Here is a 44,908-nt window from a genome sequence, read left to right on the forward strand (position 1 = left end):
ACAGCGCGGGGCTCAGCTACCCGAAATTACTGGGTTCGGTCTTCACGTAGTTTATCGAAGAGCCGGTTCTGCGCTTGCGCTCAATACTCGGCCTGCTGACGTTTTCGCTGTTTGCCTTGTTCTGGACGCCCCTAGCGTTCCTGCTAGCCGTGCCGCCTTACAACTACTCCGATGGTGTGATCGGCCTGTTTGGCCTTGCCGGTGCGGTAGGTGCCGTCGCGGCCAACTGGGCCGGGCGCATGGCTGACCGCGGCCGTGGGCAAACAGCAACCACTGTCGGCCTGCTGGTGCTGCTGGCCTGCTGGCTGCCGATGGCTTACGCCGGGCAATCGCTGATCGCACTACTGATCGGCGTACTGGCGTTGGATTTTGCCGTGCAACTGGTCCACGTGAGCAATCAGAACGCGGTGTTCCAAGTCCGGCCCGCAGCCCGTAATCGACTGAACGCGGGCTACATCACCTGCTACTTCATCGGCGGCGCACTGGGTTCGTTAGTCGGAGCACAAACCTTTCCGGTGTACGGTTGGAGCGGCATTGTGATCGTTGGCGCCGTGATATCGACTCTGTCGCTGGCCATCTGGGGCTTGATGCTACAACGCGAGAGTAAGCTGCAACCCGCTGGCTAATGGCGCTTTTCATCAAGGGATGAAGCCGCTAGCATGCGAAAACGCCATGATGCGCACAACGCCCTGACGACGGTCTGCAGCCTGCAGACCGCCCTAACGATCCGAGACGCCATATGATCCCGAAAGAATCTCGTAATGAACTGGCCCTGGATACCTTCATCAAGGCGAACCCAGACCTGCTAGAAGAAATGAAAGAGTTGAGCTTTGAGGACCGCCAACAACAAATTTTGTGGGCCTTTGAAGACGAAGCCGAAAATCGCGGCCTTGAGGCTTGGGAATTGGCTCTGGAGCTGATCGCTCGCAGCCCTGAAGAACTCAAAGCCATGCGCCTTGAAGTGCATCAGGAAGTGGCCGAAGCCTTAGACATGAGCTGGGAAGAATACTGCGGCTTTAATGACATCGCCGTCTGATCGGCCTGCAGTGCGAGTGACGTAACGGTGCCAACACAGCCGTTACGTCACGCCACGATCACTCTGGCAACACCGCGCCTTCGCCTTTGTGGTGTGCTGAAACCAACCTTTTGGCCATGTCCAAGTGCATTTGCAATTTGGGCAAATACTTCTCGGCAAAGGCTTTTAGCTCAGGCGAAGAAGGGTCATCCAATTGCTGCTGATAGCGCTCAATCGCCTCCTCGCTGGTCTTCACCTGATTGGCGGCATAAGCGGCGTCAAATGAATCCCCTTCCTGCACTTGAAGCATCAGCTTCTTGGCTTTACTCAAAACCTCTTCTTGATCGGCGATTTTCAGATCCTGCTTTTGCGCAATGTCTTTCAAATCACGATTGGCATCGGTGTAGTCCTTAATCACCTCGACCGCGTAGCTTCCAACGTCGGTTGAAGCGCTTTTGCTAATCGCCATCCGGCTGATTTCAATCGCTGCAATACCGGCCGCGGATGACTCGTCGACAAAATCCGTTGGGCTTGCCACCGCACTGCCGACCAGAAATATCGAATAAGCCAAAGCACAACCCGCGAGAAAACGTTTAGGGGCAATCAGGGTGTTCATTTCGTCCTCCAGTTAAAGGCAGGTTTATGCCCTGCACAGAATCTGAAGAGCCGTGACGCTAAAGGTTTAATTTAAAATGCCTTTTCTGACGAGCGGAGCACCTTATCCCTACACGTCACAACGGCTACAATCCCTTCGCACAACTAAAAAATCTAGCCTTATAACAACAAACCCGCCCTACCCTCGTGGCGTAGAAGGCCGGTGCGGAGCCTGCGTTATGCGTCAACTTCCGTCGCTCAACACGCTGCGAGTCTTTGAAGAGGTCGCGCGGCATCGCAGTTTCAGCCAAGCAGCGTTAAGCCTTAACGTCACCCAAGGCGCGGTCAGCCGACAAATCAAACAGCTCGAAGACTACCTGGGCGTAGCGTTGTTCGTACGCACACCCCAAGGGCTGTCATTGACCGAAACCGGCATCAGACTGTCGCCGCAACTGGCTCAAGCCTTCGACCACATCGAGAACGCTTTACAGGCTGTGCGCGTGCCCAACCTACGCCAACGCCTGCGCGTCGTGGTGCCGCCGACATGGGGCACGCGCTGGTTATCGACGCATTTACGTACGTTTTGCGAACGTTACCCGGACATTAGCCTCAGCGTGACTAACACCAGCGCCCACGACAGCCTTGCTGAAGTGGATTGCATCATCCGCTGGGGCCTTGAGGCAGACAGCCATTGCAGCAGCCAATTGCTGGTGATGGAGCGTCACATTGCCGTTGCCAGCCCGGAGCTGTTTATCGACGGTCAACCGCCCGATGTGCGTACGCTGCCCTTGCTGCACATCCTGCACGATGGCAAACGTTTAAAAGTGTGGGAGAACTGGCTGACGGCTATGGGCCGTGACGATGTGGATGCAGCGCGCGGGCTGGAATTCAGCACGTTGGACCAAGTTATCCATACGGCGGTGGCGGGCGGCGGACTAGCCGTGATTGACCGGCAGATGATCGAGAAAGAGTTAGCCAATGCCAGTTTGTTACCGATCACCCCGGTGGAGGTGATCGGTCCGTATGGCTATTGGCTGAACGTGGCGCATGACAAACAAGGCTTGTCGAAAGTACGACTGTTCACCGAATGGCTGGGGTTGGTAAGTAACCCGTAGGAGCTGCCGCAGGCTGCGATCTTTTGATCGTTTTAAAGATCGCAGCCTGCGGCAGCTCCTACAAGCGGGGGGGTGCATTAAACAGGTGCCACAGCCTTGACTGGCGCTGGCCCACTCCCAACATCTGGGCTCTGAGCCTTACACGCTTGGCTCAAGGTCAGGGACTTAGTTTCGGGCGCCCACGCCCATGAAATCAACGCGCCGAATGCCAGAATCGCCGCCAAAATGCCAATGGTCGGGCTCATGCCCAAACTCACCACACTCACCGGTAACAAAAAGGTACTGACCGCAGACCCTAAGCGACTCACTGCCGTGGCTAGGCCAATGCCGCTGGCGCGGACCTCTGTCGGGAAGCTCTCGGCCGGAAACACGCCCACCAGATTACTCACCGCCGACAGCACCAAGGTGAAGATGCCAAACGCTAAGACCATCAAGAACGCCGCGCTGCTGGGCAAGATCGCCAGGATCAACAACGCCACCGCCAAGATGATGAACGCGTTGATCAAAAAGCCCCGACGCGAGAATTTCACCGTGCACCAGATCCCGATCAGCGCGCCCACAATCAACAACAGGTTGAGCATCAGTTCTGTACCAAACCCTTCAGCCAAGCCCATGGTTTTTAAGATGGAAGGCAAGAAGGTGTATATCGCAAAATACGGCATCACGATGCACACAAAAAACAAACAGTTGAATGCCGTACGTTTGCGGTATTCGCGACTGAACAATACGGCGAAGCCAGAACGGGTTTCAGTGGGTTGGGCTTCATCCAGTTCAACATTGTCGCCCAAGTGCTTTTTGACGATCGCCCGCGCTTCGTCGATACGGCCTTGATTAACCAACCACCGCGGCGACTCGGGTGTGCCAATACGCGCGATCAGAATCAACCCTGCTGGAATGGCCGACGAAGCCAGCATCCAGCGCCATGCGTCATCACCCAACCCGAGCATGGCGGTGCCCACGAAAGTGGCGGCGACATAGCCAAACGTCCAGATCACGCTGAATGAACCGAGCATCACGCCCCGATGCTTTTTAGGCGCGAACTCAGCCAGCATGGCGTGGCCGACACTGAAGTCGCCTCCCAGCCCAATGCCGATCAAGACTCGACACAAAAACAGCCCCATCGCTGTCTCGACGTAGAACTGCATGACTGACGCCACGGTGATCAGCACAAAGCTGACCAAGAAAATTTTCTGCCGACCGACCTTGTCGGAGATCCAGCCAAAAAACAGGCTACCGAGGAACAGTCCGATTAACGCCGACGCGCCGATCAGCCCCTGCCAGAACGCATCAAGGTGCATCTGCGGGCTGATCAGGGTAAACGCAATACCGATTAATCCCAGAATGTAACCATCAGTGAAATGCGCACCAAAGGTAAGGCCGGCAATTTTGATGTGAAAGCGCCCAATGGGTAAGTCGTCAATTTTTACAGGCTGAGCGGACATGTTCGTCTCCAATTGTTGTTATTGACGGAGAAATGGAACTGATAGTGCTTACGGGAACGGGCAAGCCCGCTCCCGCGGGGTGTTAGGCTTTAAAGGCCGCCCATTAACAGGTATTTGATTTCTAGGTAGTCGTCCAGACCGTACTTTGAGCCTTCACGGCCTAAACCCGACTCTTTGATACCGCCAAAGGGGGCAACTTCGGTAGAGATTATCCCTTCGTTAATCCCGACCATGCCCGCTTCTAGACCTTCAGCCATGCGCCAGACCCGACCAATGTCGCGGCTGTAGAAGTAAGCAGAAAGCCCGAAGGGTGTGTCATTGGCGCGCGCCAGCACTTGGGCTTCATCCTGGAAGCGGAAGCACGCGGCAACCGGGCCAAAGGTTTCTTCTTGAGCGATCAGCATGTCGTGGCTGGCTTCGGTCAGTACGGTCGGCTCAAAAAATGTCCCGCCCAATGCGTGAGGGCGACCACCGCACAGCAACTTGGCGCCCTTCTCTACGGCGTCGGCAACATGCGTTGTGACCTTGGCTAAGGCCGCAGCATTAATCAACGGCCCTTGCTCGGTGTCACCCTGCAAGGCATCGCCAACGCGCATCGTCGCAACCGCTTCGGCCAACTTGGTCGTGAACGCGTCGTACACGCCGTCCTGAATAAAGAAGCGGTTAACGCAAACACAGGTTTGCCCGGTGTTGCGAAACTTGGAGGCCATCGCGCCTTTAACCGCTGCATCTAAGTCGGCGTCATCAAACACAATAAACGGCGCGTTGCCGCCCAGTTCCAGCGAGACTTTTTTCAGTGTGTCCGCCGCTTGGCGCATCAACAATTTGCCAATGCGGGTGGAGCCGGTGAATGACAGTTTACGCACCACACTGGAGGCTTGCAGCGCGCCGCCTATGGCCACCGCATCACCTGAAACAATATTGAACACCCCCACTGGGATGCCGGCCTGCTCGGCCAACACCGCCAGAGCAAAGGCCGACAGCGGGGTTTCTTCTGACGGTTTAAGAATCATCGTGCAACCCGCTGCTAACGCCGGGCCGACCTTGCGCGTGACCATCGCCAGCGGGAAGTTCCACGGCGTAATGGCCGCGACTACCCCGATGGCTTCTTTGACCACAACAATCCGCGCATCGGCCTTGTGGCTAGGGATCACGTCGCCATAAGCACGTTTGGCTTCTTCGGCAAACCACTCCAGAAAACTGGCGGCATACACCACCTCGCCCATGGCTTCGGCCAGCGGCTTGCCCTGTTCACGACTGAGCAAGGTGGCCAATTCTTTCTGCTGACTCAGCATCAACTCGCCCCAGCGCTTGAGCCGCTGGCTGCGCTCCTTGGCGGTGAGCTTGCGCCAAGCCGGTAAGGCGCGATGGGCAGCATCAATGGCCAGTTGAGTTTCTTCAGCACCGGCCTGTTGCACCTCAGCTAACCGCTCGCCAGTGGCCGGGTTGAAGACCGAGTACGTTGGGCCGCCGCTGGACCATTGGCCGTCGATAAAATTGCCGTTTCGGATCAGCGCGCTCATGCCAACGCCTCAGTTAAAGTGAAGCGTTCTTGTGCTGCACGGGCAGAACGCAGAATACGTTTACCGGCGGTGTAATCGTTAATGACGTCGCACGGGGTGTAATTGCGCTCCAACTCATACAGCTCATCAGCCTCCAATTGGGTCCCCAAGGCGGCCAAAGCGCTGTCGAATTGCGCCGTGGTGTCAGCACCGACCAACATACAGTCGACACCCGAGTGGTTAGCCACCCAAGCCTGAGCGATTTGTGCGTTCGAGACACCTCGTGCATGCGCCACGCGCTGCACCGAAAGCGCGATTTGATACGACGCTTCGTCGCTGTACATCTGTTGAGTAAAGAAATCGGTCTGATTGCGAGTCGACTGCACATCGCCAGTCAACAGGCCACGGGCCAGCGGGCTGAACACTGAAACGCCAAGCCCTTGGTCGCGGCAGAACGGAATCATTTCGCGCTCTTCTTCACGGTAGGCGCAGTTCAATTGCAGCTGCATGTTGATCGGTTTGACCCAGCCATTGCGCTCGCAAACCATGAGAATTTTCGCCAACTGCCCGGTGAGCATGGTCGACACGCCGATATAGCGGGCCTTGCCGGAGCGCACAATGTCGTTCATCGCGCTCATGGTTTCTTCAACGGGCGTGTTCACGTCAAAGTAATGCAGCATGAACACATCGACATAGTCCATGTTCAAGCGCTTAAGCGAAGCATCAATACTGTCCATGATGTGCTTACGCGAATGGCCGCTGGCATTGATCCCGGTGCGGGTGCCGTAGCCCACTTTGGTGGTGATCACTAAGTCTTCGCGTCGAGCCAAGCGTTTGACGATACGCCCTACCACTTCTTCACCGACGCCCGCGGAATAAAAGTCCGCCAGGTCAATAAAGTTCACCCCGTTGTCCAGCGCGTGGGCAATGATCGGCTCACTTTGTTTTTCATCGAAAATCCACGGCTTCCAATCCGGCGTACCCATGTTCATGGTGCCTAGGCACAGGCGGGAAACTTCAAGACCGGAATGACCCAAACGAATGTATTGCATGGCGCAGACCTCAGGCTTTTGGGGTGTAGAACGGGTTTGAAATATGCTCGACCACATCCGCCAGTTGAGCCGTGTGCGGCAGGCCGGTGAGGGCTGCGCGAATCGCCGTGCGGCAGGCGTTGTAGTTGTTTAGGTACACCGCATCCAAATCATCACAGGCAGGGTTGACCCAGTTAGCGGTGACGATGGCCCACTCGTCTTCAGCTTCAGGCGGCAAGGTGCCCTCAAGCAACGCTTCCAGTACCGCCTTGGCGATCCCGGCTTGCGAGGCGCCCCAGGTCGCGTTGCCGTGCAAATCACTGCTGATCTCGGCTTTATTGACGTACAAGGTCATCGGCTTGACGGGAATATTGGGTTGCGCAATCACCATGAACGGGCAATGCCCTTGGCTTGGCGATGCCAGGCTGTTGGCGAACGCCTGACCCGCTGGACCATTGCGCGGCCCGATCAAAATATTGATATGCGCGGCATTCACGCCAGGGCCTTCGAAACCTTCACCGATGTACAGGTCGAGTGCTTTCATGAGTCATTACTCTTTGGACAGAGGGATTATTGTTGGAGGGTCAGTCGCACAGGCCAGTCCTATGACAGACAGGGCGAACAGGGGCAGTCAAAGAGCGCAGCGCAGGGCTGGCGAGAGGGAAATCAGTCATGGTTGCAGCGCTCTTTTTTGTTGTGGTTGAGCTGTTGCTGCAATTTTTAGCACTGCGCGATGCGCAGGCTGTAACCATTAAAAGTCATGGGGGTATGCGTACAGGTCATAGCGCCCGGGCATTGTCAGAAGGCTCAAGATGATACTAATATAGAATCATTCCCATTTAAGTTTGCCGCCCATGAAGCCTTCGTCAAGCACCGACACGGACAGTCTCGATACCTTGTACAAGGGCTATCACGGGTGGCTACTAGTCTGGCTGCGCCGACGCCTGGGCTGCCCGCACAACGCTGCCGACATGGCGCAAGAAACCTTCATCCGCTTGCTGACCGCGGGTGCCTACGTCACCCCGCGTGAGCCACGGGCTTTCCTCGCCACCGTGGCGCGGCGCTTGATGGTGGACCGCGGACGTCGGCAAAAACTTGAGCAGGCCTATCGCGAAGCCTTAGCGCAGCATGTTGAGTATCTTGAGCAGGCGCCCTCCCCCGAGCAAATACTGGCGGCAGTGCAAGCGTTAGAGCACATTGCCCGCGCGCTTGAGAGCATGGTGCCGCGCGCCCGCCAAGCCTTTGTGTTGCGCCACCTTGAGGGCCAGAGCCACGCGCAGATCGCCGAGCAACTAAACGTGTCGACCAAAACCGTGCAGAACTATCTGGTGCAAGCTTTATTGCATTGCCATGCCGCAACTGAAGAACCGCTGTGAGCCGGCCGTCCCAGAAAATCATGCGTCAGGCCGCGGTATGGCTGGTACGACTGGACGATGAACCCAGTCAAGCCGACCAGCATGCTTTCGAGCAATGGCTGGCCGTCGCGCCAGAACATCTCGACGCGATTGAACGCCTGCAAGGTAGCTTGGCACCGTTGCGCGACCTGCCGCTCGCCCCCACGCGGGCCGCGCTGGCCACCCTGCCCCACCACTCGCCGGGCAGGCGTGCACTCAAGGCCTTGGCGTTGGCCGCGCTGGTACTGGTCCCCGGCGCACTGGCGTTGCAACAGTTTCCACCGGCTTATCTGATGGCAGACATTCGCACTGGCACTGGGCAATGGCATGAACAACAACTGCCGGACGGCACCTGGCTGCGTCTTGATGCGCGCTCTGCGGTTGATATGGATTTCGACACACACAACCGGACGCTGCGCTTGATCAGCGGTGAAATCCTGTTGAACGTAGCCAAAGACACTCATCGCCCGTTCCGGGTTATCACCGACCACGGCAGTGTGCGCGCACTGGGCACCCGCTTTGTGGTGGAACGCCTAGACGGTGCTACGCGTCTGGCCATGATCGAGTCAAGCACCGAGGTTAAAACTGCCGAGCATCAGCGCACGGTGCATGCAGGCCAACAAGTGCGTTTCGATCAGTTGGGCATTTACCCGCAGGGCGCCGTCGATGGCGCAGAGCTTGAACAGGCGTGGGCCCGCCGCCAACTCATCATCAAGGATCAGCCACTGTCGCAAGTCCTTGATCAACTCGACCGCTACCATAGCGGTTACCTGATGTTTGACCGCTCCGAACTGGCCAACCTTAAGGTCACCGCCGTGCTACCTGCCGACGACAGCCCACGCGCTTTACGTCTGCTAGCCCGCAGCTTGCCGATCAAAATCACGTCTTACACACCTTGGATGACTCGCGTTTCCTTAGAGCCTCAAACGGCCCCTAAATAAAAATTATTATCTGCTGCTTCCAGTTCTCATTTCCCGACCGTCCTTGTTGTAGCCAATCCACTAGAGAGTCGGGAAAATGCCTTCAACCTCGTCCATTCGTCCCCCGTTCAACCCTTCCAGCGCCTTGACCAAGGCACTAAAGCTCAGTGTTGGTAGCTTAGCGCTGACAGCGTTTGCCCCGGCAATGGCAGAACAATTAAATCACTACAACATCCAGGCCGGGCCATTGGCCGAGGTTTTGAGCCGCTATGCACGCCAGTCCGGAGTGGCCATTTCATTCGAGACGCGTCAGTTAGCCAGCCAAAGCAGCAGGGGCTTGTCAGGTGATTACGGGGTAGATGAAGGGTTTGCTGCGCTGCTACGTGAGCACGGTCTGCAGGCCGTACCGAGCAGCGATGGCTATGTGCTGATGGCCGTGGGGCAAGCTCAAGGCGCGATCGAACTGAACGCTACACAAATCAACGCCAACAATGCGGGCATGAGTTCCGAACAAACCCGTGCTTACACCGTAGGCGCTACCAGCACCGCAACACGACTGCCAATGAGTCTGCGCGAAACGCCGCAATCAGTGAGTGTGGTCACCCGTCAGCAGATGGACGATCAAGGCATGAAAAACCTAGATGACGTGCTGCAAGAAGCGCCGGGGATCACCATCGTCAAAAACGGCGGCGAACGCTCGCTGTACATGGCGCGCGGCCAGTTGGTCAACACCTTGCAAATTGATGGCGTGCCCACCAACATCAGCAACGCCTATTCGATGGACGCAATTTCCAAGCCCACCACCGACATCTATGACCGGGTCGAAATCGTGCGTGGCGCGACCGGTTTGCTGGAGGGTGCCGGTAACCCGTCCGCTACCATCAATCTGGTGCGTAAGCGTCCTACGGCCGAGCCGCAGGCGCTGATCGAGACCTCGGTCGGCTCGTGGGACGACTACAAAACCATGGTTGATTTGTCTTCGCCCTTGAACGATCAAGGGACGTTGCGTGGGCGCACGGTCATTACCTACAACAACGCCAACAGCTACATGGACACCGCTAAAAAAGAAAATCAGGTGTTCTATACCCTGCTGGAAGCCGACATCAGCAAAGACACGCTCGCTACACTCGGTTTCAGCTATCAGAAAGAGCGTAACTCGGGGTACGACTGGTCCGGCTTACCGACTCAGGAGAGTGGCAAGTTCTACCCGCTGTCGCGCTCAACGTCGCTGACCGGCAAGTGGGATCACCTGGATAAACGCAACACCACGGTGTTTGGGGACATCCAGCACTACTTCGCCAATGATTGGAAACTGGTGGTCGCTGCCAACCAGACCTGGGCCAAGTCGGACTTTCTCGCCAACTACACCCAGCGTGTGAACGGCACCGAGAACATGTTTACCCTGAACCCAAGGCACTTCCGTTACGACGACACGCAAACCAGCGTTGATACCTACCTGTCCGGGCCTTTCAGTTTTATGGGCAAGCAGCACGATCTGGTCGTGGGGAGTAACGTGCGGGTCGATGATTTCGACTACCACGGTGGCCGCGATGCGTCTTACAACTACGTGTTCGACATCACGGATCCGGGCAACTTTAACCCACCGACGCCCACCGGATTGAACGTCAACCAGTGGAAGTACAACATCACGCAGAAACAGGCCGGGATCTTCGCCGCAGGTCGCTTTAGCCTGACAGACAGCACCAAGCTGATCCTGGGTAGCCGTATCAGTTGGTTCAAGAATGAGAGCCTGTCGTTCGTCAGCAAGAAGATTAAAAACGAGTACGAAAAAAACGCCGAAATTACCCCGTACGCGGGTCTGGTCCAGGAGCTGAATGACAACGTCTCGGCCTACGCCAGCTACACTGAAATCTTCAAGCCGCAGAACAACCTCGACAGCAACGGCTCGGTCCTCAAGCCGATGACCGGCTCAAATTACGAGTTGGGGCTTAAAGGGGAGTTCCTCGACAAGCGCCTGAACACCTCGGCGGCGGTGTTCCAGACTGACCAGATAGGGCGTGCAGAAGCTTATAGCAACGCTCAAGCCGAAACGCTGTGCCCGGAGTTGCCGAACGGCTGCTACCGCGCATCGGAGAAAGTGCGTAACCGCGGGATTGATCTCGAACTTAACGGTGCATTGACTGCAGACTGGAACCTCTCGGCGGGCTACACCTATACCCAATCCAAGTACGTGGCCGGAAGCCAAAAAGGCGAAGACTATTCAGCCCTGACACCCCGCCATCTGTTCAAAGTGACCACCGACTACCGCTTGCCGGGCGTCATGAATCAGACACGCGTAGGCGGCAGTTTCTTTGCGCAAAGCAAAATGACCAACACCTACCCGGGCGACGATTACAAAATCCAGCAACAGGGCTATGCCCTGACCAACCTGCACGCCATCTACGAGATCAATAAGCACCTCGAAGTCCAATACAATCTGGACAATGTGTTTGACAAGAAGTACTACCAGAGCACGGGCAACACCGATTACTGGAACTTCTACGGCGCGCCGCGCAACTTCAACCTAGCGTTAAGGGCGAAGTTCTAAAGCGGCTAAAAATCTGTAGGCGCTTGACTTGCGATCTTTTGGGCGTTTGAAAGATCGCGAGCAAGCTCCTACAGTTGATCGGGGGTTACAACGAAATGCCTGCTGCTTTGGCTCGAGCCGCGTGCAGTTTTTTGTAGCTGTCGATTAAGCGCAGGTGCCGGTCCAGACCTTCCAGCTTCATGCTGGTCGGGGTCAAACCATAGAAGCGCACACTGCCGTCAGCCGAGCCGATGGCTGCATGCATGCGCTCATTGCCAAACATGCGACGGAAGTTGATTTCGTAGTCTTCAAGCTCCAGGTCTTCATCCAAGTACATCTCCAGCACCGCATTCACAGCTTGGTAGAACAAGCCACGCTCAACGGTGTTGTCGTTGTACTGAAGGAACATTTCGACTGCTTCTTTTGCCTCTTCGTATTGCTGCAAGGCCAGGTAGATCAGCAGTTTCAACTCCAGAATGGTCAACTGCCCCCACGCGGTATTGTCGTCAAACTCGATCCCGATCAAGGTCGTGATGTCGGTGTAATCGTCCAGCTCACTTTCGACCAGGCGCTCAACCAGATCTTTCAGACCGGCCTCGTCCAAGCTGTGCAGGTTCAGAATGTCTTCGCGGAAAAACAGCGCTTTATTGGTGTTGTCCCAGATCAGGTCGTCTACCGGATAGATCTCAGAGTAATCGGGCACCAAAATGCGGCACGCATTGGCGCCAAGATGATCGTAAACCGCCATGTACACTTCTTTGCCCATGCCCTCGAGGATCCCAAACAGCGTCGCGGCCTCTTCAGCATTGGAGTCTTCACCCTGACTGGTGAAATCCCACTCAACAAACTCGTATTCCGGTTTGGCACTGAAAAAGCGCCACGACACCACTCCACTGGAATCAATAAAGTGCTCGACGAAATTGTTCGGTTCAGTCACCGCGTGACCTGCAAAGGTCGGCTGAGGTAAGTCGTTAAGCCCCTCAAAACTGCGGCCTTGCAGCAGCTCGGTGAGGCTGCGCTCGAGGGCCACTTCAAGGCTTGGGTGCGCACCAAACGAAGCGAACACACCGCCGGTGCGCGGGTTCATCAAGGTCACGCACATCACTGGGAATTCACCGCCCAGCGACGCGTCCTTTACCAGCACCGGAAAACCCTGCTCCTCTAGCGCCTGAATGCCTGCCAGAATGCCGGGGTATTTCGCCAGCACCTCAACCGGCACGTCTGGCAGCGCGAACTCACCCTCGATGATTTCGCGCTTGACCGCCCGCTCGAAAATCTCGGACAAGCACTGCACTTGCGCTTCAGCCAAGGTATTACCCGCACTCATACCGTTACTGAGGTACAGGTTTTCGATCAAGTTGGAGGGGAAGTAAACCACCTCGCCGTCTGACTGACGCACGAATGGCAGCGAGCAAATACCGCGCGCTTCATTACCCGAGTTAGTGTCAATAAGATGCGAACCGCGCAGTTCGCCGTCCCGGTTGTAAATCTTGCGGCAATACGCATCGAGGATCTCGGTCGGCAACTCGTCTTTGCGTCCGGGCTTGAACCAACGCTCTTCTGGGTAATGCACGAACGGCGCATTAGCGATGTCTTCGCCCCAGAATTGATCGTTATAGAAGAAGTTGCAGTTAAGGCGCTCGATAAACTCGCCCAGCGCCGAGGCCAGCGCACCTTCTTTGGTGGCACCTTTGCCGTTGGTGAAACACATCGGCGATTGCGCATCACGGATATGCAACGACCAAACATTGGGCACGATGTTGCGCCACGAAGCGATTTCAATCTTCATGCCCAAGTCGGCCAAAATGCCCGACATGTTGGCGATGGTTTGTTCCAGCGGCAGGTCTTTGCCCGCGATAAAAGTCCCTTCAGACGCGCCAGCAGTGGACGCAGGCATCAGCAGGGCTTGCGCGTCGGCATCGAGGTTTTCAACCTCTTCAATGACGAACTCAGGCCCCGCCTGCACCACCTTCTTTACCGTACAGCGGTCGATAGAACGCAAAATGCCTTGCCGATCTTTCTCAGAAATATCGGCAGGTAACTCGACCTGAATCTTGAATATCTGGTTATAGCGGTTTTCGGGATCAACAATATTGTTCTGCGACAGACGAATATTCTCGGTGGGAATATTGCGCGTCTGGCAGTACAACTTCACAAAATAAGCCGCGCACAATGCCGACGACGCTAAAAAATAATCAAACGGGCCGGGCGCCGAACCATCGCCCTTGTAGCGAATAGGTTGATCGGCCACCACCGTGAAATCATCGAACTTGGCTTCAAGTCGAAGGTTGTCGAGAAAGTTGACCTTAATTTCCATGGGGGGATTACCAGAATAACGAGCTGAAAAATAGGGGCGCCATTATCCGATTTTTCAGCCGGATGTCCCGCCCTTTTGCCTAACAACGCTGGAAGAAAGACGAAGTGACACGCCTCTAAACCTGTCTTGCGATGGGAGGGACAGCCGCGAATCTGGGGCAACATGGGCGTCAATCGGGCTCAGTCATGATGTATTGAACACTAAAGTCGAAAGGCGCCGAGTCGTCATATTCAACAACATCGGCATAACACGTGACACGTTTAACGCCGGTAGATTTGGCATCCAAAGCCCGTGTTGCACGAACCGTCGGGCTGATAACTCCAAACGACTGATAGACCTTGAGAGCTAACGTGAAGGTGCATTCGCGCTCCATCTGGATGCATTGATGCTGGCGCGTATCAGACTTGTCCGGCCCTATTTCCACACGCCAAAAACCACAAACCCCCGACTTTCTCTAGGAAAATCAGGGGTTTATGTTTACTTAATATGGCGGTGAAGGAGAGATTCGAACTCTCGATACAATTTCTTGTATACACACTTTCCAGGCGTGCTCCTTAAGCCACTCGGACACTTCACCGTATCTCTTCAAACATGTTCTGTCTGTCGAGGCGCGCTAATGTAGTCGAAAATTTTCGATATGACAAATCTTTTTTTCAGAATTTTCATGCGCTTACGCCGTTTGGCCGTTTTCTGTTTTCACCCAACCCGCTGATTCTGCCATTTTCAAGCTTTGTCGCCGAGCCTTGGGTCTAGCGAAGCCCAAGTAGGCGGGCATTTATAGAGAAAGATCGCAGCGTTTACCTGACTAACCAGTCAGTCACAGCGCTTTACCTGCGCGATGGGGCTGGGTAACGTCTGACTCACTTAACTACAAGGAATTGCGCCATGAGTGACTTGATTGCTTATCACCAGGAAGACGGTATCGCTACGCTGACCTTGAGCAACGGCAAGGTGAATGCTATTTCCCCGGACGTGATCGCTGCTTTTAATGCTGCGCTGGATCAAGCTGAGCAGGATCGAGCGGTGGTGATTATCACCGGGCAGCCGGGCATTCTCTCGGGCGGCTATGACTTAAAGGTGATGACTGCTGGCCCAGAGCAGGCAATTGAGTTGGTAAAGCAGGGTTCGACGTTGGCTCAACGCCTGTTGGCGCATCCGTTTCCTGTTGTCATCGCCTGTTCAGGCCATGCGGTGGCCAAGGGCGCATTTTTGTTGCTGTCGGTGGATTACCGCATCGGTGTTGAAGGCCCGTTCAGTATTGGTCTGAACGAGGTGCAAATTGGCATGACCATGCACCACGCGGGTATTGAGTTGGCGCGTGACCGCTTGCGCAAGTCGGCTTTCCACCGCTCAGTGATTAACGGTGAGATGTTTAACCCGAACACAGCGGTGGATGCAGGCTTTCTTGATGTCGTCGTCAAGCCTGAAGCGCTGCAAGCCACCGCACTTGAGGCGGCCCGCCAGTTGAAGAAGATCAACATGAAGGCGCACAAGAACACCAAACTTAAAGTCCGCAAAGAGCTGCTCGAGACGCTCGACAAGGCCATCGAGTTGGATCAACACCACGCGCTCTGAACTCAACGTTAAAGCCTATATCCCGATTGCTCTAAGTGGTCGGGATGCCTCCCTCCTCTCCTCTACTACGCTGCGTTTACACCTTTAGCTGGCCCCTCTCAGCCTTGATTGAAACATGTGCTTAAACAACACAGTCTCCTGCAGGTATCGGAGTAATTGCCGTTTTCAGTGTACGACCGTACACTTCGCCACCTTTTGTTTTGGCGAGCCTGTAAATGCTACTTTCGTTCCGTATGCTGTTGCTGGGCCTGCACTTTGTCGCTGCTGGCGTACTCGGTGTTCTGCTGGGCATTTGCCGCCCCTTCAACCCTGATAACAGCCGACTGTGCGCTAGGTTTTATGCTTGGCCTTCGAAATGGATCTTGGGTTATAAGCTCAAGACAGAAGTCGGGCCCTTGATGGATAAGCCGCAAAGCTGCGTGATAATCGCCAATCATCAGTCCAATTACGATTTGTTTGTGTTCGGCAATGTGGTTCCGCGCCGCACGGTGTGCATTGGTAAAAAAAGCCTGAAATGGGTGCCACTGTTCGGTCAATTGTTCTGGCTGGCAGGTAATGTGCTAATCGACCGAGGTAATGCTCGCAAAGCGCGTCAATCTATGTTGACGACAACGCGCACCTTGCAGGAAAAAGACACCTCTATATGGGTGTTCCCAGAAGGCACACGCAACTTTGGTAAAGCGTTGCTGCCGTTCAAAAAGGGCGCGTTCCACATGGCTATCACCGCCGGAGTGCCGATTGTGCCGGTGTGTGTGAGTACTTACAGCCAGCATTTCAAGCTTAACCGCTGGCACAGTGCCGATATTTTGATCCGCTCCTTGCCAGCCATTCCCACGGCAGGCCTGACCCAAGACGACATGCCCCAACTGATCGAGCAGTGCCGCGAGCAAATGCGCGAGTGTATCGAAGCCATGGACCGCGAGCTGTTGGCCCAGCATAAAAAGCTTCTGCCCCCGCGCGCTAACAGTAAAACCACAACCTCTAACCCGAACGTCTAAACGTTTGTCACGTCAAAGTGTTTGATTGCGCGCTAAGCTGCATCTTTTGCGCCCTAACCCTTTGATGAAGAAGCGATTAGAACTATGGGGAGAGTCATTGCTGCTGCGGTTTATAGCGAAGGCAAAAAAGTCAGTGATATTACGCTGGATGAAGGCAGCGCCTGGGCAGCCAAGCCTGGGCACTTTGTCTGGATTGGCTTGGAACAACCCGACCCCCAAGAGCTGAGCAACTTGCAACGCCAGTTCAATCTGCATGAACTGGCCATTGAAGACGCCTTGGAGCAACACAGCCGACCGAAGCTCGAAACCTTTGGCGACGCGCTGTTTATCGTCACCTACTCGCCTGTTCGCCATGAAGGCAAATTAGAGTTCGTTGAAACACATATCTTTGCTGGCAATGGTTACATCATCACCAGCCGCAATGGTCACTCCGCCTCCTACCGCTCTGTGCGCCAACGTTGCGAAGCGCGCCCGCTTTTGCTGGAGCATGGCGAGGATTTTGTGCTGTATGCCTTGCTCGATTTTGTCACCGAAAGCTATCAGCCGGTCAGTGAGGCTATCCACGCCGAAATCGAGTTGCTTGAACACACGATCATGGGCAATACGCTCAATGAAGCTGACATCTTAAAACTTCACAGTTTACGCCGCGATGTGCTGCGACTGCGTCGGTACGTGGCGCCCATGGTCGAGGTCAGTGAGGAACTGCAGCGCCTCAGCTTCCCTTTTATTGACAAAAATATGCGCCCGTATTTTCGCGATGTGCAAATTCATGTCACCCGGCAAATGGAAGACCTCACCACGTTGCGCGACGTTGCCAGCCAAACCATTGAAATGGTGGTGTTGCTGGAGTCATCACGGCAAAGCATTACGCAACGCAAATTCGCTGCGTGGGCGGCTATCTTGGCGTTTCCAACGGCTGTCGCAGGCATCTACGGCATGAACTTTCAGTACATGCCAGAGCTGACTTGGCACTATGGCTATTTCGGCATATTGGGCTTTATTGCAGTGGGCGTGACAGGCTTGTGGACGAGTTTCAAACGTTCGGGTTGGCTGTAAAGACGCCGCACACTGTGAGAGCGAGGGCGTCTCGCGATCTTCATAAGCAAACGATCGCGAGGCAAGCTCGCTCATACACTTTGGGGTATTAGGCCGATTTAGCCGCCGGCTTGTTCGCCACAAAGCGCATCATCCACTCGGCAACGGTCCGACCATGATGGTCGTTTTCCAAGCTGGCGATGCCTTTGCTGTAAATCTGCTCGCCCAAATGCTCTTGGCGCAGATCAAGCAAGGCACGCGAGTAATCGTGGATAAACTCGGGGTGACCCTGGAAGCACAACACTTGGTCATTGATGTGGTAAGCCGCAAACGGGCAGAAATCGCTGGAGGCAACCACTGTGGCGTTTTCCGGCAAGGCCGTGACTTGGTCCTGATGGCTGATCAACAGTGTTAGGTCTTCAACCATCGGGCTCATCCACGGCGCTTTGGCGGCCAATTTGTATTGGTGGGTGCCCACGCCCCAGCCTTGGGTTGCCCGCTCGCTCTTACCTCCCAGCAGTAACGCCAACAACTGGTGGCCAAAACAAACCCCCAACAATTTGTCACCGCGCTCATAGCGTGTCAGCAAGTATTCTTTGAGGGTTTGAATCCAGGGGTCGGTGCCAAAAGAATCAGCCTTGCTACCGGTCACTAGGTAAGCGTCATACACCTCATCATCCGATGGGTATTGCCCACTCACTACGTTGAAGATTGTGAATTGCGCAGCAATGGGTTGCTCAGAGAACAAGCGCTTGAACATCTGCCCGTAGCCTTGGTACTGGTCAATAAATTCGGGGCGCAGAACGTCCGTTTCCAAAATGCAGATGCGTAGTGACATAAAAAATACCTGGCACGAAAAGGCGAAATGAATGACTGCAACTCGCTAGAGCCTGCCCTGAAACACTAATTGATGGCAAGTACTGCGCGTACTGAAAAGGCCCGGGCGCAAACACACCGAGTCAGTGGCGCCAGAAACAAACTCCCGGACGAACGGTAGGTGACTAATGATTTTCAAGGTTAAGGCTTGCATGGTGTCTAGCAACGGCCTTACAGAGCACACACAAAACGCTTAATAGCGTTTTAAAAACTAAATGCACTTGAATGATTTGAAAAGGTTCTAAGCCCCGTGTTACGCCGCCTCTACTGTTAAGCCTGTCAATGGGCAAGACGCTTTTTTAAGAGATTTACGCCCTTATCGCAGAACAATGGGGTTCAGGAAAAACAACAATAGGCAGGTCGCCATGTTCAAACACACGAAATTACGTCAAGCCGGGCTTATCCTCTTCGCAACTACCTTGCTGTTGATTGTGCCGAACCTGACCAAGGTTATCGGCTAAGGTGCCGCTTTTGTATGCAGGCTCTAGGTACTTAAACGGCTTTCAATCCACTACGACACACTCAGTTGCAGCAGATGACAGAACGCAAAATCAACACCTCATTCACTCAACAGCGTCACGTAAAAAATAAAACGGCTAGCCCAAGGCTAGCCGTTTACACAACCTCCAATAACGTTAGTTCAGAAGGCCACGCACCTCCTGCTTAACACCCCAGCCTTCAACAATTCCACCTAGCGGGGCAACAACCGCTTCGAAATTCTGCTCAAAGTCTCCGATACCCCCATAGGTCGCGTGCATCACCTTGCTTAACTCAAGGTGCCAAGTACCGTCCTCACTCACATTGATCTGAGCATTCAGGGACTCACCACAAAATTTGCCTGCTGCTCTGCGCGCCCGCTCCTCATCCGGGAAGATCGCGTAAAACTCAATAGGATGGATACGTGCAAAATCAAAACCGCCTTCTTTCATGCGGCGCAGCACAAAGCTGCTGAGGTCTTCTTGATGGGCTGTGCTCATGAAACGTCCTCCTCGCAATGGATAGACATTCAGCGCTCTCGTGACGCCAGCCGATGTGCCGGGCAGAGAGTATAAGCATGTAGCGAACAAGATCAGAGCCAGTCGAATACTTCGCTGGTCTGGGTGCAGAGTAGACCTGTCAGATAATCTCTGCCAAGAGGGAAAATAAAATTTAGTGCATTTAAACGAATACAGATCACACTCAAAAGCACAGGGCTCGGCACCTGGACAGATGCGCTGTCCAGGACCAGCCCAACGGCCTTGCTGGCCGTGAGTTACTTCTCTGCGCGCTCTTTAAGCGCTTTGAGGGTCTTGAACGGGGCATCTACCACAAACTTGTTGGCAACCATTGCAGGTACGCTGCCGCCTGGCTCGGTGTGAACCTGATACGTGACCTCAGTCAGGTTGTCGCCTTTAGGCACCAGCTTCCAGAAACCGTCAACCTGAGCGACGCGCACAAAGCCTTTTTCTTCAGGCATGTAAGTGGGGACGCCTTTTAAGTTGCGGGTCAGCGTACCGTCTGGCGCAACGGTCGTCGTCACTTCAAGAATGGAGTCGCGAGGGGTCACAGGCCAAGGCGTATTGAACTGAGTGTAGGTCCAACTCTTGTCTCCCTCATGCTTGAGCAGCTTTTGGGTTTTACACTCATGGATCCAAGAACATGCGCCTGCAACGTCTTCTTGCAAACCCTTGATTTTGGCCAGCGGCGCATTGATGAGAGTCACGCCTTGGTAGGCCTTGTAATCGGAGCCTGGGACTTCACTCAAAGAGACTTTAATGCCGTCTTCGTTCTTGGCCACTTTCCAATCTTCAGCATGGACCACGCCCACTAGCAGAACACTCAAACCACACGCCATTGCTACTCGATGTAACGAACCCATTGTCTTATTCCTTATTTTTGAAGGTTTGTACACTGAACACGAATGCACTAAGCCGCCGTCATCTGCTCCCACCAACCGATCAGGTTGACAGCCTCTTCTCTATTGCTGCCGCACACCTCTATGTCTGCCTTAAACGATGCGCACACAGCGGGACGTTCTGGCTGGCCGAACAAACCACATAAATAATCGACAGATAGATGTAAGCAGCGTTCCCCTGCGGGTTTGCCATTAGGCATGCCGGGGATCGGTGTACTGATGGAGGGTGCTATACAACAAGCGCCACAGCCTTCACGGCAATTCATGACGTGAGCTCCTCGGTAGGGGCAAAGTGCATTGATGACAAGGGATAGTACTCGCTAGAACGAGCGTTTGAAATTGGCCGTTCAGCAGAATCTAAGTGACTGAACAGTCAGTTTAGAAGCCGGTTTTCAGTCATTAGGCACTTATTGTTTGAATTCAAAGTCGAGCGCTGCGCCTTCGATTTCATTTTGTCGCGCTTCGTTACGCATTTGCAGGCCCATCTCATTGCTTAGCAAACGCCCGTTCAATTGAAAAGGGCTCTCATCGGGCTGCTTTTCGGCAAACATATTGGGCAGCAACGGTTTGTGCACAGGCATAGGGACGGCCCCTAAGGGGCGCAGTTGGCGGACCATTTCAGGTGGCAAGCTCAAGTCAATCGCAGTTTCCGGCACACGCTTCTTTTTCGTTTTGGACGCCGACTGAGATTTTTTTAACTTGGAGGCAGGCTTTTTAGCCGGTGCTTTTTGCGTAGGTGCCGCAGACTTGACAGGCGTACTACCGGCTGTCGATTGAGCAGTGGTCGTTTCGGATGCCGACGGACTCGCCAACGCACCCTGCGCGCTAAACGCAGCCAGCACACCTGCCAAGATAAGCCCTACACAATAAGTCGCTCTCATAACTCCCACGGTCTTGATCGTTTAGGCTCCCATGCTGGCGCGTATGACACGTCAAGACAAGTCTAATGTAACCAAATGGCCATACCACACAGCCCTTACCCTCTTAATACAGGCTTGCTGTTTCTTGGCACAGTTGACTGGCAAGCATGCCCAGCGTCATCAGCGCCCGCTCAGCCTCTTTGTTCCAAGGCGTGCCACAGTTGAGTCGAATGCAGTGATTAAACTGCTCGGTATTACTGAAAATAAGCCCGGGGGCGATACTGATACCTTGCTGCAAAGCCCGCACGTGCAGCTCTTGGGTATTAACCCTACCCGGCAAACTGACCCACAAAATGAACCCGCCGCTCGGGCGCGATATTTGTGTGCCTTCGGGAAAAAATTGCTGAACCGCCAGTTGGAATGCGCTCAAATTTTTACGGTATTCCTGTCGGATATGCCGTAAATGACGGTCGTATCCACCGTTTTCAAGGTAAGCCGCCACCCCCATTTGCGTCACGCTGCACGCCGAATGAGTCGTGAAAGTTTGCAGTCGCTGGATTTCTTGCTGATATTTACCCGCGATCATCCAGCCGATTCGTACGCCAGGTGACAAGGTTTTAGAAAAACTCGAGCAGTACACTACGCGATCAAGACGATCATAGGCTTTTAGGGCTTTGGTGCGCCCCACCTCAAACATGAGTTCGCCATAGATGTCGTCTTCAACGATTTGAATGTCAAAGTCTGAAGCCAGACGCAGCAAATGCTTTTGCCGCTCTTCAGGCATTGTGCCCCCCAGTGGATTACTCAAGCGCGTGGTCAAGACCAATGCCTTGATCGGCCACTGATTAGCCGCCAGTTGTAAGGCTTCAAGGCTCATGCCGGTGGCTGGATCGCTAGGGATCTCGATGACTTTCAGGCCCAGCAGATCAGCCAATTGCAGTAAGCCGTAATACGTGGGCGACTCGGCTGCAATCAAGTCGCCAGGGCGGGTCAGTACCCGCAGCGACATTTGCAGAGCGTCCACACAGCCGTGGGTAATGATGACTTCCGAAGGATCGACCACCACACCCGCGTCACGCATACGGATCGCAACCTGACGACGCAACGGCTCAAAACCAGGGCTGAACATGTAGCTGAAAGCACGTGGGCTGTGAAAGCGCGTGACTTTGGCCAATTGCTGATGCAGGGCGCGTACCGGTAAATAGTCGACACTCGGCACCGCAGCGCCCAGCGGGAAAACCCCTTCGCGACGCGACTCAACCAACACTTGCTGAATAATACTACTGCGGGTTACCAGCCCTGGGCGCTCAACACGGGCGATGTCAGGGGTCGAGGCTGTCAGGGCCGGGGTCTGATGGACGTAATAGCCCGACTGAGGCCGGGCCCGGATTAAGCCTTGATCTTCAAGATTGGCGTAGGCCTGCAACACCGTCGCGTGGCTGACATTGAGTTGTGAACTCATCTTGCGCACCGAGGGCACACGCTCGCCCGGTTGATAGACGCCACGCCGAATATCCTCAGCCAGTTGCTGAGCAATACGTTGATAAAGCAAAAGATTGGTCATGGCGCGAGACTCGATGTTCAGTCGTTTTTTTTATTGGAAGCATAGGTGTCACGAACAATACCGGAACAGTTTAGAAGTGTACGGGCACAGTTGCCACTCTTCTGGGCCGTACAGGGCGCAGGGGAGCTCAACTGTATGGTTATGGTCGTCACAAACGCGCAAGGAGCTGCCGCAGGCTGCGATCTTTTTCCGTTTAAAGATCAAAAGATCGCAGCCTGCGGCAGCTCCTACTGTGTCGTCGTTAATGCGCTTAACGAGCGGCGCCCAACTGGCCTTTCTCGTCGGAAAAGACGATTTCGACCCTGCGATTCTGCGCTCGCCCACGCTCGGTGGCGTTCACATCCACAGGGTATTGCTCGCCATAACCGGCGACTTGGACGCGCTTCTCGTCGATACCTAAATCAATCAAAACATCCGCAACGGACTGAGCCCGCGCCAACGACAGGGTGAGATTATCGTCAGAGACGCCGGTGTTGTCGGTGTAGCCCTCAATACGCACGATTCGCTTGGGGTTGAGTTGCAGAAACTGCACCAGCTTGAGGGCCGTGCGGTTAGCCGAATTTTTCAAATCAGCCGCGCCGGTATCGAACAACACATCACCTAAGGTGATGACCAACCCGCGGTCAGTTTGGGTAGTAGCCAGACTGATGATTTGCTCTTCCAGCCATTTACCCTGCTGCTGAACACTGAGCAACTTGGTTTCGCGCAATGCCAGTTGCAAGCGTTGACGCTCGAGTTCGAGTTTGGCTGCACGCTCTTCGTTAAGCACTTTTTGCGTGTGCTCACGGGCAATTTCGCTATAGCGCTGGCTGAGGTAAGCGTAGTGCGCGACATCATCACCACTGCCCCAATAGCTGGACAACCGATCGGCTCGCGCCAGCGATTCACCGGCACGAATCACGTCTTTAGGCGCAATACGCAGCACATTGTTGTCTTCTTTGACCGCTTGGAAATCGCTATTGGCCTCTTGCAACGCCCGATCATTGGCGTGGTGCCCGGCACAACCGGTCAAGCTGATACCACTTAACACCACTGCACTGCTGAAAACCACGGACTTAACGCTCATTGGGCCTGCGCCAGTTGTTTGTGCAAGCGGGTAATCCGGGTGTTGAGCACGTTCAATTGTTCCTGGCTTTTTTGCGTTAGAACCCGCGCCTCAGCCAAGCGAGCGTCAAGCTCAGCCTGCTCTGCTTGAATGCGTGCGTCTTTGTAGGACTGTTCAGCCATATCGGCACGGGCGTGGGTCAGTTTGTCTTCGGCCTGTTGGAGTTCAGGTACATCATCGGCCGTCGCGCCGACAGCTTTGGCTTGCTCCACGGCTTGCTCGGTCAAGCGTATTTGTTGATTCGGTGCTGGGTCGTTCGCACAACCCGCCAAAGCCAGAACAGCCAAGGCTGCGATAAAAGGTCGAATCGTCACTAAAAATTCCTACTGTTTTGGGGCGCTTAGCGGTTGCTGCAATTGCGATTTCCACCGCTCCAGATTACGTTGCAAGGCGGCTTCGGCCTGGCCGGAGGCGGGCAATTCTGTCATCTTTTTGGCGAGCTGTCCGCGCAACCACGGCTCATTGCAGGCCGAGTCATGGGAGATCGCTAAAAACAGCCCCGGCTGGTCAATCGGCTGCGAATGGGCCAGCAAGTCTTCAGCAATGCCCAAGGTTTGAGCCGTCGCCATACCGGCGTACCGCCCGGCAACTACGTAATCCACTTGGCCCAACAGTAACTTTTGGAACGCCTGCGTCAGACTGGGTTGAGGCATGAGGGTTAGCTGACGCTTAGCAAAATCCTCAAAGGGTTCCGTCAACCGCGCCTTCTGCGAGAGCGCTCCCTTATACCCATGTAAATCGGCTGGGGTTTCGTAGATCAAGGACGAGTCTTTGCGCGTCCACACCAAATAGTCATTACGCACCAGTGGTGGGTGAATGTAGTCCAGGGCGTTTAACCCCGCCAACGTCAGCGGTGCGTCCAACAACATATCCATGCGCCCGGTACGCACTTCATCCTGAGCCTGGGAGCGCTTCCCGGCGTATAGCACTTGCACCTTGATCCCAAGCTCTTGGGCGGCCTGTTGCAATAGATCGGCGCTGGCACCGATCAGGTGCGTTGGATCGGCGGGATCACGCCACAAATAAGGCGGCGCGTCGGGGCTACCGGTTACGATCAGGCGCTCGCACTTGCCCGCTGCTTGGGACAGCAAAGGGGCCAATGCCAAGCCCAATAACAACCTGCCTGCCTGTCGCACATCCATATTTCTACGCTCCGATCACATTATTCAAACGCATAAAAAACCCGGTCGTTCAGGCTGTTAAGAGACAGCTGAGCATTGAGTGCTCAGCTTTTCTAGACAGCCCGGACAACCGGGCTCTTTATAAGTGAAGCGACTGGATTAAACCAGTTTCTCCAGCTCAGGTACTGCTTCGAACAAGTCCGCAACCAGACCGTAATCGGCTACCTGGAAGATCGGCGCTTCTTCGTCCTTGTTGATCGCAACGATCACTTTAGAGTCTTTCATCCCGGCCAAGTGCTGGATCGCGCCGGAAATGCCGACGGCGATGTACAGCTGTGGCGCAACGATTTTACCGGTCTGACCGACCTGCATATCGTTCGGTACGAAACCAGCGTCAACGGCAGCGCGCGAAGCACCCACAGCGGCGCCCAGTTTGTCAGCCAGTGCGTACAGGTGTTTGAAGTTGTCACCGTTCTGCATGCCACGACCGCCAGAAACGACGACTTTAGCAGCGGTCAGTTCAGGGCGATCCGACTTGGCCAGCTCTTCGCCAACGAACGACGAAGTGCCTGCATCGTGAACAGCTGCTACTGCTTCAACGGCAGCCGAGCCACCTTCAGCAGCCACCGGGTCGAAACCGGTAGCACGCACAGTGATGACTTTGACCGGCGCAGTCGACTGCACGGTAGCGATGGCGTTACCGGCGTAGATTGGGCGAGTGAACGTGGCAGCGCTGACCACCGAGATGATCTCGGAGATCTGGTCAACGTCCAACTGGGCGGCAACGCGCGGCAGGATGTTTTTACCGTTGGAGGTCGCGGCAGCCAAGATGTGGCTGTAGTCTTGCCCAAGAGCTGCGACCAGCGGCGCAACATTTTCTGGCAACTGATGCGCGTAAGCGGCGTTGTCAGCCACCAGCACTTTAGCCACGCCAGCGATTTTTGCAGCCGCTTCAGCCACTGCGCCGATGCTTTGGCCAGCGACGAGGACGTTGATATCGCCACCGATTTTCGCGGCAGCGGCGACGGTGTTCAGAGTGGCCGGAGCCAGTACTTTGCCGTCGTGTTCTGCGATTACCAAGATAGTCATGATTAGATTACCTTCGCTTCGTTTTTCAGTTTCTCGACCAGTTCAGCCACCGACTTAACCTTGATGCCCGCGCTGCGTGCAGCCGGTGCTTCAACTTTTACGGTTTTGTTGGTCGACGCTGTCGAAACGCCCAACGCGTCTGGCGTCAGCACTTCAAGCGGCTTCTTTTTGGCTTTCATGATGTTTGGCAGAGACGCGTAGCGCGGCTCATTCAAACGCAGGTCGGTGGTGACGATAGCTGGCAGGCTTAGCGAAACAGTTTGCGCGCCGCCGTCAATTTCACGGGTCACAGCAACCTTGTCGCCCGACACTTCAACTTTAGAAGCGAAGGTACCCTGACCGTAACCGGTCAGTGCAGCCAGCATTTGGCCAGTTTGGTTGTTGTCGCTGTCGATAGCCTGTTTACCCAGGATCACCAACTGAGGCTGTTCCTTGTCAACCACAGCCTTAAGCAGCTTGGCCACAGCCAGCGAGGTCAGATCTTCGGCGGATTCGACGAGGATGGCGCGATCAGCACCCAGAGCCAGCGCAGTGCGCAGTTGCTCTTGAGCGGTAGTCGGGCCGATTGAGACGACGACGACTTCAGTCGCAACGCCTTTCTCTTTCAGGCGCACGGCTTCTTCCACAGCGATTTCGCAGAAGGGGTTCATCGACATCTTGACGTTGGCGAGGTCAACGCCGGAGTTGTCCGCTTTGACGCGTACTTTAACGTTGTAATCGACCACTCGTTTGACAGCTACAAGAACCTTCATGGATTCCTCGTTACTCTCCGGTGAAAAGAAAGTCGCCTAGGCGAACCTGGCGGTTGTTGTTCATCAGCACAAGGGCACCTCCAAAGATCTTTGCTGTGCCCATCTTTATAGAAAGAATGACGAGTGCCAAAACCTTCTCTTGCGACCATCTATCGGATGTGACTACCAAGTCATACATCGAAAGGACGTGTAAACTTCGCCCAAAAAATGGCAGCCTCCTACAGGCTTGTGCCTACGCCATGTCTTTAGAGGTGCTCTTGAAACCAACAATCAGCCTACGGCGAGCGCAAAACCGCCCGTATCTTGACCGGAACACCTATTGCGGTCAATACAGCAAATCGGCCACTTTAAAGCCGTGTGCTGTTGATTTGTCTGGCTTACAGCGATTTCAAACAAACGTTTGTATTGGACGCTGCTAGTGGTGTAGATATAATGCCCGCCCATAGAGAGAGCGGCGCCTCATCCATTGCATCTTTGGTTTTAAGCCGAGGGGATAATGGATGAAACGCCAAACCTCCAATTAGAAAAATACCGTTGAGCCTTGAGTAGGAGATAGCCTGTGGAACGCGAATACATGGAATTCGACGTGGTCATCGTCGGCGCCGGCCCTGCCGGTTTGTCCGCCGCCTGCCGTTTGAAGCAGAAGGCCGCCGAAGCCGGTAAAGAAATTAGCGTCTGCGTGGTTGAAAAAGGCTCCGAAGTCGGCGCTCACATTCTGTCTGGTGCGGTATTTGAACCCCGCGCCCTAAATGAGTTATTCCCAGATTGGAAAGAGCTCGGCGCACCGCTGAACACACCGGTCACCCGCGATGACATTTATGTACTGCGTAGTGACAGCGATGCGACAAAAGTACCTGACTTTTTTGTGCCCAAAACCATGCACAACGAAGGCAATTACATTATTTCCTTGGGCAACCTATGCCGCTGGCTGGCACAGCAGGCAGAAAACTTGGGCGTAGAAATCTATCCAGGTTTTGCTGCTCAAGAAGTACTGTTCGACGAAAACAACGTGGTTCGCGGAATTATCACCGGTGATCTGGGCGTTGACCGCGAAGGCAACCCGAAAGAAGGTCTGTACACCCCTGGCATGGAATTGCGCGGCAAGTACACCTTGTTTGCAGAAGGCTGTCGCGGCCATTTGGGCAAACAACTGATCGAGCGCTTTAAGCTAGACAGCGAAGCTGACAGCCAGCACTACGGCATCGGTCTGAAAGAAATTTGGGAAATTGACCCGGCTAAGCACCAGCCTGGCTTGGTGGTTCATACCGCGGGCTGGCCGCTGGATATCATGAGCCGCGAAAACACCGGCGGCTCATTCCTCTACCACCTGGAAAATAACCAAGTAGTGGTCGGGTTGATCGTTGACCTGTCGTACAGCAACACCTTCCTGTCGCCGTTCGATGAGTTCCAGCGCCTCAAGCATCACCCGGTCCTCAAGCAATATCTAGAAGGCGGCAAGCGCATCAGTTACGGCGCACGAGCATTGGCCAAAGGCGGCCTGAACTCGCTACCGAAAATGGTTTTCAACGGTGGCGCATTGATCGGTTGCGATCTAGGCACCATGAACGTGGCCAAAATCAAAGGCAGCCACACGGCCATGAAGTCCGGCATGCTCGCTGCCGAGGCGGTAGCAGACTCACTGCTCGCAGACTCCGAAGGCGGTGATGCGCTCAACACTTACGTTGAAGCCTTTAAAGCCAGTTGGTTGTTCGATGAGTTGTTCGCCAGCCGTAACTTCGGCCCGGCGATGCACAAGTTCGGGCCGATCATGGGTGCAGGCTTTAACTGGGTCGATCAGAACCTCTTCGGCGGTAAACTGCCGTTCACTCTACACGACACCAAGCCCGACTACGCGTGCCTCAAGCAGGCCAAAGACTGCAAGAAAATCGACTACCCGAAACCAGACGGCAAACTCAGCTTCGACAAACTCAGCTCGGTCTTCTTGTCTAGCACCAACCATGAAGAAGAGCAGCCGTGCCACCTCAAGCTGCGCGACCCAAGTATTCCGATCAACGTTAACCTGCCGCTCTACGACGAGCCTGCCCAGCGTTACTGCCCGGCTGGCGTGTATGAAGTGATTACGCAGGAAAGCGGCGAGAAGCGTTTCCAGATCAACGCGCAGAACTGCGTTCACTGCAAAACGTGCGACATTAAAGATCCGTCGCAGAACATCACGTGGGTAACTCCAGAAGGTGCTGGCGGCCCGACTTACCCGAATATGTAAGTCCGGAGCTGCCGCAGGCTGCGATCTTTCGCTTTTTAAGATCAAAAGATCGCAGCCTGCGGCAGCCCTTATACAGACACCGAGCTTTCATGCCCTGGGCTGCGCTCAAAATAGCGTTTGTACTCGCGGCTGAATTGCGAAGTACTTTGGTAACCGACCCGCTCCGCTACTTTCGCCACGCCCAATCCCTCATCACTTAAGAGCAGTTGTTGTGCACGCAACAGGCGCAGGCGCTTGAGGTATTGCACAGGCGACAGCAAGGTGCTGCGCTTGAAATGCTCATGAAACGTAGACGCGCTCATGTTCGCGCAACGCGCCAACGTCTCGACATTCAGCGGCTCGGCAAAATGTTCGTGCAAATGCGTCAGCGAAGCGGCCACTCGAGCAAACTGCCCTTGCTGCTCAACTAATGCGCGCAACACATTGGCTTGCGGGCCACGCAGCGCGGCGAATAACACTTCGCGCAAGCGTGCTCGCCCCATGATCCGACACTCCAGCGGGTCATGCAGGCAGCGCAACAAGCGCTCGACCGCTTGGCGCATTTCGTCATTGAGCACCGCCGAGGTCATAGACTCCGGGGTCTGGGCAGCGCTGCGTTCAGGGGCCAAGCCCATGGCCAGCACTAACTCACCGAGTATCGCCCGATCAATGCTGATCGCAACGCCTAACAGCGGGATGTCTTGCGAGGCAAAGGTTTCGCACTCAAAAGGCACCGACAATGCTTGCACCAAGTAATGCCCAGCGCCGTATTCCATGCTGCGCGGCCCAAGGTAAGCCACTTTGCTGCCTTGAGCGATCACCATCAGGCTGGGTTCATAGATCTGCGGCATCCGCGGCACGATGTTGCAGGCGGACACAACGCGCACTTCAGGCATCAAGGTGGGAACAAAGCCCAGGCGGGTGGCCAGCGGCTTGATAAGTGACACCAACGTGGCGTTCTCATCGAGGTGACGGGTCAAAAGCATGACGATTTTTTCATAGCCGTTATAGAACGCCGCATCTTCGCAGAACTGACCTATAAAGCGACAGATACTCCATGAGTTCGGACGAATAGGCATAACTGACGGAGGAATCGTCATAGTCCTGCAAGGTCAGTGGGCGCACAATTGCACCCTGTTCACTGTTAACGCGACTTGAGGTTCCTGATGTCTAACGTCACCTACAACGCCATCGGCTATGCCGCTCAAACATCTTCAGCGCCACTGGCTCCGATGCAGTTCAATCGCCGCGCGCCGCGCCCGGACGACGTAGCCATCGAAGTTTTGTACTGCGGCGTTTGCCACTCCGACATCCATCAGGCACGTAACGAGTGGGGCTTTGCCGTTTATCCAGTCATGCCTGGCCACGAAATCGTCGGCAAAGTAACCGCCGTCGGCGAGAACGTTACCAAGCACAAAGTCGGCGATCTGGTCGGTGTCGGCTGCATGGTCGATTCGTGCCGCGAGTGCTCGGCCTGTAAAGAGGACCTTGAGCAATACTGCCTGGAAGGCGCGACCATGACCTATTGCACGCCTGACCGCGTTGATGGCAGCAACACCATGGGCGGCTACTCGGACAGCATCGTGGTCAGCGAGCATTTTGTGGTGCGCATCCCTGAAAATCTTGACCCAGCCAGCGCAGCCCCTCTGCTGTGCGCCGGTATCACCACCTACTCTCCGCTGCAGCATTACGGTGTCGAAGCGGGCGATAAGGTCGGCATTTTAGGCATGGGCGGTTTGGGCCACATGGGCATCAAGTTCGCTAAAGCCATGGGCGCAGAAGTCACCTTGTTCACCCGTTCGGCGGCCAAAGCAGAAGAGGCGTACAAGCAAGGGGCTGATCATGTGATCGTCTCTACCGACCCTGAGCAGATGAAGGCCGCAGCTGAGAGCTTCGACTTTCTGCTCGACACGATTCCGGTGCCACACGACCTGAACCCCTACCTGCAGACCCTGCGTTTTGACGGTGTACACATTTTGGTTGGTCTGATCGAACCGGTCGACCCAGCTCTGGATGCCTTCAACTTAGTGTTCAAGCGCCGCGTACTGGCTGGCTCGCTGATTGGCGGCATTGCAGAAACCCAAGAAATGCTTGATTTCAGCGCTGCCAACGGCATCACCTGTGACATCGAAATGCTCGACATCAAAAACATCAACGAAGCGTTTGAACGTGTGGTTAAAGGCGACGTGAAATATCGCTTCGTGATCGACATGAAGACGTTGAAGGCTTGAAAGCAGCTGTAAGCCTCAAGCTTGTCGGCTAAAGCTGCGCATTAGCGGTAGCCCAACTCTGCCGATATGTGTTGCGCGGCGTGGATAATGACCGGGATTAACCCGGTCATTTTTTCCAGTGACATGTAAGGCACGGTACTGGCAATACTGATAGCGGCGACGATTTTGCCACTGGCGTCACGTACTGGGGCGGCCACACAACGGATCGACGGTTCGTTGTCCTCCAGGTCAAACGCATAACCACCCGCCACGTAGCGGCGCATGCGCTCTTCAAACTCTGCCCACGTCACTTCTTGATGATCCGGCCATAACGGGTTTTTACCACCCGCAGGATGGCTTTTTTCATACAATCGCTGCCACTCCCCCGGCGGCGCATCCAGCAACATGGCTTTACCGATCCCGGTGCGCGCCAAGGGCATGCGATGACCTACCCGCGAGCGCATTTCCGGGCCGTTACGCCCCGGATTCTTATGCAGATACAGTACTTCGTCACCTTCGCGAATGGCCAAGTGAATGGTATCGCCAGTCAAACCCGACAATTGGTCCAGATACGGCCCGGCCAGCGTCACCAGCGGCAGTTCTTCGCGCGCCTGAAAACCTAACTCGATCAGTTTTGGCCCTAACAAGTAACCCACCTGCGGTAACACCCGCAGATAACGCTCATCCACCAAGCAACTGGCCAGCCGGTGGGTAGTACTGCGTGTGGTGCCGATGGCACGCGCGATGTCTTTAAGGTCACGTGCGCCGTTAGCCACAGCCTGAACCACAGCCAGCCCGCGCAGTAGGGTTTGGGTGCCAGTTGGGGTAGTTTTTGGAGCGTCGTCCTGCATAGCCAGCCTTTGCGTAGAAGGGAGAGAACCGGGCGGCATTATGGTCGCCCGGTTAACCGGAGGCTACAGTTCGATTCGCTCAACCTTGCCCACCAGCAAGATGTAAGACAACGCTCCCAGCAACGCCAGTACCGAAATGTAGGTGATTGCCGGGGCAAACGAGTCACCGCTGGCCAAAAAGCCAATCACGATGGGCGTCGCAATGGCAGACAGGTTACCGATGAAGTTGAATACACCGCCTGTTAGGCCCAATAGCCGCGCCGGGGCCAACGTCGAAACCAGCGACCAGGTAATCGAAGCCAAGCCGTTGCCAAAGAACGCCAACGCCAAGAACGCAATCACCAGCGGCGTCGACTCAACAAAGTTGGCACCAATGATTGAGGTCGAAATCAGCAGCCCGCTAATGATCGGCAGTTTGCGGGCAAAGCCCACCGAGTAGCCGCGACGAATCAGCCAGTCTGAAAAGAACCCCGAACACAGTACGCCCACAAACGCCGCCAAAAAGGGCAACGACGCCAACAGACCGGACTTAATAAAGTCCATGCCGCGGTATTTAACCAAGTAGGTCGGGAACCACGTGAGGAAGAACCACAGCGTTGAGTTCAAGCAAAACTGCCCGAGGTAGATCCCCCACAGCTTGCGCTTGCTGAGTACGATACCCAAGTCCAGCCAACTGAACGGCGCCTTGCGCTTGGCCGTCTGGCTCTGAATATCCACCAACCCGCCACCTTCAACGATCAGGTCGATTTCGGCCTGGTTAGCGCCTTTGAAGTCACGCGGCTCGCGATACACCGCGTACCAGATCCCGGCCCAAATAATACCCACCGCGCCGGTGCAGACAAACACCATGTGCCAGCCCCAATGGTGCTGCAACCACGCCAGCACCGGGGTCAAAAACGCCAGCCCGACAAATTGCCCAGAGGTGTAAAAACCAATGGCCGTCGCACGCTCACGCTCAGGAAACCAGGTGGTGACTACGCGGCTGTTAATCGGATACGCAGGCGCTTCCAACGCACCGACCGCCATGCGCAACACAAACAGTGCAATGAAGCTGGCGGCAAAACCTAGCATCACCGTGGCCACAGACCACAGCAACAACGCCACGCTGTACAGAATACGCGGAGGCACGCGATCGACTAACCAACCACCAGGGATTTGCATGGCCGCGTAGGTCCAGCCGAAGGCCGAAAAAATCAGCCCGACGTGAACGGGATCAATCCCTAAATCACTGGTCAGGGCGGGGGCGGCAATCGACAGGTTACTGCGGTCTAGGTAGTTGATCACTACGGTGATAAACAACAGAACCATGATGAAAAAACGCTTGCGGCTGGGCGCCCCCAAGGGCGCAGACGCGACAGTGCTAGTCATAGGACATGCCTCTTTTTTATGGTTATTGAGGACGCTTTTAGGGAGCCAATATCGACACTGATCTCGGAGCTGCCGGAGGCTGCGATCTTTTGGTCGTCAAAAGATCGCGAACACGCTCGTTCCTACAGAAAAATTGCCGCGTTGATTACCATTCGGCAAAGCTGCCGTCGGCGTGGCGCCAGATCGGGTTGCGCCAGCGATGGCCAACGATTGCGCGCTCACGCACGTACTCTTCGTTGATCTCAATGCCCAGCCCCGGGCCGTTAGGGATTTTGACAAAACCCTTGTCGTAATCGAACACCGCCGGATCCTTGATGTAATCCAGCAGGTCGTTGCTTTCGTTGTAGTGAATACCCAAGCTTTGCTCTTGGATGAAGGCGTTGTAGCAAACCGCGTCCAGTTGCAAGCACGCAGCCAGTGCAATCGGCCCTAGTGGACAGTGCAAGGCCAGCGCCACGTCATAGGCTTCGGCCATGCTGGCGATTTTGCGGGTTTCGGTGATGCCGCCCGCGTGAGACGCATCCGGCTGGATGATGTCAACGTAGCCTTCGCTGAGAACCCGTTTGAAGTCCCAGCGCGAGAACAATCGCTCACCCAGAGCAATCGGGGTACTGGTCAACGGCGCCAGCTCTTTAAGCGCTTCATAGTTTTCGCTGAGCACGGGTTCTTCGATGAACATCAGCTTGTAAGGGTCCAACTCTTTCATCAGGACCTTGGCCATCGGCTTGTGTACACGGCCATGGAAGTCGACGCCGATGCCCACATTCGGGCCGACTGCATCACGCACGGCCGCCACATTGGCCAGCGCCAGATCGACTTTTTCAAAGCTGTCGACAAATTGCAGCTCTTCGGTGCCGTTCATTTTGACTGCGGTAAAGCCTCGGCTTACCGCCTCTTTGGCCGCTTTGGCCGTGTCTGCCGGGCGGTCACCGCCAATCCAGGAGTACACGCGAATTTTGTCGCGCACTTGCCCGCCCAGCAGATCACTAACCGACACGCCCAGCGCCTTGCCTTTGATGTCCCACAGCGCTTGGTCGATACCGGCCAGCGCGCTCATGTGTACGGCTCCGCCACGGTAAAAGCCGCCGCGATAGAGTACCGTCCAGATATCTTCGATATTGCGCGGGTCTTTACCGATCAGATAATCCGACAGCTCATCTACAGCCGCCGCCACGGTATGGGCCCGCCCTTCAACCACAGGCTCGCCCCAGCCAGTCACGCCTTCATCGGTTTCAACTTTCAGGAACAACCAACGCGGTGGGACAAGGTACGTGGTGAGTTTGGTAATTTTCATCGTGTTGTCTCTCTTGTTCGATGGAGGCGCAAGCGCCAATCAGTCAGCCTGACGCCGTGCATTCCAAGCGTTCATATAAGCCTTGGCGCGAACTGACACGTCTTCAGGGCTCATACCGGGCTTGAACAGCCCCGAACCCAAACCAAAACCGGACACGCCTGCGTCAAGAAAGACCTGCATGTTGTCCGGGGTAATCCCGCCGACCGGGATTAATAAGGTGCCTGCTGGCAACACGGCCAGCCAAGCCTTGACCACCGCCGGCCCCATTTGCTCAGCGGGGAACATTTTCAGCACATCAGCCCCTTGTGCCAGTGCAGCAAAGGCTTCATTTGGCGTGGCGACACCCGGCGCGAGGTACAAGCCCGCCGCCTTCGCTGCACGCAAAACGTTTGCATCGCTGTGAGGCATGACAATCACCTGCCCACCCGCAGCTTTGACCTGCTGCACGTGCTCAGGAGTTAGCACGGTACCTGCACCGACCAGACAATCAGCCGGCAATGAGTCGCGCAAAATACGAATGCTGTCGTAGGGTTGCGGGGAATTGAGCGGTACTTCGAGGGTCCGAAAACCCGCGTCGTACAGCACCTTGCCAATGGCCTGCGCTTCTTGCGGAAGCAGACCACGAAGAATCGCGATCAATCCGTTCTTTGCCAGTGCTTGCTTGAGCATCTCAGCCCTCCGGTTGCGTGTGGTGGAGTAACCCGGCGGCTTGGGCCAGGTGCCATAAACCCTGTTCGGTGGCCTGCCCTGCCAGGCTCACGTCGGCGAAGCCACATACCTGAAGCGCTCGCTGGTAACGCTCACAGAGTTGCGAATTGCCAATCAAAATGATCGCGGGCAACGGCTGGTCGCCTCGGCGCTGACGCAGCGCGCGGCCTAAAGAAGACAGTTCATGGCCGATCAATAGGCCAGACACATAATCAGGTTGTTGCACGGGCGTGAGTTGCCCGGTCAGGCCCAAGGTTCGGGCGCTGAATAGGGTCGACAGCGGTCCAAGTTGGCCGTCTGGTGACAACGCGACGCGGACGCCGCGCTCGAACGCCAAGCCATCAAACTGCTCGGAGTGCTGCTGGGTTCGGCCCAAGATGGTGTGCTCACAGACGGCGGCATACAGCTCGCCGGTCATGAAGGTATCAAAATGCATCAGGCAGCCGTCCTGCACCTGTACCCATTTGGAGTGGCTACCGGGTAGGCCGATCAGGCAATCATTGAGATGCGGATGGCTTTGCATCACACCCAACACTTGGGTTTCTTCGCCGCGCATCACGTTGGGCAACGTTGAGCGTTGAATCACCCCCGGCACGATGTGCACTTGAACCCCGCGCACGCTCTGCACCACTTGCAGCGCGGTGCCCAGCGCCGCGAGGCTGGCCGGAGTGTCACGGTAAGGGGCTTCGCACCAGCCCTGGGCGCTGCCGACCATGCCACAGGCAATGACTGGAATGCCGGGGTTGGCATCCAGCCAGTCGCCACACGCTTCATCAAACGCCAGCTCAAAGCCATCTACGCACAGTTGGTCTGCAATCTGCCGAGCTGTGCTGGGCAACTGCATGATCCCGCATGCCAGCGAGCGCATTTGCTGCACCTGCCCTGCGGGACCGAGTAAGTAAGCACGAAGGGAGGTGGTCCCCCAATCGAGCGCGATCAATTGCGCCTGCATCGCTTCACCTGTTTTGTTTTTAGCAGTGAATGCTGTGAGTCAATGCGGGCGACTATAAACCTGAGCGGGATAAAATCTCAATATATAAATATCTCTCCCATATAGTGGGATTTATGAGTGCGCAAAATTCTGTGGGCGCGAGCATTCAACGATCAAAAGATCGCAGCCTGCGGCAGCTCCTACAGGGCTGCGATCTTATGTTTTAACGATCAAATGACAAGTGAGGTGTGATTGGGGTTAGTCCGGCTCTGGGCCGATGATGAAGAATTCGCCGCTGCTCCACACGCCCAGCCACTGCTGGCCGTCGATAGTTCGTGATACGGCCAGTTCGATCAGTTGGTAGAACACGTTGCGATGGATCAAGGCTTCCAGGTTGCGCCGCACCAGCAGGTAAGGCGCAGGCTCTTGGGTGTCAGGGGCGATCTCGACACGCAACGGGTGTTCGCTGCTTGCGGTGATCTGCTCGTCCACATTGGTGGTGAAACGCAAGACTTGCTGCTCGCCCTGCCCGTCAACCTCTAAAGTGACCGCCACAAACGGCGCGTCATCGACTTTGATGCCAACTTTTTCCACGGGTGTGATCAAAAAGTAGTCATCACCATCACGACGAATAATGGTCGAGAAGAGCTTGACCATTGGCTTACGACCAATGGGCGTGCCCATGTAGTACCACGTACCATCACGAGCGATACGCATGTCGATATCCCCACAAAAAGCCGTGTCCCACAAATGAACAGGAGGCAGCCCCTTGTCGGCTTTGGGGATTTGCGCCAACAGGTTACTGACGTCTAGCGGCTCACTCATGCTGCTCTCCTCGACTTATTGATCGCTCAAGCCTATCAAGCTGCGCGCGTACTTAGCCAGCGGCGGGCCAATTAGGTTTTCGGGCTTGTTGTCATGCAGAGTCAGCAAACCACCACGACTGCGGATGGTTGCGGTATCGATCAGGTACTGAGTACTGGTTTCGATCAGCATGAGCTGAATCACGCCGCTGTCGATACCTAGTCGGCTTATTTCCTCTTGATCGAGCCACTCGTCGCTGTTGCCGATGCGGTCGTCGGCCCGAGCAAAGCGCGTGTACAGCAAGTAATGCGCACCAAAACCACGGGCTTCGGCCATTGCCTGATCAAGCCCCAGCGGCGCCTTGGCCCGGCGCACCATGGGGAAGTACTCAACAAAACCGTTAAACGCCTCTTCGGCCACGATATTGGGTCGCGCATACGGATCACCGATGGGCGCAAAGGGGCCTTGAGCGATGTAAATGAAGGAGTCTGGCTGAATGCGCAGCGAGTTGCTGCGTCGGGTATTGCTGTGATCGAGCAAACCAGCGTCGCTCATCTGATAGCGAACGCCCTCGCCCATGTCGCTGACCGTCATACAACCGCTGAGCGCCAACACCATCAGCCCCACAAACAGACTACGCATCCTATTCCCCCGGTGGCCGGTGACAAAAAACCGGCGAATAGTCACGTAATGCAGTTTGCGCGCCAATCTGATTGCTGCAGGGGCTAACCGCCGATGATTTTCATCACGGTCGCACCACCCGAGAAGGCGATGTCTTGCTTGTCGCCTAACGCCTTCATGAGCAGCCCTTGCAAGGCAGGCAAGGCTTCGTGACGCGGCTTGTTCAGCAAGTCGCCGATATAGTGACGATTGCTGGATGACAAACACCCATGCAGCCAGCCGGTCGATGACAAGCGTAAGCGCGAGCACGTTCGACAAAAAGGCACGCTTTCATTGGCAATAACGCCAAAATAACCGTGATTCGGGATGTGATAGCGCACTGCCGTAGCGTCAATCGGGGCATCGGCTTGCAGGTATTCGTAGCGCTCGCCTATCAACGACAACAGCTGCTGCAGGCTGACGAACTGCTGCAAAAAACTATTCCCGTCACTGGCCAAGTGCCCCATGCGCATCAGTTCGATAAAGCGCAGCTCGTAGCCTTGTTCAAGGCAGTAATCCAGCAAGGGCATCACTTGATCAAAGTTTTGCCCGCGCAGAGGTACCATATTGACCTTGATTTTTATGCCTGCGGCACTGGCTTGCCGCATGCCATCAAGCACCGTCGGCAAATCGCCGCCACGGGCAATGCTGCGAAATGCCGTGGGGTCGAGGGTATCTAGGGAAACGTTAAGCCTGCGGATGCCCGCATCGAGTAACAACGGCAGTTTACGGGCCAGCAGTTGGCCGTTGGTGGTCAGGCTGATATCACTCAAGCCCAACTGCCCGACTTCACGCATGAAGGTGTCAAGTTTGGGGCTGACCAGAGGCTCACCGCCAGTGATGCGCAAACGCTCTATTCCGGCGGCCTCAATCATATAAGCGACGCCGCGCACCATGGCATCGGCGCAGAGCTCATCTTGCGCCGCGACCAGCCGCTTACCGTTGGGCACGCAATAAGTGCAGGCGTAATTACAAGCTGAAGTCAGACTGATGCGCAAATTGCGAAAGCGTCTGCCTTGGCGGTCAACAATCATGAATCACTCCGGCACGGGGACAAAGGCCGCGCCAAAACCCGACAACCTATCTAGTTCTGGACGACCTAGCCTGAGTATAGGCTGCACGGCAATCTGCCATGCAAGGAAATTACTCGACAGCAGGCGTGTCCGTATCTCGTTTGCGCTTGTTACCCATGCGTACACCAATGTCCATCAGAAACTGGAAGAATCCCTCCTGATCTTCCAGCACATTGCTCCAAAACGGCGAGTGATACAGCGCTACTGCGCCGTGTACCAAGGCCCAAGCCGCGCAATAGTGGAAGTAAGGTGGCACATCTTCCAGCTTGCCCTCACTGATCCGACCTTTAATCAGCAGCGTCAGTCGCTCAAAGTTGGACGCACGAATAGCGTGCAGCTCTTCAACCAGCTCAGGCACTTGATTGCCTTTAACGACCTTCTCTTCCAAGCGATCAAACAGTCGATAGCGCTGTGGGTCGCGCATGCGAAATTCAAAGTAAGCACGTGAGAGTGCTTCCTTGTCTTTGTCTACATCGGCGGAGTGCAGCAACTCGTTTAAGTCTCGCTCATAGTCGAGCATCAGCCGCAGATAGATCTCAGCCTTGGACTTGAAGTGCTTGTAAATCGTGCCTTTGCCAATACCCACGGCATCAGCAATCATCTCGACGGTGACACTGTCTTCACCTTGTTCGAGGAACAGCTTGAGCGCGGTATCGAGAATTTCTTGCTCGCGGCGGCGAAACTCACGGACCTTACGGGGTTCTTTGTGCATAAGAAAAGGTCTGTAGGGGTCAAAATAGAAGCGCAGTATTATGCATTAGTCACGCTAAATTGCACGGACCATCCTACAGTTCGATGATTACCGCTCAAGTCAGACCGAAAGATTGAGCACTCAAACGAATTGCTAGTATTCCAAATCTGTTTAAAAAACGATCAATACGTCACTGGACGTAGCGCCAAGCTGACCAATACTTAGCATGTCGGCATGACGTCCCCCCCAAATGCCAGGCCGACATTTGAGGCAGCAGTGGATGTGTGCCTTTGTTTTACTCCTAATGGTCTTAACCCGGACTCCCCAGATTCCGGGTTTTTTTTAGATCAAAAGCCACTTTTTTGTGTCGCCTGCGTTGCTTCTGCTTTTGGTAGGAGCTGCCGCAGGCTGCGATCTTTTGATCGTTAAAAACAAAAGATCGCAGCCTGCGGCAGCTCCTACAGCCCAGCGTTGCTACCGGGCCTGTGTCGAGTGGGTATCTATAGCGCTAGGGTTAGGCGGCAACGCGGGCCAATGGGAACAGGCGCTTGAAGTTTTCCGTGGTCTGCTCGGCAAAACGCTCGTAGGACTCACCGCGCAACATTGCCAAAAACTCAGCCACTTCACGCACGTACTGCGGCAGATTCGGCTTGCCGCGATAAGGAATCGGAGCCAGGTAAGGTGAGTCAGTCTCGACCAGTAAGCGATCGGCTGGGACCTTGCTAGCTACATCACGCAAAGCATCAGCGTTGCGAAAGGTCACTATCCCCGATAACGAGATGTAGTAGCCCATGTCCAGCGCAGCCTTGGCCATATTCCAGTCTTCGGTAAAGCAGTGCAGTACACCGGCTTGAGGCAACGCCGCTTCTCGCAGCAGAGCCAAGGTATCGGCCCGGGCACCCCGGGTGTGGATAACCACGGGTTTGCCAGTCTGCTTAGCCGCCTCAAGGTGAACCCGGAACGACAGCTGTTGCAGCTCGGCAGCTTCAGGTTCGTAGTGATAGTCCAGACCTGTTTCACCAATCGCAACCACCTGCGGATGGTTCAATTCGCTCAGCAGCCAGTCCAGCGCAGGCGCGGCACCAGGCTGAACGTCAAGTGGATGAACCCCCACCGAGCAATCTACATCGACATAACGTTCGGTCAGGGCTTTAACGTCCGCCGCGTTGTCAGCACTCACACCAATGCACAGAAAGTGCCCGACGCCACGCTGGCGGGCAGCCTCAAGCGCTGTATCCAGTGAACCGTCGTGGGCGCTTAGATCAAGACGATCAAGGTGGCAATGGGAGTCAACCAACATACAAAAATTACCTGCCTACTTTTTAATAGAGCCTATTTGCGTCAAATCATCGCTGGCCGGGCAAACTTGCCCACTGCACCAACAATGCTTCTAGCAACAACACACGATTGAGGTTGGCTTTGCTCAGCACTTTTTGTCGCTGCGCAAGAATCCAGTCCTGAATAGTTAAGACCTTGCTCTGCGGGGCTTTCTGCGCCAGGTATTGCAAGACTTTGCGCATGTCTTCTAATCCGAGGCCGGCTTCGTCCTCGGTTAACTGATAACGCAGAATCAGACTCGACCAATCGCAAAACCAATCAAACAACAACAGCAACGGTATGGCATTCCACCCTTCGGCTAACTGAGTGGCCGACGCTTCACGCTTGAGCAACTTTTTGACGCCGTCCACAACCGCCGCCCGTTGCTCACGCACACCCTGTGCCTGCAACTTAACGGCGCCCAACGGGGATCCGGCGGCCAAGGTCAACAACTGTACCCGCTCCTCGCTACTGCAATCGGGTAGCGCTTTAGCCAGCCACTCTTGGCTGACGGCCTCACTCGGCAGCGGGCAGGCTTGCTGGACGCAGCGACTGCGAATAGTCGGTAATAAACGGCTAGATTGATGGCTAACCAACAATAAAACAGTATTGCCGGACGGCTCCTCAAGGCTTTTGAGCAGGGCGTTGGCCGCGTTGATGTTCATTGATTCAACCGGCTCGACCAACACCACCTTGCGCCCGCCCAACTGAGCGGTTTGCACCACAAAGCTGACCAGATCACGCACCTGATCGACCTTAATGGGTTTGTCAGCTTCTTCGGGCTCAAGAATGTAGTTATCTGGATGACTGCCAGCCGCCAGTAACAAGCAGGATTTGCAATGGCCACACGCCTCAAGCCCAACTGGCGATTGGCACAGCAAATTGGCCATTAGACGCTCAGCCAACGCCCGCTTGCCGATGCCCGCAGGGCCGTGCAGCAGATAAGCGTGCGCATGCTGCGCTCGTCCCGCCAACTGCTGCCATAGGCCGTCCTGCCACGGATAGGCTTCAGCCACGGTACGCATCCACTAACTGGGGCAGCAAGGCATCCAGTTGCCGCTGAACATTTTCCAACGACTGCGCAGCATCAACCAGCCTATAGCGTTTGGGAGCCGCTTGGACACGCTTGAGGTAAGTGCTGCGCACCGCATCAAAGAACGTACGGCCCTCCTGCTCGAAGCGATCCAGTCGACCACGAGCGCTTGCACGGGCCATGCCGACTTCGATCGGCAAGTCAAACACCAAAGTGAAGTCTGGACGCAATGCGCCTTGAACAAAGGTTTCTAACGCGCCAATACGCTCTTGGGACAAGCCTCGACCACCGCCTTGATAGGCGTAGGTGGCATCGGTAAAACGGTCACATAACACCACCGCTCCACGGGCCAAGGCCGGGCGAATCACTTGGGCCAAATGCTGAGCGCGTGCCGCAAACACCAACAGCAGCTCAGTATCAGCGCACATGGCTTCATCGCTGGGCGCCAACAGTAATTCGCGAACCCGCTCGGCCAGCGGTGTACCGCCAGGTTCGCGGGTCAGCACAACGTTGATACCCGCAGCGCGTAAGCGCTCGGCTAGATACTCGCGGTTAGTGCTCTTACCCGCGCCTTCAGGGCCTTCCAAGGTAATAAATAAGCCAGTCACAGGCAGCAATCCTTAATCGTTGTCATTGCGAGCCTGGCTCTTGCGCAGGAGCCGCTGCCGGCTCAGCGGCTGGGTTTGCCGCGGGCGTCGGTGCAGGGCTCGAGCGGTAATCAGCCCGGCGTTTGATCTGGTACTCGCGCACCGCATTGTTGTGCGCATCCAGATCATCGGAGAATGTGTGGCTACCATCGCCCTTGGCGACAAAGTACAGACTACTCCCCGACACTGGATGCAGAGCGGCATGAATCGCCTCTCGCCCGACCATCGCAATCGGTGTCGGCGGTAGTCCAGGAATGGTGTAGGTGTTGTACGGCGTAGGTTCGCGCAAATGAGCACGGGTTAACTTGCCGGTGTAACGCTCACCCAGACCATAGATCACCGTCGGATCGGTTTGCAGAGGCATCCCGATTTTCATGCGACGTACAAAGACCCCGGCAATTTCTCCGCGCTCTTGCGGCACACCGGTTTCTTTTTCAATCAAGGAAGCCATGATCAACGCTTTATAAGGATCGGCATAGGTCACTTCGGGCGCGCGCTGCGCCCACTCTTGCGCCAAAACTTTTTCCAGCCGATCGTAGGCTTTTTCCAGTAACTGGGCATCCGTCATGCCACGAACAAAGCGATAGGTATCTGGAAAAAATCGGCCTTCGGGAAATTCCCCAGGGTGCCCGAGCTTGGCCATGACTTCACTGTCGCTCAAGCCATCAAGGGTCTGCTCGATTTTTTCATGCTTGGCCAGAGCGCTACGCACCTGACGGAAGTTCCAGCCTTCCACCAGAGTCAAGCTGTATTGCACGACCTCTCCTCGCTGCCACAAACCAATCAAGTCTTGTGCAGTCATACCGGGCGTCATGCGGTACTCACCGCTGTGCAGAGGCTGGCCAGCCAGATTAAAACGCCAATACAGACGCAACCAAAACGCATCGTGCAGCGTGTTATCGGCTTCAAGTCGGTTAAACGTACCGGTTGGGGTGGCGCCTGCCGGTACGTCGAGGAGTTGCTCTTGCGTCAGGTTCAGTGGTTGTTCCAGCGCTGAATTGAGCTTCCAGGCGCTTGCGCCCAGCACCAAGCCCGCCAGCACCAGACCCATCTCCAGCAGCACCAAGAATTTACGTTTCATGAATCAAACATCCAATAGGGTGCGAGCAATGCCTTGCAGTTTACGGGTGAGTGGCCCTACCGACCAGCTTAGGTCTGTAAACGCCCGCACAGGCCAAATGCCATAAACGCTGTTGCAGAGGAAGACCTCATCGGCCTGCTGTAACTGATCTAAGCTAATGTCCGTGATATGAACAGGGATGGCCAAATGCTCAGCCTGCGCCAGCAAAGCGCAACGCATCACCCCGGCCACTCCGCAACGCTGCAGATCGGCAGTCATCAGCATCCCGTCACAGACTAAAAACAGATTGCTGAACACGCCTTCAATCACCCGCCCCGAAGTATCGCGCATCAAACCCTCGGCATAGGTCGGGTCTTGCCATTCGGAACGTGCTATCACCTGCTCAAGACGATTGAGGTGCTTTAGGCCCGCCAGTAGCGGCTGCTCAGCTAATCGTGTGGCGCAGTTAAACAACTGAACCCCTTGCGAGGCATAGTGTTCAGGGTAAGCCGCAACAGGGCTGGCTTGAAGAATTCGTCGAGGCTGAGCCTCGGGAGAAGCACTGTAGCCGCGCAAGCTGTCGCCACGGGTCAGGATGAGTTTTAGAACACCCTCCCCCATCGCTTGCGCATAGGCCAGCACTTCGCTGCGAATCAGAGAGTGATCCGCAGCAATGGCTAACCGCGAACACCCTTGCGCCAGTCGCTGCATGTGCAGGTCCAGCAGCATGGGTTGGCCAGCACTGACCGCGATGGTCTCAAACAGACCATCGCCGTAAGCCAGCCCACGATCTTTAAGCGACGCCAAGGCGCTCGCTGGCTGACCGTCGACCCAGCTGTGCATCAGTCAGCGTACCGACGGAATACCAGCGAGCCGTTGGTGCCACCAAAGCCAAAGGAGTTGGACAACACAACGTCGATAGGCATTTCGCGCGCAGTGTGCGCGACAAAGTCCAGGTCGCAGCCTTCATCAGGCTCGTCGAGGTTGATGGTCGGCGGCGCTACTTGGCTGTTGATGGCCAATACGCTAAAGATCGCTTCAACCGCGCCCGCCGCACCCAGCAAATGACCGGTCATGGATTTGGTCGAACTTACTGCCAAGTTGTAGGCGTGATCGCCAAACACCGACTTAATGGCCTGCACTTCTGCCAAGTCGCCTGCGGGTGTGGATGTACCGTGGGCGTTGATGTACTGAACTTGATCGACGTTCACTTGAGCGTCGCGCAAGGCATTGGTGATGCAACGCGCAGCGCCTGCACCATCCGCCGGCGGCGAGGTCATGTGAAACGCATCACCGCTCATGCCAAAACCACTCAGCCCCGCATAGCTGGTG

45 protein-coding genes, 1 tRNA gene and 1 pseudogene are annotated in these 44,908 nt (G+C 55.4%); 12 read left to right on the forward strand and 35 right to left on the reverse strand.

Features of this window, described 5'->3' with window-relative positions; genetic code table 11:
* Both AQS70_RS10355 and AQS70_RS10360 read left to right on the forward strand, forming a co-directional pair.
* Positions 1-626, forward strand: a pseudogene (locus AQS70_RS10355) (MFS transporter); the annotation flags it as partial.
* A gap of 113 nt (positions 627-739) precedes the next feature.
* A complete protein-coding gene (locus AQS70_RS10360) occupies positions 740-1,036 on the forward strand; it encodes a DUF6388 family protein (protein ID WP_055102689.1) in 297 nt (98 codons plus the stop codon).
* Between the two features lie 58 nt (positions 1,037-1,094).
* Here AQS70_RS10360 and AQS70_RS10365 read toward each other — a convergent pair whose 3' ends face one another.
* Complete coding sequence (locus AQS70_RS10365) at positions 1,095-1,631, reverse strand: DUF4142 domain-containing protein (RefSeq protein ID WP_055102690.1); 537 nt, start codon at positions 1,629-1,631, stop codon at positions 1,095-1,097.
* Positions 1,632-1,848: 217 nt separating this feature from the next.
* On the opposite strand from AQS70_RS10365, the gene AQS70_RS10370 reads away from it, so the two are divergent.
* A complete protein-coding gene (locus tag AQS70_RS10370) occupies positions 1,849-2,724 on the forward strand; it encodes a LysR substrate-binding domain-containing protein (RefSeq protein ID WP_055102691.1) in 876 nt (291 codons plus the stop codon).
* A 77-nt stretch (positions 2,725-2,801) separates the two neighbouring features.
* Here the strand turns inward: AQS70_RS10370 and AQS70_RS10375 are convergent, their stop codons facing one another.
* From AQS70_RS10375 to fae, 4 genes are all read right to left on the reverse strand, one after another.
* On the reverse strand, positions 2,802-4,166 hold the full coding sequence (locus AQS70_RS10375) for an MFS transporter (RefSeq protein WP_055102692.1): 1,365 nt from the start codon (positions 4,164-4,166) through the stop codon (positions 2,802-2,804).
* Positions 4,167-4,255: 89 nt separating this feature from the next.
* The gene (locus AQS70_RS10380; RefSeq protein ID WP_055102693.1) at positions 4,256-5,689 is read right to left on the reverse strand and encodes an NAD-dependent succinate-semialdehyde dehydrogenase; all 1,434 of its coding nucleotides are present in this window, start codon (positions 5,687-5,689) and stop codon (positions 4,256-4,258) included.
* Entirely contained in the window at positions 5,686-6,720 is a 1,035-nt protein-coding gene (locus tag AQS70_RS10385) for an aldo/keto reductase (RefSeq protein WP_055102694.1), read from the reverse strand. The genes AQS70_RS10380 and AQS70_RS10385 overlap by 4 nt, the downstream gene beginning before the upstream one ends.
* Before the next feature lie 10 nt (positions 6,721-6,730).
* Complete coding sequence (gene fae / locus AQS70_RS10390) at positions 6,731-7,243, reverse strand: formaldehyde-activating enzyme (RefSeq protein ID WP_055102695.1); 513 nt, start codon at positions 7,241-7,243, stop codon at positions 6,731-6,733.
* Positions 7,244-7,371: 128 nt separating this feature from the next.
* Between fae and AQS70_RS23625 the strand changes: the two genes are divergently transcribed.
* From AQS70_RS23625 to AQS70_RS10405, 4 genes are all read left to right on the forward strand, one after another.
* Positions 7,372-7,515, forward strand: coding sequence for a hypothetical protein (locus AQS70_RS23625; protein WP_156355127.1), 144 nt, complete (start codon positions 7,372-7,374; stop codon positions 7,513-7,515).
* Between the two features lie 38 nt (positions 7,516-7,553).
* Entirely contained in the window at positions 7,554-8,075 is a 522-nt protein-coding gene (locus tag AQS70_RS10395) for a sigma-70 family RNA polymerase sigma factor (protein WP_055102696.1), read from the forward strand.
* Complete coding sequence (locus AQS70_RS10400) at positions 8,072-9,034, forward strand: FecR family protein (RefSeq protein WP_082428080.1); 963 nt, start codon at positions 8,072-8,074, stop codon at positions 9,032-9,034. Before AQS70_RS10395 ends, AQS70_RS10400 begins: the two co-directional genes overlap by 4 nt.
* Before the next feature lie 76 nt (positions 9,035-9,110).
* Positions 9,111-11,561: a TonB-dependent siderophore receptor gene (locus AQS70_RS10405; RefSeq protein ID WP_055102698.1), complete on the forward strand. Its 2,451-nt coding sequence runs from the start codon at positions 9,111-9,113 to the stop codon at positions 11,559-11,561.
* A gap of 85 nt (positions 11,562-11,646) precedes the next feature.
* Here the strand turns inward: AQS70_RS10405 and AQS70_RS10410 are convergent, their stop codons facing one another.
* The 3 genes from AQS70_RS10410 to AQS70_RS10420 form a co-directional block, all read right to left on the reverse strand.
* Entirely contained in the window at positions 11,647-13,857 is a 2,211-nt protein-coding gene (locus AQS70_RS10410; RefSeq protein WP_055102699.1) for an OsmC domain/YcaO domain-containing protein, read from the reverse strand.
* Between the two features lie 169 nt (positions 13,858-14,026).
* Positions 14,027-14,230 carry a hypothetical protein gene (locus tag AQS70_RS10415; RefSeq protein WP_055102700.1) on the reverse strand — a complete coding sequence of 68 codons (204 nt, stop codon included), beginning with the start codon at positions 14,228-14,230 and terminating at the stop codon, positions 14,027-14,029.
* Between the two features lie 114 nt (positions 14,231-14,344).
* A tRNA-Ser gene (locus AQS70_RS10420) sits at positions 14,345-14,434 on the reverse strand.
* 308 nt (positions 14,435-14,742) lie between these two features.
* On the opposite strand from AQS70_RS10420, the gene AQS70_RS10425 reads away from it, so the two are divergent.
* The 3 genes from AQS70_RS10425 (at position 14,743) to AQS70_RS10435 (ending at position 17,486) form a co-directional block, all read left to right on the forward strand.
* Entirely contained in the window at positions 14,743-15,432 is a 690-nt protein-coding gene (locus AQS70_RS10425; RefSeq protein ID WP_055102701.1) for a crotonase/enoyl-CoA hydratase family protein, read from the forward strand.
* Between the two features lie 215 nt (positions 15,433-15,647).
* Positions 15,648-16,430 (forward strand): lysophospholipid acyltransferase family protein, encoded by a 783-nt coding sequence (locus AQS70_RS10430; RefSeq protein WP_055102702.1) that lies wholly within the window; start codon positions 15,648-15,650, stop codon positions 16,428-16,430.
* Between the two features lie 84 nt (positions 16,431-16,514).
* Entirely contained in the window at positions 16,515-17,486 is a 972-nt protein-coding gene (locus AQS70_RS10435) for a magnesium and cobalt transport protein CorA (protein ID WP_055102703.1), read from the forward strand.
* 88 nt (positions 17,487-17,574) lie between these two features.
* On the opposite strand, the gene AQS70_RS10440 is transcribed toward AQS70_RS10435, so the two are convergent.
* The 11 genes from AQS70_RS10440 to AQS70_RS10485 all read right to left on the reverse strand — a co-directional run bounded on the left by AQS70_RS10440 (position 17,575) and on the right by AQS70_RS10485 (position 26,726).
* Positions 17,575-18,303: an amidotransferase gene (locus AQS70_RS10440; protein ID WP_055102704.1), complete on the reverse strand. Its 729-nt coding sequence runs from the start codon at positions 18,301-18,303 to the stop codon at positions 17,575-17,577.
* A 673-nt stretch (positions 18,304-18,976) separates the two neighbouring features.
* A complete protein-coding gene (locus tag AQS70_RS10445; RefSeq protein ID WP_055102705.1) occupies positions 18,977-19,318 on the reverse strand; it encodes a ribonuclease E inhibitor RraB in 342 nt (113 codons plus the stop codon).
* 275 nt (positions 19,319-19,593) lie between these two features.
* The gene (locus AQS70_RS10450; protein WP_055102706.1) at positions 19,594-20,199 is read right to left on the reverse strand and encodes an START domain-containing protein; all 606 of its coding nucleotides are present in this window, start codon (positions 20,197-20,199) and stop codon (positions 19,594-19,596) included.
* 47 nt (positions 20,200-20,246) lie between these two features.
* A complete protein-coding gene (locus tag AQS70_RS23275; RefSeq protein WP_082428081.1) occupies positions 20,247-20,501 on the reverse strand; it encodes a YkgJ family cysteine cluster protein in 255 nt (84 codons plus the stop codon).
* A 141-nt stretch (positions 20,502-20,642) separates the two neighbouring features.
* The gene (locus AQS70_RS24305) at positions 20,643-21,116 is read right to left on the reverse strand and encodes a hypothetical protein (protein ID WP_055102707.1); all 474 of its coding nucleotides are present in this window, start codon (positions 21,114-21,116) and stop codon (positions 20,643-20,645) included.
* A 103-nt stretch (positions 21,117-21,219) separates the two neighbouring features.
* Entirely contained in the window at positions 21,220-22,659 is a 1,440-nt protein-coding gene (locus AQS70_RS10460) for an aminotransferase-like domain-containing protein (RefSeq protein WP_055102708.1), read from the reverse strand.
* A 250-nt stretch (positions 22,660-22,909) separates the two neighbouring features.
* Complete coding sequence (locus AQS70_RS10465; protein ID WP_055102709.1) at positions 22,910-23,725, reverse strand: OmpA family protein; 816 nt, start codon at positions 23,723-23,725, stop codon at positions 22,910-22,912.
* Positions 23,722-24,078: a DUF4398 domain-containing protein gene (locus AQS70_RS10470; protein WP_055102710.1), complete on the reverse strand. Its 357-nt coding sequence runs from the start codon at positions 24,076-24,078 to the stop codon at positions 23,722-23,724. Before AQS70_RS10470 ends, AQS70_RS10465 begins: the two co-directional genes overlap by 4 nt.
* 9 nt (positions 24,079-24,087) lie before the next feature.
* Entirely contained in the window at positions 24,088-24,906 is an 819-nt protein-coding gene (locus AQS70_RS10475; RefSeq protein WP_055102711.1) for a substrate-binding periplasmic protein, read from the reverse strand.
* A 138-nt stretch (positions 24,907-25,044) separates the two neighbouring features.
* A complete protein-coding gene (locus AQS70_RS10480; RefSeq protein WP_055102712.1) occupies positions 25,045-25,974 on the reverse strand; it encodes an electron transfer flavoprotein subunit alpha/FixB family protein in 930 nt (309 codons plus the stop codon).
* A 2-nt stretch (positions 25,975-25,976) separates the two neighbouring features.
* Entirely contained in the window at positions 25,977-26,726 is a 750-nt protein-coding gene (locus AQS70_RS10485) for an electron transfer flavoprotein subunit beta/FixA family protein (protein ID WP_055102713.1), read from the reverse strand.
* Between the two features lie 559 nt (positions 26,727-27,285).
* Here AQS70_RS10485 and AQS70_RS10490 point away from each other — a divergent pair.
* Positions 27,286-28,950, forward strand: coding sequence for an electron transfer flavoprotein-ubiquinone oxidoreductase (locus AQS70_RS10490; protein WP_055102714.1), 1,665 nt, complete (start codon positions 27,286-27,288; stop codon positions 28,948-28,950).
* Between the two features lie 68 nt (positions 28,951-29,018).
* Here AQS70_RS10490 and AQS70_RS10495 read toward each other — a convergent pair whose 3' ends face one another.
* Positions 29,019-29,915 carry an AraC family transcriptional regulator gene (locus AQS70_RS10495; RefSeq protein WP_055102729.1) on the reverse strand — a complete coding sequence of 299 codons (897 nt, stop codon included), beginning with the start codon at positions 29,913-29,915 and terminating at the stop codon, positions 29,019-29,021.
* A gap of 180 nt (positions 29,916-30,095) precedes the next feature.
* Here AQS70_RS10495 and AQS70_RS10500 point away from each other — a divergent pair, with 180 nt between their 5' ends.
* Positions 30,096-31,160: an NAD(P)-dependent alcohol dehydrogenase gene (locus AQS70_RS10500; protein WP_055102715.1), complete on the forward strand. Its 1,065-nt coding sequence runs from the start codon at positions 30,096-30,098 to the stop codon at positions 31,158-31,160.
* A 41-nt stretch (positions 31,161-31,201) separates the two neighbouring features.
* Here the strand turns inward: AQS70_RS10500 and AQS70_RS10505 are convergent, their stop codons facing one another.
* The 15 genes from AQS70_RS10505 to AQS70_RS10575 form a co-directional block, all read right to left on the reverse strand.
* Positions 31,202-31,990 carry an IclR family transcriptional regulator gene (locus AQS70_RS10505; RefSeq protein WP_055102716.1) on the reverse strand — a complete coding sequence of 263 codons (789 nt, stop codon included), beginning with the start codon at positions 31,988-31,990 and terminating at the stop codon, positions 31,202-31,204.
* Positions 31,991-32,053: 63 nt separating this feature from the next.
* Positions 32,054-33,358 carry an MFS transporter gene (locus AQS70_RS10510; protein WP_055102717.1) on the reverse strand — a complete coding sequence of 435 codons (1,305 nt, stop codon included), beginning with the start codon at positions 33,356-33,358 and terminating at the stop codon, positions 32,054-32,056.
* A 145-nt stretch (positions 33,359-33,503) separates the two neighbouring features.
* The gene (gene dgoD / locus AQS70_RS10515; protein ID WP_055102718.1) at positions 33,504-34,652 is read right to left on the reverse strand and encodes a galactonate dehydratase; all 1,149 of its coding nucleotides are present in this window, start codon (positions 34,650-34,652) and stop codon (positions 33,504-33,506) included.
* Between the two features lie 39 nt (positions 34,653-34,691).
* The gene (locus tag AQS70_RS10520; protein WP_055102719.1) at positions 34,692-35,321 is read right to left on the reverse strand and encodes a 2-dehydro-3-deoxy-6-phosphogalactonate aldolase; all 630 of its coding nucleotides are present in this window, start codon (positions 35,319-35,321) and stop codon (positions 34,692-34,694) included.
* 1 nt (position 35,322) lies between these two features.
* Entirely contained in the window at positions 35,323-36,312 is a 990-nt protein-coding gene (locus AQS70_RS10525; protein ID WP_055102720.1) for a 2-dehydro-3-deoxygalactonokinase, read from the reverse strand.
* 237 nt (positions 36,313-36,549) lie between these two features.
* Positions 36,550-37,116, reverse strand: a complete 567-nt coding sequence (locus AQS70_RS10530) for a DUF1285 domain-containing protein (protein WP_055102721.1) — start codon at positions 37,114-37,116, stop codon at positions 36,550-36,552.
* Between the two features lie 15 nt (positions 37,117-37,131).
* Positions 37,132-37,737 (reverse strand): DUF4823 domain-containing protein, encoded by a 606-nt coding sequence (locus AQS70_RS10535; protein WP_055102722.1) that lies wholly within the window; start codon positions 37,735-37,737, stop codon positions 37,132-37,134.
* Between the two features lie 83 nt (positions 37,738-37,820).
* Positions 37,821-38,789: a GTP 3',8-cyclase MoaA gene (locus AQS70_RS10540; RefSeq protein WP_055102723.1), complete on the reverse strand. Its 969-nt coding sequence runs from the start codon at positions 38,787-38,789 to the stop codon at positions 37,821-37,823.
* A 109-nt stretch (positions 38,790-38,898) separates the two neighbouring features.
* Positions 38,899-39,540: a TetR/AcrR family transcriptional regulator gene (locus tag AQS70_RS10545; protein ID WP_055102724.1), complete on the reverse strand. Its 642-nt coding sequence runs from the start codon at positions 39,538-39,540 to the stop codon at positions 38,899-38,901.
* Between the two features lie 493 nt (positions 39,541-40,033).
* Positions 40,034-40,819 carry a TatD family hydrolase gene (locus tag AQS70_RS10550; protein ID WP_055102725.1) on the reverse strand — a complete coding sequence of 262 codons (786 nt, stop codon included), beginning with the start codon at positions 40,817-40,819 and terminating at the stop codon, positions 40,034-40,036.
* A gap of 46 nt (positions 40,820-40,865) precedes the next feature.
* The gene (locus AQS70_RS10555; protein WP_055102730.1) at positions 40,866-41,852 is read right to left on the reverse strand and encodes a DNA polymerase III subunit delta'; all 987 of its coding nucleotides are present in this window, start codon (positions 41,850-41,852) and stop codon (positions 40,866-40,868) included.
* Entirely contained in the window at positions 41,845-42,477 is a 633-nt protein-coding gene (gene tmk / locus AQS70_RS10560; RefSeq protein WP_055102726.1) for a dTMP kinase, read from the reverse strand. Before tmk ends, AQS70_RS10555 begins: the two co-directional genes overlap by 8 nt.
* A 22-nt stretch (positions 42,478-42,499) precedes the next feature.
* Positions 42,500-43,597: an endolytic transglycosylase MltG gene (mltG, locus tag AQS70_RS10565; RefSeq protein ID WP_055102727.1), complete on the reverse strand. Its 1,098-nt coding sequence runs from the start codon at positions 43,595-43,597 to the stop codon at positions 42,500-42,502.
* Positions 43,598-43,600: 3 nt separating this feature from the next.
* The gene (gene pabC / locus AQS70_RS10570; protein ID WP_055102728.1) at positions 43,601-44,419 is read right to left on the reverse strand and encodes an aminodeoxychorismate lyase; all 819 of its coding nucleotides are present in this window, start codon (positions 44,417-44,419) and stop codon (positions 43,601-43,603) included.
* Positions 44,419-44,908 (reverse strand): beta-ketoacyl-[acyl-carrier-protein] synthase family protein (locus AQS70_RS10575; protein WP_479551602.1); only part of this gene is annotated, 490 nt, incomplete at its 5' end. The genes AQS70_RS10575 and pabC, both read right to left, overlap by 1 nt.

Origin of the sequence: Pseudomonas endophytica, assembly GCF_001411475.1 — a bacterium.
Lineage (GTDB): Bacteria > Pseudomonadota > Gammaproteobacteria > Pseudomonadales > Pseudomonadaceae > Aquipseudomonas > Aquipseudomonas endophytica.

Coding starts and splice junctions, on each gene's coding strand:
- AQS70_RS10360 (WP_055102689.1), top strand. CDS start 740: ATGATCCCGAAAGAATCTCGTAATGAACTGGCCCTGGATACCTTCATC.
- AQS70_RS10365 (WP_055102690.1), bottom strand. CDS start 1,631: ATGAACACCCTGATTGCCCCTAAACGTTTTCTCGCGGGTTGTGCTTTG.
- AQS70_RS10370 (WP_055102691.1), top strand. CDS start 1,849: ATGCGTCAACTTCCGTCGCTCAACACGCTGCGAGTCTTTGAAGAGGTC.
- AQS70_RS10375 (WP_055102692.1), bottom strand. CDS start 4,166: ATGTCCGCTCAGCCTGTAAAAATTGACGACTTACCCATTGGGCGCTTT.
- AQS70_RS10380 (WP_055102693.1), bottom strand. CDS start 5,689: ATGAGCGCGCTGATCCGAAACGGCAATTTTATCGACGGCCAATGGTCC.
- AQS70_RS10385 (WP_055102694.1), bottom strand. CDS start 6,720: ATGCAATACATTCGTTTGGGTCATTCCGGTCTTGAAGTTTCCCGCCTG.
- fae (WP_055102695.1), bottom strand. CDS start 7,243: ATGAAAGCACTCGACCTGTACATCGGTGAAGGTTTCGAAGGCCCTGGC.
- AQS70_RS23625 (WP_156355127.1), top strand. CDS start 7,372: ATGGTTGCAGCGCTCTTTTTTGTTGTGGTTGAGCTGTTGCTGCAATTT.
- AQS70_RS10395 (WP_055102696.1), top strand. CDS start 7,554: ATGAAGCCTTCGTCAAGCACCGACACGGACAGTCTCGATACCTTGTAC.
- AQS70_RS10405 (WP_055102698.1), top strand. CDS start 9,111: ATGCCTTCAACCTCGTCCATTCGTCCCCCGTTCAACCCTTCCAGCGCC.
- AQS70_RS10410 (WP_055102699.1), bottom strand. CDS start 13,857: ATGGAAATTAAGGTCAACTTTCTCGACAACCTTCGACTTGAAGCCAAG.
- AQS70_RS10415 (WP_055102700.1), bottom strand. CDS start 14,230: ATGGAGCGCGAATGCACCTTCACGTTAGCTCTCAAGGTCTATCAGTCG.
- AQS70_RS10425 (WP_055102701.1), top strand. CDS start 14,743: ATGAGTGACTTGATTGCTTATCACCAGGAAGACGGTATCGCTACGCTG.
- AQS70_RS10430 (WP_055102702.1), top strand. CDS start 15,648: ATGCTACTTTCGTTCCGTATGCTGTTGCTGGGCCTGCACTTTGTCGCT.
- AQS70_RS10435 (WP_055102703.1), top strand. CDS start 16,515: ATGGGGAGAGTCATTGCTGCTGCGGTTTATAGCGAAGGCAAAAAAGTC.
- AQS70_RS10440 (WP_055102704.1), bottom strand. CDS start 18,303: ATGTCACTACGCATCTGCATTTTGGAAACGGACGTTCTGCGCCCCGAA.
- AQS70_RS10445 (WP_055102705.1), bottom strand. CDS start 19,318: ATGAGCACAGCCCATCAAGAAGACCTCAGCAGCTTTGTGCTGCGCCGC.
- AQS70_RS10450 (WP_055102706.1), bottom strand. CDS start 20,199: ATGGGTTCGTTACATCGAGTAGCAATGGCGTGTGGTTTGAGTGTTCTG.
- AQS70_RS23275 (WP_082428081.1), bottom strand. CDS start 20,501: ATGAATTGCCGTGAAGGCTGTGGCGCTTGTTGTATAGCACCCTCCATC.
- AQS70_RS24305 (WP_055102707.1), bottom strand. CDS start 21,116: ATGAGAGCGACTTATTGTGTAGGGCTTATCTTGGCAGGTGTGCTGGCT.
- AQS70_RS10460 (WP_055102708.1), bottom strand. CDS start 22,659: ATGACCAATCTTTTGCTTTATCAACGTATTGCTCAGCAACTGGCTGAG.
- AQS70_RS10465 (WP_055102709.1), bottom strand. CDS start 23,725: ATGAGCGTTAAGTCCGTGGTTTTCAGCAGTGCAGTGGTGTTAAGTGGT.
- AQS70_RS10475 (WP_055102711.1), bottom strand. CDS start 24,906: ATGGATGTGCGACAGGCAGGCAGGTTGTTATTGGGCTTGGCATTGGCC.
- AQS70_RS10480 (WP_055102712.1), bottom strand. CDS start 25,974: ATGACTATCTTGGTAATCGCAGAACACGACGGCAAAGTACTGGCTCCG.
- AQS70_RS10485 (WP_055102713.1), bottom strand. CDS start 26,726: ATGAAGGTTCTTGTAGCTGTCAAACGAGTGGTCGATTACAACGTTAAA.
- AQS70_RS10495 (WP_055102729.1), bottom strand. CDS start 29,915: ATGCTTTTGACCCGTCACCTCGATGAGAACGCCACGTTGGTGTCACTT.
- AQS70_RS10500 (WP_055102715.1), top strand. CDS start 30,096: ATGTCTAACGTCACCTACAACGCCATCGGCTATGCCGCTCAAACATCT.
- AQS70_RS10505 (WP_055102716.1), bottom strand. CDS start 31,990: ATGCAGGACGACGCTCCAAAAACTACCCCAACTGGCACCCAAACCCTA.
- AQS70_RS10510 (WP_055102717.1), bottom strand. CDS start 33,358: ATGACTAGCACTGTCGCGTCTGCGCCCTTGGGGGCGCCCAGCCGCAAG.
- dgoD (WP_055102718.1), bottom strand. CDS start 34,652: ATGAAAATTACCAAACTCACCACGTACCTTGTCCCACCGCGTTGGTTG.
- AQS70_RS10520 (WP_055102719.1), bottom strand. CDS start 35,321: ATGCTCAAGCAAGCACTGGCAAAGAACGGATTGATCGCGATTCTTCGT.
- AQS70_RS10525 (WP_055102720.1), bottom strand. CDS start 36,312: ATGCAGGCGCAATTGATCGCGCTCGATTGGGGGACCACCTCCCTTCGT.
- AQS70_RS10530 (WP_055102721.1), bottom strand. CDS start 37,116: ATGAGTGAGCCGCTAGACGTCAGTAACCTGTTGGCGCAAATCCCCAAA.
- AQS70_RS10535 (WP_055102722.1), bottom strand. CDS start 37,737: ATGCGTAGTCTGTTTGTGGGGCTGATGGTGTTGGCGCTCAGCGGTTGT.
- AQS70_RS10540 (WP_055102723.1), bottom strand. CDS start 38,789: ATGATTGTTGACCGCCAAGGCAGACGCTTTCGCAATTTGCGCATCAGT.
- AQS70_RS10545 (WP_055102724.1), bottom strand. CDS start 39,540: ATGCACAAAGAACCCCGTAAGGTCCGTGAGTTTCGCCGCCGCGAGCAA.
- AQS70_RS10550 (WP_055102725.1), bottom strand. CDS start 40,819: ATGTTGGTTGACTCCCATTGCCACCTTGATCGTCTTGATCTAAGCGCC.
- mltG (WP_055102727.1), bottom strand. CDS start 43,597: ATGAAACGTAAATTCTTGGTGCTGCTGGAGATGGGTCTGGTGCTGGCG.
- pabC (WP_055102728.1), bottom strand. CDS start 44,419: ATGCACAGCTGGGTCGACGGTCAGCCAGCGAGCGCCTTGGCGTCGCTT.